Below are 46,969 nucleotides of genomic sequence, written 5' to 3' on the forward strand. Positions count from 1 at the left end.
GGTGGTTTTCTGTTTCTTCCGCCTGTTCAGCGAATTCTGTAATTATTTTTTGATTTATCTTATGTCTGTTGCCTTTTTCATTGAGGTGATATTGCGCCAGAGAAATAAGATCGCTCTCTTTTTCGATATCCAGCTCCAGTTCATAAGCGATATCGCCGATAAGCTCTTTCCAGCTAACGAAACCGGCGGGGATAGACAGCCCGGCGCCGGCAAACAGCGCAGCGCTGCCGGCTTTGATATCATTAACGTAATCTCGAATAAACAGTTCTATATCACGGTTAAACATGAGGCTATTCCCGATATTGTTTTTCTTTATTGGTTAATTAATAACTATGTTTTTTATGAATTAATTATGCGAATATAACGACCAAGATAAAATGGCGAGTTAACTTTGTAAACTCTGCTTGTTTGTTTTTGTCGATATTGAATGTGTTATTTTAATATTGAATTTATTTGCTCTTATTATTTGTTTTTTTAATTTTAATATTAATTAAATGCACTCTGGGTAATAAGACACGGTGGTTGTGGCATATCTGCATTTTTTGTCACATTGTGACTTTGATTAAATGGAAGTGATTCTCATTATCGTTGATTTGCGGCGTAAATTGTATATACTTCGCTAAGGTATGTAAGTTAACGTAAATGGATGTGTTTAAATGTGTGCATGGAAGCTGAGGATTTGGCCTGTGCTCTTGGCGTTTTGCAGCTCTGCGTGGTGCGCGGAAATCACCAGCCCTGCTGACCGCGACAGCATTACCCAACAGCAGAAAACGTTGCTGGAACAGGCGCAGCAGCAACGCGAGGCGCTGCAAAATAGCGTTGAACTGCCGGCGTTACCGCTGCCTGAGCCGGCCGCCGCAGGGGCGGTTTGCCAAACGGTGCGGCAGATCGTTTTTCAGGGCGCCGAACATCTTTCCTGGTCGGTAAAAGAAAGCCTGGCGCGCCCGTATCAGGGGCGTTGCCTGACGCTGGAGCACATCAACCGCCTGGTGCGCGAAACCACCAATGCTTATTTGCAACGCGGCTATGTCACCTCGCAGGCCTGGCTGCAGGAGCAGGATATTTCCCGCGGCGTGTTGATCGTCAGCGCCAGCGAGGGGCGAATCGAGTCCATCACGCAGAGCGGCGAACAGACGCCGGCGTTGAAGATGGCGTTCCCCGGTCTGGTTGGTGGCATATTGAATCTGCGCGATATCGAGCAGGGCATGGAGCAGCTCAACCGCCTGTCCTCGCAACAGGTGACTATCGATATCCAACCTGGCGAGCAACCCGGCTTTTCCAACGTGGTTTTGCTGCGTGGCGCCACGCGCACACCGGTCTCTTTCTCTTTCGGCGCCGATAACAGCGGCCAGAAAAGCACCGGCACCGGGCAGATGAATGCCGGCGTGGTGCTGGACAACCCGCTGCGCCTGGCCGATCAGTGGTCGCTCTCCGCAGCGCGCAATAATGATTTCAGCCCGCAACATCGCAGCCGCAGCCTGAACGGCAGCGTCACCTTACCCTATGGCTATTGGCTGTTCAGCTACCAGTACGCCTGGAACGATTTTTTCCAGCAGGTGCCATTCAACGGCGCGGCTTACCGCTATCAAGGCAATAACCAGACCCAGCGTTTGGGCGCCAACCGCACGTTGCTGCGGGATGGCAAACGCAAGCTGGCCGTCGATATCGGGCTGGCGCGGCGCACCACGGAAAATAAGCTGGCGGGTGAACGGTTGGGCGTCAGCAGCCCGACGCTCAGCATTGCCAGCCTGGGCCTCAATTACAGCGCGGTCGCGGGCGGCGGCTATATGACGCTGAACCCGACGGTAAGCCGCGGGCTGCGCATGCTGGGCGCCACCGCCGACGATCCGGAGCGCGACGGAGCGCCGCGCAGCGAGTTCCGCAAGCTTGGCCTCGGCGCCAGTTATTTCTATCCGCTCGCCCCCTCCCTCTACTACCTGACCTCGGCCTATGGGCAAACCAGCGCAGACAACCTGTATGCCGGGGAGCGCATTTCCATCGGCGGGCAATACTCGGTGCGTGGCTTTAAAGAGCAGTACCTGACCGGTAATCGCGGCGCCTACTGGCGCAATGAACTCAACTTGCAATGGCAGACCTTGCCGAGGCTGGGGGAGCTTTCTTTGACCGGCGCGTTAGACGCCGGCTGGCTGCAGGGGCGCGCCGGGCAGATAGACGGCGGCAGCGTCGTCGGGGCGGCGCTGGGCGCCACGCTAAGCGGCCGCTGGTTCAATCAGGCGGTCACCGTCGGTAAACCGCTGACGCACCCAGACAGCCTGCAACCGGATCGTTGGGTGGCCTACTGGCAAGCCACCGTCACGTTATAACGCCAGCACACAGCAGGAGCGCCTCGGCGTTCAAAACAACATCCTTTCGAAGGAATGAATATGGATAAGCTCAATCATCCGCTGGCGCGGGGCGCCAGCTATTTGCTGATCTACCTGACGGCTTTCCAGCCGTTGCACCCGGCGTTCGCCGCCGGCATTACCGCCGCTAACGGCAATACGCAGGTGGTTATCAAGCCGGGCAACGTACCGGTGGTGAATATCGCTACGCCGAACGGTGCGGGCATCTCCCACAACACCTATAAAGATTTCAACGTTGGGCCACAGGGTGCCGTATTGAATAACGCCACACACGGCGGCAAAACGCAGCTGGGCGTGGAGATCTACAGCGCGCAGGGCAACACCTACCTGAAGGGAAAACCGGCGGAGTTGATCATCAATGAGGTGATCGGCGGCAGTCGTTCCGAGTTGCAGGGTAAACTCGAGGTATTCGGCAACAAGGCCAACGTGATGATCGCCAACCCGAATGGCATCACCTGCGACGGCTGCGGCTTTATCAACGCGCCGGGCGTGACGCTGACCACCGGCAAACCGCAGTTCGACAAGCAGGGCGCGCTGGAAGCGCTGGAGGTGAAAAAAGGCGGCGTCACCATCGGCGGTAAAGGGCTGGACGGCAGCGGCGCCGACTATGTCGATATCATCAGCCGCGCCACCGAGTTGAACGGCAAAATCAATGCACAAAATCTGTCGCTGACTCAGGGCGCCAACCGCATCAGCTTCAAGGACGGCAGCATCAAACCGATCGCCGGTGAAGGCGCTAAGCCCCAACTGGCCGTGGATACCAAAGCGCTGGGCGGCATGTACGCCAACAAAATCCGCCTGGTGGCCAACGAGGATGGGGTGGGGGTGAACCTGAAAGACCTCACCAGCAAACAGCGGGATATTACGCTGAGCGTTAACGGTAACCTGGTGCTTAACGGCACCACGCACAGCAAGGGTGACCTCAATGTCAGCGCCAAGGGATTGCACATTACGCGGGGTGCTGTCGTGCAGGCGGACGGCAACGCCACGCTGGCAGCAACGACGCTGGTGAATGACGGGCAAACCAGCACCAGCGGCGATATGCGCATCTTCGGCGACCATATCCGCAACGCCGGGGAAAACGCCAAGTTGCACGCCAATAAAAATATGTGGATCCAAAAGGATGCTCAGGGCAACAAGGCTAAATCCGTCGAGAACCGTTCGGCGAAAATCCTGACCAACAGCGGCGATTTAGTGATACGCACGGAGAGTTTGAACAACGTTCGCCAGCAGTTCGCCATTTCCTCCAACAACGCGCCGAAGGACAACAAGGATATCGATCGTTGGTTGGCTGATGGTGTGTACGAGGGGCAATTCGATTACCAATTTTTTGATTATTTGGCGGACTTTGAAGATAAAAATTTCACCTGGTTGGGACACGTCGATTTCAAAAAAACGCCCTGGGTTAACAGTGAACGCGCGCGTTTTACCGTAGTGACCGACAGCCGTCCCGCAGAAATCATTTCAGGGAAGAATGCCTACATTAATGCGTCGGAGCTTTGGAACCACGTCAGCACAATAAAAGCGACTAACGATCTGATTTTAACTGGTAATAATCTGGGCGTGCGCAGTGAAATGACGGGGGACATGAACGACTATGCACTGTTCGAACCGAAGGTGCCGAATCCTAACGTTGTTCTGGGACATAAATGGCAGGATCAGAAATCGTCGATCCCGGAATATGTCATTTATGTCAGAAAAGGCGGGCAAAAGAGCTGGTCGGCTTCTGGCTATCCGGCCTCAGCCATGTTGGCGGGCGGCAATTTGGTTGCGGATTTTAAAAATCAGATAGAAATTAAAACTTCGACGCCGGCGGGAAATCAGCTTAGTGAGGTGGTGGCTTCGGGACGGCCTGACTCACTGGTAGCTCACAACATTGTGCTGCATGCGGGACGTGTTATCAGTACCGATAAAATAAACGCGCGTAACGACCTGACTGTGGTTGCCGATGATGTGTTTTACACCGACGGTGCTGAGCTAACTGCGGGCAAGAGTCTGAACGTTGCAGCAGTGAATGAGCTGGATGCCCGTCAAAGCTATCTGAAGGGACATCATGTCACTTTGACCAGCCGCAACGGCAACGTCAAAGTGCACACTGTACCTAGCCCACGCTATTTCGGCGTCGATGGTGCCCGCTGGCTGAGCCAATTGAATGCTGCCGGGGACTTAACCTTAAATGCCGGGCAAGGTATTTATCTACGTAACACGCACTTCGCGCCGCAAAGCCAAAATATTGCAATGACGGCGAACGGCACTGTTTCGATTGTCAGAAATGACGAGGCGTTGAATAACGATCGTTTAGCGCAGAATTTATCTCCTGAACAACGACAAACGCAGTTCAACCAACTGCTAAATGCCGGACAGTTGAACGCCAGTGGTTCAGTGCTGCTCAACAGCGGCGGTTATCTGGCGTTGCGCGGGACGCACATTAAAGCAGGTAAAGATGTCACGCTGTTGGCCGGCCATAATGCCGATCTGAACTATCGCGAATTGGGGGAGCAATTTAGTCGCTTGTTCCCCTCTTCCCGCACGCCTGAACTGGGTAGCCGGGTACACGCCGGCGGCAATTTACTGATTAACTCGGCCCGCGACATCGGCACCCAGGGCGGCGCGCTTTCCGCCAACGGTAATATCACGCTGCTGGCCGGGCAGAATCTATGGTTGTCGAACCTGGCCTATTCCGCCATTGATGCCGCTAACGACAACAACAAAGACGACCGCCATGTGGTCACTACCCTCAGCGCCGGGAAAAACCTGACCGCGTCGGCGAATAACCAACTGCTGACTTACGGCGCCAGGCTGACTTCCGGCGCCAACATGACGTTGACCTCCGGCGGCGATATGCGCTTCGAGGCGGTGCAAAACCACACTTACCGCGAGAGCGGCAACGAGTTCACCGAAACCCGTACCCAGCAAGGTACCGAGCTGAATGCCGGCGGCCTGATGACGGTGATTGCCGGCGGCAGCATTCTGTTCCAGGCGACCAAGCTGGTGGTTAAAGGGTTGGGAGCTAACTGGAAACCGCCGGTAGCGGTGACGGACTGGGGAAGCCGGATAGCCATTGCCGAGCAGCAGCTTCGAAATACGCAGCAGCAAATTAATCAGGCACTGCAGGCAAAAACAAATGCTGAACATATTGTTACGCAAAGAATTTCGTTCGTTCAGCAAGCAGAGGCTGCCGTCAGAGATGCTGAGGAAAGGCGGGATGAGTTTATGCGTAATAACCCACCTCACGAATATGGCAGTGGTTGGTCTGCTGAAGTAGGGAGTTGGGATAAATTCGTAGCGCAGCGCGAAGGAGAACTTAGTGCTGCAAGAAGTAGTCTGGCTGCTGCTCGAAATGATGTCACGCAGGCAGAGCAGCGAATTAATCAAGGCAACAAAACAAAAAACGAGGCACAAAACCAGCTGACCGCTGCGCGCCAGGAAGCCCAAAGCAAAGGCATTGACGAGGCCAAACAAAAAGCTCAGGTCGACGCCCACAACCAGGCTGAAGCCATGCGCGCCGGCAATATGGATATCGCCGCCAAGGGTGGCTATCTCTACGCTCAGGCGATGGAGGAATCCAGCCACTACGAGAAAACCGAGAAGAAACGCAAATGGTGGGGCAAGAAAACCGAGGTTAAGCAGACCCGCCATGACGTGACCAACAAGGTCACCGAGTTTACCGCCGCCGGCAATATCACGCTGATGAGCCGCGACGACAGCACCTATGAAGCCAGTAAAATCGCCGCCGGGCAAAACGCGCGCCTGACCAGCACGCATGGCCAGGTTAACTTCCGCGCGGTGAAAAACACCTCTTTCGAACAGACCGTCAGCAATTCGAAAGGCTTCTTTATCAAGCAGGCCAATAAAGGTTACGAAGACAATAAGTGGGTGCTGCCGAGCATTCATACTGGTGGCGCCTTGATCGTAGACGCCGCCAAGGGCGTCAGCGCCGATGTGAAGGTGAAAAACGGGCAGGCGCTGCAAAGCGCCATCGATGCCCTGGGCAATACGCCGGGCACCACCTGGGTCAAAGATCTGAACAAGCGCAACGACGTGCAGTGGAGCAAGGTCAAAGACGCTTACGACAGCTGGGATTACAAGAGCCAGCACTTGAACCCGGCGGTGGCGGCGGTGATCGCCATCGCGGCTGCGGCGGTGACCGCAGGCAGTTCACTGGCGGCCACGGCGGCCTCCAGCGTTTCCGGCGCCGTGGGCGGCGGGGCGGTAACCAGCGGCGCGGTCACCGCCGGGATGTCTTCGCTGGCCTCTCAGGCGGCGGTGGCGTTGGTGGAGAACCAGGGCAACCTGTCAAAAACCCTGCAGGCGCTGGGCAGCAATGAAAACGTCAAGGCGACCGCCACGGCGATGGCGATCGGCGGCGCGCTCAATGGCTTCGACAGCGCGATGGGCTGGAGCAAGGACGCGGCGGGCAAACCGCTTAACCCGAACAACGTCAAACTGCCGCAGCTGAGCAACGGTGACTGGAGCAAGGTGGCGCAGCGGGTGGCCGGGCAGTCGGTCATCAGCTCCAGCCTGAATACCGCCATTAATGGCGGCAGTTTCAAAGACAACCTGACCAATGCGCTGCTGGCGAACATCGGCAGTCAGGTTCAGGCCGAGGGCGCCAACCTGATTGGGGATAACGGTCAGGTTCTCGATATACCGGGCCGGGCCGTAAGCCATGCCGTTCTGGCGGGCGTGGCCGCAGAAATCGGCAAGGGCAATGCCAAAGGCGCGGCGGCAGGGGCGCTGGCGGCGGAGCTGGCTGGGGTGATCATCAATGATAATCTGGTCAGAAGTGAAGGTTGGCAAGAGCGTCAGGCTCAGATCAGCCGCGTAGCGGGCGCCTTTGCAGGGGCCATCGTAACTGCCAAAGCCGCAGGTGCCACCAGCGGTGCAAATGCGGGGGAGTTTGTCGAACGCTTCAATCGACAGCTGCATCAGGAAGAACTCAACGCGATTAAAGAGTTGGCTAAGGGCGACAAGGAAAAAGAAGCGCGTCTGATGGCGGCTTCATGCCGAAAAGTAGCTTGCACCACGCAAGAGGCGTTGAACTCAGACGAACGCAAGCAGTTTGAAGCCCTGATGAATAAGTACCCGTCAACGCGGGATGAAGACGGTCTCATCGCCAACTACTGGGTACAAAAAGAGCGTCAGCGCTTCGGCAACTATCCGGCGTTTGCCGGCTATGACAGCGAAAAGTTATTCACGTATGATTTGGGCGACCAGATAACCGACGGCCAGCTGTTTGCTCGCAACCAGCAGATAGAACAAATCAGCAAGTTGACCGGGTGGTCGCCGGACTGGGTGAATGCCTCGGTGATGGCGGTCTCTATTGCCAGCACATTTGCCGGTATGGGTAAAGCAAACGTCGGCAACCAATACCTGTCATCCAAATTGGTAGGCCCAACCAGCGCCTGGAAAGGGTATCTGGTCAATGAGAAGACCGTTCAACAGGCGGCTGCGTTCAGGCAGCAAGTGCTGGATGCTAGGGCGCCATTTGCGGAAAAAATCCGAAAAAAAGGAAATGCAGCTGTTGCACAAATCGATGTTCCTGGTATGCCGAAAACACTTGCGGCACACAGCAGGATAGCTAAAGCAGAAAAAAGTTTCATAGGTGATGGAAACCAAAACTTTAAATATGAAACCATTAAAAGTTCTGATGGTATCCTCATATCTAGGAATACAGATTCAGAGTACAAAATTCTGGACAACCTGGCTGATAAGTTAGGTAACAATGTATCAGCTGAGGGGAGAGTCACCATTTTCACTGAACGTGCTGCATGTGATAGCTGCTTGGGTGTCGTAGAACAATTTCAGAAAAAATACCCTGGAATAAAAGTAGAGGTTCTCGACAATAACGACGTAATGCTGATCCCTGGGAGATTGAAATGATGGATGAAGAACGCATGACTTATGAAGAATTGCGAGCTGAGTATTTAGATTGCTTTTATAGCTGTTGTAGAAGTCACATTAATGCTTTTAATAAAAATGGTACGACCTGGGAGTACGGTATTGAAGAAATAGGGTATGCATCTTATCAATACGAAAATGCACAGTTATCGCCTGTGGAAATGTTAATGCTGAAAGTGTTTACACTCATCCTTATAGCCGGTAGAGGGCCAAAAGATGTTGAGAATAATTACCGAAGCTCAATTTCTTCCATTTTGGAAAAAACAAACCTTGAATCTCTAATTCAAGGTATTGGCGAAGATGAAAAAAGCGATTTGCTTTATGATATGGAGTTGCTTGGATTGCTTGAGAAGCCTGAGTAACCTCACCGCTCCCAACAGTTTGAGGTTAGGCACGCTTTGCTCATGCAAATGAGCCAAGGTAAAAAGTACCACTATAGGCCACGGTTGACGGAAATCTAACACCCATATGAACGGCTCTTCGGAGCCGTTTTCTGTTTTTAACGTCCCCGCCCCGAAACCCGCAACACTACCCCCACCAGCAGCAACGCAGCCCCTGAGGCATAGAGCGGGAACCAACGCGTCCACCAGAGTGAGGAAAACAGCGGGGTGCTATTGGGATCTGCGGAGGCGTAGCCGCTATAGGTATTCAGGCCGGCGGCGATGGCGAGCATCGCCAGGCCGATAAAAAGCAGCAGGTTTGAGACGGTCGTCATGGCATTTTTCCTTTGTAGAGGCAGAGGGTAATTCTTACTATTAATTATTGTTCGATTAATTATCTCGGGAAATATTATTTATTTTCGTATTCATCAGGCTATTTCCTGACGATAAAATAATATGCCTTAATACTAGCCGCTTATTTCCCAATAAAAAACCCGCCTGGGCGGGTTTTCTCTTTTTTCTCGCGAATTGTCACTTCACCAGCGGCTTATCATTGGGCGTTTTGAACTTCGCCAGGTATTGCGGCTGGAAAATGCACATGCGCAGCACGGTGCGGTATTCGCCGTTGACGAAGAACTCGTCGATCAGCTCGCCTTCCACGTTGAAGCCCAGCTTGCTGTAGATGTGGATCGCCTTCGGGTTCTCCTTATCGACGATCAGGTACAGCTTGTACAGGTTCAGCACCGAGAAACCGTAGTCCATCGCCAGACGGGCGGCGGTGCTGGCGTAGCCTTTGCCCTGGTGGGCAGGATCGATGATGATCTGGAACTCAGCGCGGCGGTGGATGTGATCGATCTCCACCAGCTCTACCAGGCCGACCTTGGCGCCTTCGTGCTCGATGATAAAGCGGCGCTCGCTCTGATCGTGGATGTGTTTGTCGTAGAGATCGGAAAGCTCGACAAAGGCTTCGTAGGGTTCTTCAAACCAATAGCGCATGACGCTGGCGTTGTTGTCCATCTGGTGGACGAACGACAGATCGTCCCGTTCCAATGGGCGTAACCTGACGCTGGCAGTGCTGGACATGTGGGCTCCTCTGTGCCGTGAAATTGTGCAAAGTATAACTTCACAGAATGGATGAAGGCGAAAAAAAACGGCGCCGCGTGGGCGCCGTTTAGGCAAGGTTCAGGCTGCGCGCATCAGTCGGCGGCGTGACCCTGCTCAGGCAGGCGTTCGCCGTCCAGCCAGGCGGCGCCATCGCGCATCGCCAGGCGACCGTCGACGAACCAGCTCACCACCAGCGGATAGATCGTGTGTTCCTGGGTTTGCACCCGTTCAACCACGTCATCCTCTCCGTCGTCAGCGAAAATCGGCACCTTGGCCTGTAAAATCACCGGGCCGCCGTCGAGCTGTTCGGTCACGAAGTGCACCGAGGTGCCGTGTTCGCTGTCGCCGTTGTCGATGGCCTGACGGTGGGTATGCAGACCCGGGTATTTCGGCAGCAGGGAAGGGTGGATGTTCAGCATGCGGCCGGCATAACGCTGCACGAACTGCGGGCTGAGGATGCGCATGTAGCCGGCCAGCACCACCAGATCGGGCTGGTGCTGGTCGATGGCGTCCGCCAACGCGGCGTCGAACGCCGTGCGATCGGCGTAGGCCTTGGCATCCAGCGCTTGGGCGGCGATGCCCGCCGCTTCGGCGCGTTGCAGGCCATAAGCCTGCGCCTTGTTGCTGAACACCGCCACGATTTCGGCGGCGATGCGGCCCTGCTGGCAGGCGTCAATCAGCGCCTGGAGATTGCTCCCCTGGCCGGAGACCAACACCACGATCTTTTTCATCAGTTGATGACCACTTGTTGTTCGTCGGAAGAGGCGGTCAGTTTACCGATTTTCCACGCTTTTTCACCTGCCGCGGTCAGCAGCGCGATGGCCGCTTCCACTTCGGCTTCCGGCAGGGCGATGACCATGCCTACGCCGCAGTTGAAGGTGCGATACATTTCATGACGGCTGACGTTACCGGCCTGCTGCAGCCAGGTGAACACCGCCGGCCACTGCCAGCTGGCTTCGTCGATCACCGCCTGCATGCCTTCCGGCAGCACGCGTGGAATATTTTCCCAGAAGCCGCCGCCGGTGAGGTGAGCGATGGCGTGTACGTCCGCCTTCTCGATCAGCTCCAGCACGGACTTCACGTAAATCTTGGTCGGCGCCAGCAGGTGGTCGGCCAGCGGTTTGCCTTCCAGCTGAGTGGCGGTCGGATCGGTGTTGCTCACTTCCAGGATTTTGCGCACCAGCGAGTAGCCGTTGGAGTGTGGGCCGGAAGCGCCCAGGGCGATCAGCGCGTCGCCGGACTGCACTTTGCTGCCGTCGATGATCTCGGATTTTTCGACCACGCCGACGCAGAAACCGGCCACGTCGTAGTCTTCGCCGTGGTACATGCCCGGCATTTCAGCGGTTTCGCCGCCCACCAGCGCACAGCCGGACTGTTTGCAGCCCTCGGCAATGCCGGTGATCACGCTGGCCGCGGTGTCCACGTCCAGCTTGCCGGTCGCGTAGTAGTCGAGGAAGAACAGTGGCTCGGCGCCCTGAACCACCAGATCGTTGACGCACATCGCCACCAGATCGATGCCGATGGTGTCGTGGCGTTTCAGATCCATCGCCAGACGCAGCTTGGTGCCCACGCCGTCGGTACCGGAAACCAGCACCGGCTCGCGGTATTTCTGCGGCAACGCACACAGGGCGCCAAACCCGCCCAGACCGCCCATCACTTCCGGGCGACGGGTCTGTTTAACTACACCTTTGATGCGATCTACCAATGCGTTGCCTGCATCGATATCGACACCTGCGTCTTTATAGCTGAGAGAGGTTTTGTCGGTCACTGCGCGATTCCCCACGACGATTTGCGGTTTGAAAACTGTGCTTCCGATGTTGATTCCGGAATAAGGCGCGGCAATTCTAACAGCGCAGGCAAACGTTTGCGAGCGGCTTGTGAACCGGCTCCGCTTTTTCGTCATCTATACTGATATTCAAACTTTTGTTGATCCCGATCGGGCTATTGTGGGTGGCGCGGCGAAAAAAAGGAGGTATAATCCCGCGATTTTTTTGGCCGCAACCACCTTAATAGGAGAAAAATGATGAAGATCGTTGAGGTGAAACACCCGCTGGTAAAACACAAGCTTGGCCTGATGCGTGAAAATGACATCAGCACCAAACGCTTCCGTGAGCTGGCCTCAGAAGTGGGTAGTTTACTGACCTATGAAGCGACCGCCGATCTGGAGACGGAAAAAGTCACCATCGAAGGCTGGTGCGGGCCAGTTGAAGTGGATCAGATCAAAGGGAAAAAGATTACCGTAGTGCCAATCCTGCGCGCAGGTCTGGGCATGATGGAAGGGGTGCTGGAGCACGTGCCGAGCGCGCGCATCAGCGTGGTGGGCGTATACCGCGACGAAGAAACCCTGGAGCCGGTGCCGTACTTCCAGAAGCTGGTTTCCAACATCGAAGAGCGCATGGCGCTGGTCGTCGACCCGATGCTGGCCACCGGCGGTTCGATGATCGCCACTATCGATCTGCTGAAGAAAGCCGGCTGCCACAGCATCAAGGTGCTGGTCCTGGTCGCAGCGCCGGAAGGCATCGCCGCGCTGGAGAAAGCGCATCCGGACGTTGAGCTGTACACCGCCTCCATCGATCAGTGTCTGAACGACAAGGGCTACATCGTGCCTGGCCTGGGCGATGCGGGCGACAAGATATTTGGTACTAAGTAAACATTTGAGCCGACTTAACGAGTCGGCTTTTTTTTGACTAAAACCTATAAAACCAATAAACCGAGGAAAAGCACACATGACCCGTCGCGCCATCGGCGTCAGCGAGCGCCCGCCGCTGCTCCAGACCATTCCGCTCAGCTTCCAGCACCTGTTCGCCATGTTTGGCGCCACCGTGCTGGTGCCTATCCTGTTCAAGATCAACCCGGCGACCGTGCTGTTGTTCAACGGCATAGGCACGCTGCTGTATCTGTTCATCTGTAAAGGCAAGATCCCGGCCTACCTCGGCTCCAGCTTCGCGTTTATCTCGCCGGTGCTGCTGCTGTTGCCGCTCGGTTACGAAGTGGCGTTGGGCGGTTTCATCATGTGCGGCGTGCTGTTCTGCCTGGTGGCGCTGATCGTGAAAAAGGCCGGCACCGGCTGGCTGGACGTGATGTTCCCGCCGGCGGCGATGGGGGCGATCGTCGCCGTCATCGGGCTGGAGCTGGCGGGCGTAGCGGCCAACATGGCGGGGCTGCTGCCGGCGGAAGGCACCAGCGCCGATTCGACCACCATCACCATTTCGCTGGTGACGCTGGCGGTCACGGTGCTCGGTTCGGTGCTGTTCCGCGGCTTCCTGGCGATTATCCCGATCCTGATCGGCGTGCTGGTGGGCTATGCGCTGTCGTTCTTCATGGGCGTGGTGGATTTGACCCCGATCCGCGAGGCGCACTGGTTCGCGCTGCCGACCTTCTACACCCCGCGCTTTGAGTGGTTCGCCATCTTCACCATTCTGCCGGCGGCGCTGGTGGTGATCGCCGAGCACGTCGGCCACCTGGTGGTGACCGCCAACATCGTGAAAAAAGACCTGATCCGCGATCCGGGCCTGCACCGCTCGATGTTCGCAAACGGCATCTCGACGGTGTTCTCCGGCTTCTTCGGCTCCACGCCGAACACCACCTATGGCGAGAACATCGGCGTGATGGCCATCACCAAGGTCTACAGCACCTGGGTGATCGGCGGCGCGGCGGTGCTGGCGATCCTGTTGTCCTGCATCGGTAAGCTGGCGGCGGCGATCCAGGCGGTGCCGGTGCCGGTGATGGGCGGCGTTTCCCTGCTGCTGTACGGTGTGATCGGCGCTTCGGGCATTCGCGTGCTGATCGAGTCCAAAGTGGATTACAACAAAGCGCAAAACCTGATTTTAACCTCGGTGATCCTGATCATCGGCGTGAGCGGCGCCAAGGTGCACATCGGCGCGGCGGAGCTGAAAGGCATGGCGCTGGCGACCATCGTGGGGATCGGCCTGAGCCTGCTGTTCAAGGTCATCAGCCTGTTCCGCAAGGAAGAAGAGGTGCTTGACGCGCCGGACGAATCGGCGGAGCAGAAGTAACGAAAAGGGCAGCCCAGGGGCTGCCCTTTTGACTTATGGCATTCGCCTTAGCTGCGAATTTTGCGGTACACGAACAGCACCACGATGGCGCCGATAACCGCCACCACGAAGCTGCCGAAGTTGAAGCCGTCAACCTTGCCGTAGCCGAAGAAGGTGCTGATATAGCCGCCGACCACGGCGCCGATGATCCCCAGCACGACGGTCAGAATAAAGCCGCCGCCGTCTTTGCCGGGCATGATCCACTTAGCCAAAATACCGGCGATCAGGCCGAAGATAATCCAGGAAATAATCCCCATTTACTGCTCCTTTCTTTGGTGGCTGAGAATAGCTTACTGCTGGGTGGCCGGCTGAGTATTGCCGTTCACCGCCGCATCGGTCTCTTGTTTCAACTCTTGCGCTTTGTTTTCGGCGCTGTTCTTGATGGCTTCGGTCTTCGCCTTGGCCTGCTCGGTCAGATCGTTGGCGCCGTTGATGGCGTCGTTTTTGATGGCCTTGGCCTGATCCACCAACTGCTGGCTCTGTTTACCTGCGTCGTCTTTGATCGCGGCGGCTTTGGCCTTGGCGTCGTTGGTGATGGCGTCCGCCTGCTTGGCGGCGTCTTCTTTAATCGCCGAAGCTTTGTCTTTCAGCTGATCCGCCTGAGTGGCGGCCTCTTTTTTGATTTCATCCGCCGTCGCTTTCGCTTTGTCCGTCAGATCGTCCGCTTTTTTCTGGGCGGCGTCTTTCATCTGCTCGGCGCTGTCTTTGGCTTTATCCAGGTTGGCGTCAACCTTGGACGAGTCATCACAGCCGGCAACCAACAACCCGATAAAGGAGGCCAACAGCACTTTATTCCATACTTTCATCGTCTATATCCTTGCAGAAACCTTGTTGATGGTGATTGCATTTAGCCTACCTATACTAGGTCAGATTTTACTTAAATTACAAATTTAACCTGCGCAGGCATGGAGTTAGGGAATGATATCGGATAATTCTTGCCTCGACGGGTGCCGCCGCCGATCAAGCGGCGCTTAGGCATTGTTCACTATTGCGGCATAAGATCCTGCCGGTTCAACAGCGCCCGTTTTCTGTGTTAAACTGCCCACGTTTTTCTGCCAGTTTTGGTTGAGGTGCTTCTCTGAATACGCCGGCACAGCTTTCACTGCCACTTTATCTTCCCGATGATGAAACTTTCGCCAGTTTTTATCCGGGCGAGAACCCATCCCTATTAGCCGCGATCCAATCCGCCGTCCGTCAGGAACATGGCAGCTATATCTATTTCTGGTCGCGTGAAGGCGGCGGGCGCAGCCATCTGCTGCATGCGGCCTGCGCCGAGCTTTCGCAGAAAGGCGAAGCGGTGGGCTATGTGCCGCTCGACAAGCGCGCTTACTTCGTGCCTGAAGTGTTGGACGGCATGGAGCAGCTGGCGCTGGTCTGCATCGACAATATCGAATGCATCGCCGGCGACGAAGAGTGGGAGATGGCGATCTTCAACCTCTACAACCGCATCCTGGAAACCGGCCGCACCCGGTTGTTCATCACCGGGGATCGCCCGCCGCGTCAGCTGAACCTGCGTTTGCCGGATCTGGCTTCGCGCCTGGACTGGGGGCAGATCTACAAGCTGCAGCCGCTGTCGGACGAAGAGAAACTGCTGGCGCTGCAGCTGCGCGGCAAACTGCGCGGCTTCGAGCTGCCGGAAGACGTGGGCCGCTTCCTGTTGAAACGGCTGGATCGCGAGATGCGCACGCTGTTTATGACTCTCGATCAGCTCGATCGCGCCTCGATCACCGCCCAGCGCAAGCTGACCATCCCGTTCGTTAAAGAGATCCTGGGGCTGTAACGAGCCATCAAGCCTGTTTTTCTGCATGTTCCAGCAGGGTGCAATAATGCTCAACCTGCTGGCGTTGCCGATCGCTTCGCAGTTGCAAAGCGAGATTGATGTATTCCAGACACTGCGCATTGTCTGCTAGCCGTGGGTCGATTTTCCCCTGCTGTGCCAACCAGGCCGCCACGTCAGCCCAGCGCCACAGCGGTGAGGCGCCGCCGAGCCGTTGAATGGGGGAAGGGAAGCCGCCGGGGCCGCGAGTCCCGTCTTTTAGCATGGCGATCGCCTGACGTGACAGTTCAGTGAGCTCGGCAATATCGCTTAACCCTACCAGGCTGGAGTCCACCGATATCACCTTGGCGCCAATAATTGCAGACTCGATATCGCTGATGGCGCTGCAAATCGCGTGCGCAAAGTTATCGCTTTCTCGATCGAATTCCAGGTAAACGGCTTTACCGTAGAAACAGATCAGCGCGTCATCGCATCCCGCCGCATACAGCGCATCCTCCAGCCCGGCGGTATCGGCAGTGACCCCGCCCAGCGTCAATGCGAAATGATAAAGCGTCATGGTGATTCTCCGGTTATTTTTTCTGCGACAGGCCAGGCAGTGATCGACCTTGCGCCGAATCTGTTTGGCATGTACCTCTGGGTTTTTTGGCGTGCTCCAGATGCTCATCATATGTTCTTGGTGCCCGACAAAGGCGCAATGTAGCCGACCAAATGCGTGCCCCTTGCTGGGCCGAAAATACCAACCCTGAGAAAGGGCGTAAGCTAATGCCGCCTGAATGTGCTTGTCTGGGTGTTTTTTCATCGCTCGTCCAGTGATGCGCTCAGGGTAGGTGGGGTGTTGACGATTGTCAACGGCTGTTTCACCGAGAGATTTGGCGTTTGCGCAGCATAGCAGTAGAAGAAGACTGGGATGATGAAAAGTATTTATATAACAAACAATTAAAAATAGCCCTGTTCAGGGCTATTGGTATTTTGCGGTTCAATAACAGACTTTCCGGACGATTACAAAATCTCCAGCACCTGCTCCGGCGGTCGGCCGATGCGCGCCTTGCTGCCTTTTACCACGATCGGGCGTTCGATCAGTTTCGGGTTCGTCGTCATTGCCGCCAGCAGTTGCTCTTCGCTCAGGCTGTCGTCCGCCAGCTTCAATTCCTTGTACAGATCTTCTTTTTTGCGCATCAGCTCGCGCGCGGATGTGAAGCCCAGTTCCTTCAACAGCTTTTTCAGCTCATCGACCGTAGGGGGCGTTTCGAGGTACAGCACCACCTTGGGATCGACGCCGTGCTGTTCCAGCAGCGCCAGGGTTTCACGGCTCTTGGAGCAGCGTGGGTTGTGGTAAATCGTGACGTTTTTCATGGCGTTCATTCCTTGTTGAATCAGCTGCGTTGGTATTGGCGGAAGCGCTGTTGCAGTTGGCGCAGCTGGTCGATGCGCGCATCGTAGCGCGCCTGTTTTAGGCTGCCGAGTTTTTGCAACGAGCTGGCATTGCTGAGCAGGCCGATGGCTTGATCGAGCCGGCCGTTCAGCGCCAGGCTTTCGGCACGGGCCGACAGCTCTTCATCGCGCAGCCCTTGTGCGGCGCTGGCCTGCGCCAGCAGATCCCAGCCGTTCGGATCGTCCGGATGGGCAAAGGTGTAGCGGTTCAGGATCTTCGACGCCTGCGCCGGCTGGTTGCCTTCGACATAGGCGTTGGCCAGGTTGAGCTGCAGCACCGGATTGTTGCTTTGGGCGGCGTTGGCCGCCTGCAGGCGGGCGATGGCCTGCGGCGCGCGTTTCTGGCCGAGATCGATGTCGGTCATCAGGTCGATCAGCCAGACGTTTTTCGCATCCTGCGCCAGCATCGGTTGAATGATATTGCGCGCGTCGTCGTATTTTTTCGCTTCATAGAACAGGATGGCGCGGCCGTATTTGGCGGCCGCCTGTTCGCGCACGTTGCCCTTGCTGAGCGAGCCGAGCAGTTCTTCGTTCAGGCCATAGCCTTCCGAACTGTACATGCCCAGTGCGCGCACTTTGGCCATCAGGTAATCCTGCGAGGACTGCACGATGTGTTTCGGCATCTGGTTGGCGCGGTTGCGTGCGTCGGAGAGGCGGCTGTCCGGCAACGGGTGCGTTAGCAGCATTTCCGGCGGTTTGGAGGCGTAGCGCGACTGATCCGAGAGTTTCTGCAGGAAGTCGGGCATCGCTTCCGGATCGAAACCGGCGCGCTGCAGCACCTGAATGCCGATGCGATCGGCTTCCTGTTCGTTCGATTGGGTAAAGCTGATCATGCCTTGCTGGGTGCCGGCCATGGTGCCGCTCAGCGCCGCCATGCCCATGGTCGGGTTGGCCATCGCCAGCAGGATGGAACCAAGCGCGCCCACCCAGGTCAACGGGGCGTTGCGCTGCTGATCTTCCATGGCGCGCGCTAGGTGGCGCTGGGTGACGTGCGAGATTTCGTGCGCTAGCACCGAAGCCAGCTGGCTTTCGTTGTCGCTGACGCGGAACAGGGCGGAATGCAGCACCACGTTGCCGCCGAAGAAGGCGAAGGCGTTGATTTCGTCGTTGCGCACCAGATAGAAATGGAACGGCGTGCGCACCGAATAGGCGCTGGCCACCAGCCGGTTGCCCAGCTGATTGATGTATTGGATTAGCAGCGGATCGTTGATCAGCGGGGCGCTGGCGCGCAGTTGGCGCACGTAAAAATCGCCCATCGCCAGTTCTTGTCCGATGCTCAGGGTGCCGCCGGCGGAGGTGCCCATATCCGGCAACTGGTCCTGGCTTTCCGCCTGTGCTGGCGCCAGGGCGGTGGCGTTCAGCGTGCCGAGCAGCAGCACCGCTAACGCGGTTTTGGTCAACCGGTTGGTCATAGTCAGGCGTTTCCCTTAAATAATCATTTCTAAGACGTCAGCAGCAGACAAGAGTTCTTTATTCCCACGGCGCAATCCGCGTGAAAGTGCGGCGGCTCACAAACCGCGGCGGCGGTGCCCATCACATCATAGTCAGCCGTTGGCAACAAGGAAACGTTAGCCGGGCGCGAATCGGGCAAAAAAGTTTTATTTTTCATTTCGAAGGGCGTTTTCTGCGTCGCCGGTGGCCTGCATTGTCAATAAAACGCGGACAAAATTGATCCGCGTTTTATTGACAAGATAAACGCAGACTCATATAGTCTGCGTTATTGAAGATTCATTGACGGTTGAAAACGGACATATGGCGTACATCACAACCAGCGTTGAATATGGCATCCACTGCCTGCTGTGGCTGGTCGGCGATAACCAGCGGGCGCTCAGCAGCCGCGAACTCGCCGAGCTGCAAGGGATCTCACCCAGCTTTCTGGCCAAGATTTTCCCCAAGCTGGAAAAGGCGGGGATCGTCGCCGCCAGCGAAGGGGTGCGCGGCGGCTACCGGCTGGCCCGCCCGGCGGACGAGATCAGCTTTCTGGCGATCATCGACGCTATCGAGGGGCACAAGCCGCTGTTCGATTGCCAGGAGGTGCGCGGGCGCTGCGCGGTGTTCGATGACTCCCCGCCGGATTGGGCGGTCTCCGGCAAATGCGCTATCCATGCGGTGATGCTGCAGGCGGAGAAGGCGATGCGCGATGCGCTGGCGGCGCAGACTCTCGGCGCCGTCGCCGCCCGTTTTGGCCGCAAAGCGCCGCAAGGCTTCTTCGGCGAGGTCAACCTCTGGCTCGACGAGCGCATGACGGAACGCACCGCGCGCAGCGGCAAAACGGCGCGCGCCAAGACCTAACCACCGCCTTTCCTTAAAACGAAACACACTTTTTCCCGCCTCTTCGGAAGGGGCGGGCGGGCCTTCTGCACCCTGTTACGGGAGCGGGACGGCATCGTTCATCCGAAAAAACTGCGGGCAGCCTTGTCGCCCGGTTAACCCTGTATGAAGGAGTCATCCCATGACGCAGAAAATAGTGATTGCCGGTTCCGGTTTTGCCGGTTTTTGGGCCGCCGTGTCCGCCATGCGCGCCATTACCCTTGCCGGTAAGCATGACGATATCGAGGTGCTCATGGTTTCACCGACGCCAACCGTTACCATCCGGCCACGCCTGTATGAAGCCGTGCTGGAAAACATGAACCCGGACATTTCCGCGCAGCTCGCCGTCGTCGGTGTGCGCCACCTGGCCGGGATGGTAGAGCGTATCGATGCCGCTGCTAAAACGCTCACGGTGGCGCAGGCGACGGGGGAACCCCTTGAGTTGGCCTACGATCGTTTGGTGTGGGCCACCGGCAGCCGGCTGTCCGTGCCTGCGGTGCCGGGCTTTGCCGAATACGGCTTCAACGTCGATACGCTGGAAAGCGCACAGCGTTTGGGCGCCCATATCAACGCGCTGGCGGCCAAACCCTCGACGCCGGCGCGCAACACCGCCGTGGTGGTGGGCGCGGGGCTGACCGGGCTGGAGAGCGCGGCGGAGATGCCGCAGCGGCTACGCGATGCGCTGGGCAAAGACGAGAACGTGCGCGTGGTGATCGTCGATACCGCCCCGGAAGTGGGCGCCGGGATGGGGGCGGAGCCGGGGGCGGTGATACGCCAGGCGTTGGCGGAGTGCGGCGTGGAAGCGCGGGCCGGCCTGCGCGTCTCGGCCATCGACGCCGAGGGGGTGATGCTGTCGAACGGTGAGCGCATCGCCGCCAACACGGTGATCCTGGCGGCGGGCGTGCGAGCGCATCCGCTGACCGAGCAGATCCCCGGCGAGCACGACGGCAGCGGCCGGGTGATCGGCGACGCCTTCCTGCGCGCGCCGGCGGCGGCGGGCATTTTCGTGACCGGCGATACGGTGAAGGCGGCGACAGACGATCTCGGTAACCACAACCTGATGACCTGCCAGCATGCGCTGAGCCTTGGCCGCGTGGCCGGCCACAATGCGGCGGCGGAGCTGACGGGCTTGCCGGCGCACCCTTACAGCCAGCCGAAGTATGTGACCTGTCTGGATCTGGGCCCCTGGGGCGCGCTGTATACCGAAGGCTGGGAGCGCCAGGTGCGCTTTACCCGTGAGGAAGGCAAAAAGATTAAGCAGGAGATCAACACGCAGTGGATTTACCCACCGGCGGCGGATCGCGAGGCGCTGTTTGCCGTCGCCAATCCGGATTTCGTGATTGTGCCTTAAAGAAAAGAGAAAACGGGAGCGGTAACGCTCCCGTCGTCATTTGCCCAGCGGCAGGAACGAGCGCTCCGGCACCACGGTTTTCATCACCAGCGTGGAGCTCAGGCGCTGCACGCCCGGCAGAGCGGAGAGTTTCTCGTCGTAAAGCTGCTGGAAGGCGGGCAGATCGCGGGCGATCACGTGCAGCAGATAGTCGGGATCGCCAAACAGCCGCTGTGCCTGCACCACCTGCGGAATGTCCACCATGGCGTTTTCGAAGGTTTCAACGGCGCGGCGATCGCCTTCGCGCATGGTGACGAACACCAGGGCGGAAAAGTTATAGCCGAGGCTGCCGGGGTCGAGCTGGGCGCGGTAACCCCTGATCACCCCGGACTCCTCTAATGCCCGCACCCGGCGGTGGCAGGGAGACACGCTCAAACCGATCCGCTCGGCCAGCTCGGTTACCGACAAACGGCCATCGACCTGCAGTTCAGCAAGAATCTTGCGATCAATCTTATCCATTTGGAAAAATTTCCCTGCTTATGCCGATTTCAGGCAAGTAATTGAAAGCACATTTTAACGCCTTGAGGATATTCTTGCCATCTGTTGAACGGTTTTGACGGCCACCGCGGCAGGCGGAGGCCGTTCTTCTTCCACGAGGAAAGGCAATGGTTCTCTGTTTGGTGTGGCGTGGCGCGTCTGAGAGGGCGCCGGCATGACGCTCGCTCTGTTCGCCGCTTTTTGGGCGGTGTCGATTTTGTTGGTGATCACGCCGGGTATGGATTGGGCCTATGTGATCTCGGCGGGCATTCGCGGCCGGGTGGTGGTGCCCGCCGTCGCCGGCTTGCTGTTCGGCCATCTGCTGATGATTGCGATTGTGGTGGCGGGCGTCGGCGCGCTGCTGGTCGGCAACCCGCTGGCGCTGACGGCGCTCACCCTGTTGGGGGCGGCTTATCTGTTGTGGATCGGTTTCAACATGCTGCTGCACCCGCCAGTGCCCGGCGCCGGTGAAGATCAGCTTTCCGATTCCTGGCTGCGCTGGGCCGGCAAGGGCGTGTGCGTCAGCGGCTTGAACCCCAAGGTGTTTCTGCTGTTTCTGGCGCTGCTGCCGCAGTTTACCGACGCCCGAGCCGAATGGTCGGTGCCGATGCAGATGCTGGCGTTGGGCGTCGTGCATTTGATCAGCTGCGGCCTGGTGTATCTGCTGGTGGGATTCGGTTCGCAGTCGGTACTGCGCACGCGCCCGCAGGCTGCGAAGATAGTGGGGCGCATCTCCGGCGCGGCGATGATCGTCATCGCGCTCGGGCTGCTGGCCGAGCAGGCCCTGAAATAGCATTACCGTCGATAGATGTCCGGCCGGGCGATCTGCCAGACAAAGTCGGGGTGGTTGATGGCCGAATAGCCCACTTTCTCATAGAGCCAGGGGGCGGTGCTGGTGACCAGCATGATTCGCCTCAGCTTCGCCATCAGCGGATGGGCCTGGCAGCATTCCGCCAGCCACAGGCCCAGCCCGCTTTTTTGATGCGTCTCCAACACGTACACGTCGCACAGATAGCCGAAAGTGGCGTAATCGGTGACCAGCCGGGCGAAACCGATCTGCCTGGCCTCGTGATACAAACCGAAGCACAGGCTGTGGGTGAGGGACTGGCGGACGGTTTCTTTATCGATTCCCTCCGCCCATGACGAACGGGTCAGAAAAGCGTGGATGGCATCGAGATCAAGCAGGGCGGGATCGGTGCTGACGAGATAGTCCGCACGCTGCCAGACAAGTGGGGCAGGGGTTGTCATGATGATTCTTCTCCTGTGAAAGCGTTCAGGTCAGGGCCGCCGTTCAGGCGTGCAGTTCGGCGACCGTCATGGTGAAAATCAGCGTGTCTTCGCCCTCGTTGGCGTACCGGTGCGGGCCGTCCGTTCTGGCGACCGCCGAACAGCCCGGCGCAATTCTGAGCTTGGTTTGTTCGACGGCAAGGCTTAAGACGCCTTGCTCAACGTGCAGCAGCTCAAACGTGCCCGTCGGGTGGCCGCCCGATGCATAGGATTCCCCGGGCGCCATTTCCCACCGCCACAGTTCTATCATGTTCGGGCCTTGGGTGCCCGCCAGCAAACGGGCCGAACCGCCGCTATCGCCATGCCACAGCGTGGGAATATCTTGGCTTTCAATCAGGTAGGCGGCGGGCGCGCGGGTGACGTTGACGATGTCCGCCACCGAGAGACCCAGCGCCGCCGCGAGCTTGCACAGGATGGCGATGCTGGGATTGGCGGCGCCTTTCTCGATCTCCACCAGCATGCCCTTGCTGACGCCCGCCCGGCGCGACAGTTCGTCCAGCGATAGCTTTTGGCTTTTTCTCTGTTGCTTGATGCGATGTGACACCGCTTCGCTGACGGTTTGCACGTCGGCGCCAAACTCGGTCGGTCTGTTGACTTTTTTGTTCATCGGTCAATATTATGCAATAAAATGGTCAATATAGGATTATTTAATGATTTTAGTCGATCCGTCAATCGATCCGGCCGTCGCTGCGTTGGCACCCGGTTTCCGGGCGTTGAGCATTACCGCGGTTGCGGCTCCCATAGCCCATCCGGACGTGGGGGCGTTAGCGTTGGCGCAAGCCTGTCGCGCCCTCGGCGAGGAAGACGCACCCTGGGCAGAGGCGCATCTCACGGCCTGGCGCGAGGTTTTCATGCAGTTTGGCGCCAAACCCAAGCGTACGCCCTGTTCCGCCGACGCCCTGCGCAAGCGCGCGCTGCGCGACGGCACGATGCCCAGCATCGATCCGGTCGTCGATCTCTATAACGCCGTCAGCATCCGTTATGCGGTGCCGGTGGGGGGCGAGAATATCGCGGCCTATGTCGGCGAGCCGCGGCTGATCGTCGCGGATGGCAGCGAACTGTTCGATACCGTCAAGGAGGGGGCGGTGATCCATGAATCGCCGGAGGTGGGCGAAGTTGTTTGGTGCGACGATCGCGGCGTGACCTGCCGCCGCTGGAACTGGCGCCAGGGGGTCAGAACCCGGTTGAGCGCCGAGGCCGAGCGGATGTGGTTCATCCTGGAGAGCCTGCCGGCGATGCCGTTGGCGGCGCTGCACGAGGCGGGCGACGAATTGATTGCCGGTTTACGGCAAATGATGCCCGGCGTCACGGTAGAGCAACGGCTCATCGGCTGCGCCTCGTAACGGGTGTCAGCACTGGCGGCGGACCAAACCGGTGATCAAATCCAGCGCGTCGTCCGCCGCCGCGATTTCGCTTTCGCTGAGCGCTTGCCGTTCGATGAAGCTCTCGATCGCTTCCAACAGGGAGAAGACGCTGATTTCATCCCCTATCTTCACGACTTCGCAAACGCCACGCCCGATCGCCAGACAGATGGCTTCATCAAATTCACACGGTTTGCTGTTCATCTTTCCCCCTACGGCGTTTGGGATGATATCGGCCATGCTACCGGTTTTTTCCCGACGGCTGTCTGACGAAAATCCCATTTTTTCGTTGATGCTAACTGGCGCACGACCGCGGGCATTGGCGAAATTCTGATTTCCTCACCGTGGTCAAATTTCCCTTGTGACCACCGTGCCGGCGCGGTATTGTCGCCAAATGACGACAATACCGCCTCATTGTCCGCATAAAAATTCATGACGTTATCATCCCTTCATCCCGCTGCCGTGCGGGATTTTTTTATGAGGTTTATCTCAAAGTGCGGATAACCTCGACGCGATCGCTTGCCATGCTCTGAGAATAATCCTAGCTTGAAATAGTCATTTAGGGTTAGCAATCCCTCATGACCTCCTTGTAACACTTGATGCACCAGAACGTTTTCTCCCCCGCTGCGGCGGGGGTTTTTAATGACGTGCATCAGAAAAGGCCGCAACGCAAGAACCGACAGAGTTCGTGACGATAACCAGTTTAAGTATCAGGGGACGGGACTATGAAAAATGATCTGGCGGCGGCGATCGCGATTGGCTGTGTGTTGTTGTTCGCATTGGCAGTCGGTTCGCCCCTTTCTATCGGTACCTCGCTGTAATCTTCCGCGGCCCCGTTCGGGGCCGCTCACCGAACCTGTCGCCGCGTCTGCGGATTTTTGCGCCGATCGCCTGCCCGCGCGATAAAATCAGCCAAATCGCTGTTGATGTATGGTGAACTTTGAGTACTCTGAGTGCTTTGCACACCTCGCGTGCGCCCGTTCTATCTATGCTTTAATCAGGCCCATCACAGGAATCGCCATGCCCGCCCGCCAAATCTCGAGGAGCCCGCTCTGATGCTGGAGATGTTATTACAGTGGTACCGCCGCCGCTTCACCGATCCGCAGGCTATCGCGCTGCTGGTGATCCTGGTCGCCGGGTTCCTCATTCTCTATTTTCTGCACGGCATTCTGACCCCGTTGCTGGTCGCCATCGTGCTGGCGTACCTGCTGGAGTGGCCGACCGCGCGCCTGCAGCGCATCGGCTGTTCGCGCACCTGGGCGGCGAGCATCATGCTGTTGGTGTTCGCGGGCGTTGCCATGCTGCTGGTGTTTGTCGTCGCGCCGACCGCTTGGCAGCAGGGCATCAATCTGATGAGCGATCTGCCGGGCATGCTCAACCAGTTCTATAACTTCGCCGCGACGCTGCCGAAGCGTTATCCAGCGCTGGTGGATGCCGGCATCATCGACATGATGGCGGAAAACCTGCGCAGTCGGCTGTCCGGCATGGGCGAATCGGTGGTGAAATTCTCGCTGGCGTCGCTGGTCGGCCTGCTGACGTTGGCTATCTACCTGATCCTGGTGCCGATGATGATGTTCTTCCTGCTGAAGGACAAAGATCAACTGTTGAACGCGGTGCGCCGCGTGCTGCCGCGCAATCGCGGCCTGGCGGGGCAGGTCTGGAACGAAATGAATCAGCAGATCACCAACTATATCCGCGGCAAGGTGCTGGAGATGGTGATTGTCGGTGTGGCGACCTACCTGGTGTTCGCCGTGCTGGACATGCGCTACTCGCTGCTGCTGGCGGTGCTGGTGGGCTTTTCGGTGCTGATCCCCTACATCGGCGCGGTGCTGGTCACCATACCGGTGGTGGTGGTGGCGCTGTTCCAGTGGGGCGTCGGCGCCGATTTCTGGACGCTGATCGTCGCCTATCTGGTGGTACAGGGGTTGGACGGCAACCTGTTGGTGCCCATTTTGTTCTCCGAAGCGGTCAACCTGCATCCGCTAGTGATTATCCTGGCGGTGATCGTGTTCGGCGGGATGTGGGGCTTTTGGGGCGTGTTTTTCGCCATACCGCTGGCGACGCTGGTGAAGGCGGTGATTCACGCCTGGCCCGATGAACTGCGGGTCGAGGTGGAAGACAAGGCCGGCTGACAGGGAAGAAACGAAGCGCAGCAGGCCGCTGCGCTTCGTGAGAATTACTGCTGCAGGTAGCTCAGAACGATGTCGTGGTGATTGGTGGTTTTGAAATCATCAAACACTTTTTCAATCTTGCCGTTGGCGTCGATCAGGAAGCTGATGCGGTGAATACCGTCGTAGGTCTTGCCCATGAAGGTTTTCTCGCCCCACACGCCAAACTGTTGCGATACCTGATGATCTTCATCAGACAACAGCGTGAAGTTGAGCAGCTCCTTTTCGGCGAAGCGCGACAGTTTTTCCGGTTTGTCGGTGCTGATGCCCAGCACTTCGACGCCGACCTTTTTCAATTCGTCCATGTTGTCCCGCAGGCCGCAGGCTTGCACGGTGCAGCCCGGCGTCATCGCCTTCGGATAGAAATAGACCAATACTCGCTGTCCCTGGAAGTCGGCCAAATTAATTTCCTCACCGTCCTGGTCAGGCAAACTAAATTTCGGCGCTGTGTCACCGGCTTTCAATGGGCTCATCACTACTCTCCATCTTTCTCATCATGCTGTGGATAGTTCACCACGCTAATACTGCCTTGCGCGTTCAATTCTGTACATAGGCGATGGAAGGCTTGCTCAATATTTGAGGCATCCCGATCGCCGGAGCTGTGGGCGGTGATTTGGATATACAGCTGCGGTGGCAGGTCGCCGTCCGCCGGCTGCGTGCGCGAGACCAGCTCGGCGATATTCATCTGGCTGGAGTCGAACAAATCGGTAAAGCGTTCGATGATATGCGGCGAGTCCTTGACTTCCACCTGCACCCATACCGTGGCCGGCATCGGCGGCCTTTCGTGCGAGTTTGTGCGCTTCATCACGATCAGCAGATCCAGCTCCGCGCCTTTTTGCGGCAGGGTGGATTCGATCAGGGTGATGGCGTTCCAGCTGCCGGACAGCAGCATGATGAACGTGAACTCCTCCCCCAGCATGGCCAGACGGCTATCTTCGATATTGCATCCGCAACTGCTGACGTGGCGGGTGATGGTATTGACAATTCCGGGGCGGTCGGCGCCGAGCGCGGTAATCACGAGATAGTGTTCGTCTGACTGAGGCAAAATAGCGCTTCCTGTCGTGCTTAATGGGGTTACCATGGTAAACATAAAAAAAACCGCCTGCCAAGCGCTTACAACGCGGTTGTGCGCTTGCTTTTGGATAGGCAGCAAAAGTACCATGAGTGACTTGTTTGTGGAGGGGACGGCCAATGTTTACGGGAAGTATTGTTGCACTGGTTACGCCGATGGACGACAAAGGTGCTGTCGATCGCGCGAGCCTGAAAAAATTGATCGATTATCATGTAGCCAGTGGCACCGCGGCGATCGTTTCCGTAGGGACCACCGGCGAGTCCGCAACGCTTGCCCATGACGAGCACGTTGACGTGGTGCTGCAGACGCTGGAGCTGGCCGACGGCCGCATCCCGGTGATCGCCGGCACTGGCGCCAACGCTACCGCCGAAGCCATCGCGCTCACCACCCGCTTCGCCAACACCGGCGTGGTGGGGTGTCTGACGGTGACGCCGTACTACAATAAGCCGACGCAGGAAGGGCTGTATCAGCACTTCAAGGCGATCGCCGAGAGCACCGAGCTGCCGCAGATCCTGTACAACGTGCCTTCGCGCACCGGTTGCGACATGCTGCCGCCGACCATCGCTCGGCTGGCGAAAATCAAGAATATTGTTGCTGTAAAAGAAGCGACGGGGAACTTAAGTCGCGTTAGTCAGATCCAAGTGCTGGTTGACGATGAAGATTTCATTTTGCTGAGCGGCGACGACGCCAGCGGGCTGGACTTCATGCAACTGGGCGGCAAAGGGGTGATTTCCGTGACGGCCAACGTGGCCGCGCGCGAGATGGCGGAACTTTGCGCGCTGGCGGCGCAGGGCAAGTTTGCCGAAGCGCGCCGCTTAAATCAGCGCTTGATGCCGTTGCATCAGGATCTATTTGTAGAAGCAAACCCAATTCCGGTGAAGTGGGCCTGTAAGGCGTTGGGATTGATGGCAACCGATACGCTGCGTCTGCCGATGACGCCGTTGAGTGAAACCGCCCGCCCGGTGGTGGAGCGCGCGCTGAAAAGCGTCGGTTTGCTGTAACTCTAAGGGAAATTTGATGGCTTATTCATTGCAAAAGTCGACGGTAGCAAAAGTAGTGGGCATCTCTTTGGTGATGATGCTGGCAGCCTGCAGCAGCGATCAGCGCTATAAGCGCCAGGTCAGCGGCGACGAGGCCTACCTCGACGCGGCTCCGCTCAAGGCGCTGAACGCGCCGTCCGGCATGATCCTGCCGGTGCAGAGCGGCAACTATGACGTTCCTGCCACGAAGCTGCAAGGCAACGTCGGCAAGCAACTGGACATTCGTCCGCCGGTGCAGCCGTTGGCGCTGCTGAGCGGTTCGCGCGCGCAATACGCCGGCGACAGCGGCACGCTGCTGCTGGAAAACAGCCCGCAGAACCAGAACCTGTGGTCGCGCGTCGTCAGCCTGCTGCAGGCGAAGAACATCGCGATCGCTTCCCGCCAGGACGCCGGTCAGACCCTGACCACCGACTGGGTGAAGTGGAACCGTCTGGACGAAGACAACCAGTACGAAGGCCGTTATCAGATCAGCGTGCAGCAGCAGGGCTACCAGCAGGCGCTGGTGGTGAAAAGCGTTGGCCTGCAGCAGCAGGGCAAGAGCGAGCAGGTGACCGACCAATCAGAGATTCAGCGCTACAACGGCATGATGATCAACACCCTGATCGAAGGCCTGGACAAGCAGGACAACCTGGCGAGCAGCCAGACCGCCAGCCGCTTCGGCGCACTGGACGTGCAGAGCGGCGCCGATGACACCGGCCTGCCGATGCTGGTCGTGCGTGGCCCGTACACCGTTGTGTGGGATCGCCTGCCGCCGGCGCTCGAAAAACTGGGGATGAAAGTGGGTGACCGCAGCCGTCCGCAGGGCACCGTCGCCGTGACCTACAAGTCCCTGAGCAGCAGCGATTGGGATGCGTTGGGCGTTAAGGATCCTGAACTGGCGGAAGGGGATTACAAGTTGCAGGTCGGCGATCTCAACAACCGCACCAGCCTGCAATTCATCGATCCGAAAGGCAAACCGCTCACCCAGTCGAAAAACGATGCACTGGTGGCGGCATTCCAGTCTGCCTTCAGTAAAACCAGCGTTAACTAATCAAAAAGGGGCCTCGGCCCCTTTTTGTTTTGTCTATACGGTATCGTTTGCGTCGCAGGTTTGGCACAATAGTGTCCGGCACGCCAAAGAATTCATTAGGTCAATTCTATACCCCCTAATTTCGGGCCGCGCTCGGGAGACAACGGGGATACATCACTGGAGTAAGTAAGATGCAAAAGCTAGCTGAGCTGTATCGCGGAAAGGCAAAAACCGTTTACACCACCGAGAATCCCGATCTGTTGGTGTTGGAGTTCCGCAACGATACGTCAGCACTGGATGGTCAGCGCATTGAGCAGTTCGATCGCAAAGGCATGGTGAACAACAAGTTCAACCATTTCATCATGAGCAAACTGGAAGAAGCCGGCATCCCGACCCAGATGGAGCGTCTGCTGTCCGACAACGAAGTGCTGGTGAAGAAGCTGGACATGGTGCCGGTGGAATGCGTGATCCGCAACCGCGCCGCCGGTTCGCTGGTGAAGCGTCTGGGCATCGAAGAAGGTCTGGTGCTGAACCCGCCGCTGTTCGATCTGTTCCTGAAAAACGACGCCATGCACGATCCGATGGTGAACGAATCCTACTGCGAAACCTTCGGCTGGGTGAGCAAGGAACATCTGGCGCGCATGCGCGACCTGAGCTACCGCGCCAACGAGGTCTTGACCCAGCTGTTCGATGACGCCGGCCTGATCCTAGTCGACTTCAAGCTGGAGTTCGGCCTGTTCAACGGCGAAGTGGTGCTGGGTGATGAGTTTTCGCCGGACGGCAGCCGCCTGTGGGACAAAAACACCCTGGACAAGATGGACAAAGACCGTTTCCGTCAAAGCCTGGGCGGCCTGATCGAAGCCTACGAAGAAGTGGCGCGCCGCATCGGCGTGAAGCTCGACTAAGCGTTGGCACCGCCATTCGGGGCGATCCGGCCGGATCGTCCCGCTATTCTGCGTTTTTCCAGAAAATTTCTACATTTCCTCCGCGGCAGACCATTTATAATGATGGATGCGAGATGACTAAAACCTATCCCACTCAGGCTTGAAGCTGCCTTTGCGCTTACGATCGCGGTGCAACTTCAACGAGCAGGGGAAATATCTGGAGTGTATTTATGCGTTGGCAAGGGCGTCGGGAAAGTGACAATGTTGAGGATCGTCGCGGGCAATCTTCAGGTTTGGGCGGTGGTGGCGGCGGCTTCCGTGTGCCGCGCGGCAAGGGCGGCATTGTCATTCTGGTGGTGGTGTTGGTGGCCGGCTATTACGGTATCGATCTGTCGCCGCTATTGAACGGCGGTAACGTCGCACCGCAGGGTCAACAGCAGAGCGCCAACATCAGCCCGAAAGACGATGAATTGGCCAAATTTACCTCGGTGGTGCTGGCCTCAACCGAGGATAACTGGAAAGAGATTTTCCAGCGCATGGGCAAAACCTATCAACCGCCGAAGCTGGTGATGTATCGCGGGGTGACGCGCACCAGCTGCGGCACCGGTCAGGCGGCTATGGGGCCGTTCTACTGCCCGGGTGACAGAACGGTGTATATCGATTTGTCTTTCTACCAGGATATGAAAACCAAGCTGGGCGCCGGCGGTGATTTCGCTCAGGCCTATGTGGTGGCGCACGAAGTCGGCCACCACGTGCAGAACCTGTTGGGCATCGAGCCGAAGGTCCGCCAGATGCAGCAGGGCGCCAGCCAGGCGGAAGTAAACCGCCTGTCGGTGAAAATGGAGCTGCAGGCGGACTGCTTTGCCGGCGTGTGGGGCAAATACGCTGAGAAGCAGCAGATGCTGGAAGAGGGCGACCTGCAGGCGGCGCTGAACGCTGCACAGGCGATTGGCGACGATCGGTTGCAGCAGCAGAGCCAGGGCCGCGTTGTGCCGGACAGCTTCACTCACGGCACCTCGCAGCAGCGCTATACCTGGTTTAAACAGGGCTTCGACAGCGGCGATCCCAATACCTGCAACACCTTTGCATCCCGTTAACGCCTCAAGTGCCGGAGCCTGACTCCGGCATTTTTTTCGGATTGAGACACAGCGTTATGTTACAGGCAGCGCAACAACTTATGCGGCGGCAGGGCATCCGACGCCTGCTGGTGCTCAGCGGTGAACCTGACTGGTGCCGCGAACAGGCGCAGCGGCTGGCGGCTACGTTGCCAGGCGACTGGCCGTGGGTCGGGGAAAATCCGCCGCCCGGCGAGGTGGCTTTAGCAAGCGGCGCGATGCGCCAATTGCTGGGGCAGGAGCGGCTGCACGCGGTGTTCGACGCCGGTCACTCGCTGGACGTAGAGGCGCTGGCGGCGTTGAGTGGCGCCTTGCGCGCCGGCAGCTGGCTGCTGCTGTTGACGCCCCCCTGGCGACAATGGCCTCAGCAGCCGGACGGCGACAGCCTGCGCTGGAGCGATTGTCCGCAGCCGATCACCACTCCGCATTTCATTCATCATCTGCAGCAGCATCTGGCCGATGACAGCGAAGTGACGATCTGGCGGCAGGATGAGCCCCTGACGCTGGCTGCGCTGCCGGCGCGTGAAGGATGGCAGCCGCCGGATGGCCGCCCGACCGAGGAACAACAGGCGATCTTGACGGCGCTGCTGCAGGCCGAGTCCGGCGTGTGGGTGCTGACCGCCGCCCGTGGCCGCGGCAAATCGACGTTGGCGGGTATGCTGGTGGCGCAGTCGCCGCTGACCTGCTGGATCACCGGGCCGAGCCGCGCCGCCACTGAGGTGGCCGGGGAATGGGCGCAGGGGCGCGCGCAGTTTTGGGCGCCCGATGCCTTGCTGGCGCAGTGTCGTGAGGGTGACGTCAGCGCCGTGGGGTGGCTGCTGGTGGATGAGGCGGCGGCGATCCCCGCGCCACTGTTGCAGCAGTTGATCGGTTATTTTCCTCGTGTGCTGTTGACCACCACGGTGCAGGGCTATGAAGGCACCGGCCGCGGTTTTCTGCTGAAGTTTTGCGCCGGGCTGCCGTCCTATCAGGCGCTGAGCCTGCAACAGCCGATGCGTTGGGCACAGGGGGACGCGTTGGAACGGATAACGGACAATGCGCTGTTGTTCAACGAGCTGCCCGCCTGGCCGGCGGACGGCCAGGCGATCGATTACAGCCAGGCGGAGCAGCGTGAACTGTGCGCCGATCCGCAGCGGCTGGCGCGTTTCTATGCTCTGCTGAGCAGCGCGCATTACCGCACCTCGCCGCTGGATTTGCGCAGGTTGATGGATGCGCCAGGCATGCATTTCGGGCTGGCGCAGGCCGAACAGGAGGTGGTGGGCGCCGTGTGGCTGGTGGACGAAGGCGGCTTGAGCGCCGAGTTGGCGCACGACGTGTGGGCCGGCCGCCGCCGACCGCGCGGCAACCTGGTGGCGCAGTCGCTGGCGGCGCATGGCGGCCAGTGGTGGGCGCCGATGCTGCGGTCACGGCGCATTACCCGCATCGCGACGCTGCCTGCGTTGCGGCGGCAGGGTATCGCGCGTCAGCTGGTCGAGCGGCAACGCTGCCAGGCTCAGGGTCTGGACTTCCTGTCGGTCAGCTTCGGCTATACCGAGCCGCTGTGGCGCTTTTGGCAATCCTGCGGTTTCGAGCTGGTGCGCATCGGCAGCAAGCCGGAGGCCAGCAGCGGCTGCTATACCGCGATGGCTATCTTGCCCCTGAGCGAGCAAGGGGAGGCGCTGCGGCATGCGGCGCACAAGCACCTGGCGCGTGACTGGCCCTGGCTGCGGCAGCGTATCGAGCTTACGCTGGCGATCCCGGGCGACGACGGCGATACGTCGCTCGGCGAAGAGGACTGGCGCGAGCTGGCCGGGTTCGCTTTCGCCCATCGGCCGCTGGAGGCCAGCCTGGGGGCATTGCAGCGTTTGCTGTTGGCCAGCAGTCTGCCGCTGTCCGCGCTGCGCGGCCATCTGCAGCGGCGGCAATCCCCGGCGGCCTGCGTGGAGCAGGCGGGCGTAAGCGGCCAGAAAGCCTTGCTGCGCTACTGGCGGCACGAAACGGCGCAGGCGCTGGAACAGCTGAATGCGCAGCACTGCCGCTACTGGCGCGACTGGGCGCAGTCGTTGCAATAAATTGAATAACTCGCTCAATAAAACCCGATTTTCCCGATTTCTCAATGGCGTATAGTCACTGTCAGCGGTGCGGCGGCGACTGTCGCCGCACCAGGTCTGGTTACAACTAAGGAGTCATCGATGAAACATGAGCATTTCGTTGTCCAAAGCCCGGCGACCCCGGCGGCGCAGCTGATCTTGCTGTTTCACGGTGTCGGCGACAACCCGGTGGCGATGGGGGAGATCGGCAGCTACTTCGCCAAAGACTTTCCTCAGGCACAGGTGGTGAGCATCGGTGGCCCCGAAGCGTTCGGCAACGGTGCAGGGCGTCAGTGGTTTTCGGTGCAGGACGTGACCGAAGAGAACCGCGCGGCCCGCATCGCAGACGTGATGCCGCAGTTTGTGGCCGTGGTGCGTCATTGGCAGCAGTTGAGCGGCGTAGGCTATGCCGGCACGGCGCTGGTGGGGTTCTCGCAGGGGGCGATCATGGCGCTGGAAGCGTTGAAAGCAGAAACCCGGCTGGCCGGGCGCGTGGTCGCGTTCAGCGGGCGTTTCGCGCAACTGCCTGAGCGGGCTTTCGGCGACAGCGTGGTGCATTTGATCCACGGTGAAGAGGATGCGGTGATCGCGGTGCAACACGCTCACGCGGCGGCGGAGGCGTTGCGGACCAACGGCGCCGATTTCACGCTGGACGTGGAGGAAAACGTCGGGCACGCAATCAACCAGGGCATGATGAACGCCGCGTTGGAAAGGCTGCATTATTATGTGCCGCAGCGCTACTGGGACGAAGCCTTGTCCGGCAAGCGCGGCGAGCTGATCGCCTTTCGCTAAAAATTCAGGGCGCCGATGAGCGCCCTGATGTCATTTCTTTTTCGGCCAGTCGTCTTCGTCATCCCACTGGGCATTGTTGTCGCGGTGCGGCGGTATCTCCGGCTTGTTGGCCAAATAGCTTTTAACGTCGACGCGGCGCAGTTCCTTGATGCCGCTGACGACCATCCCCACCAGAACCAGCAGGATAATCCACCAGTAATCAGCTAACCATTGCATAGCTACTCCTTTCCTTCACTGCGTATAAAACGCGAAAAAATCGAGGGCAGATGGCGTTCGAGCCATTCGGCACCGGCGACCTCCTTATCATGCCAGGCCGCCAGCAACAGCGCCGGGGTCAGCAAATGTTCGGCCTCTTGTGCCAGCGGCCGGTAGCTCAGATGCCACGGCTCCACCGCCACGCCGCCGCAGTCTTCGGTAAAGGGGCGGTAGAAACCGAATTCGGCCATATGCGCGGTCAGCCACTGGTTGAGCGGCGCAAAGTAACCGCCTTCCTCATATTCCCACGGCTCCAGCTGCAGCTTTTGCCCTTCCGGCAACAGCGACGGATCGTACACGTCCAGATCGCTGCCCCAGTGATGGCGGCTGGCGCCCGGCAGGGCCGACCAGCGCAGGATCGCCTCACAGCGCTCGGCGGCCGATAGCGTCGCGACGTCGATCGGGCGGCTGTCCTTATCTAATACTGGCCGCTGGCCGCAGAATTTGCCATTCCAAATCGCCAACTGGCGGTCGAAATCGCGGAAGGTGCTGGCGGGCTGGAGATCGAATCCCGCCTCATGCGCCGCCTGCTGCATCGCCAGGAAGGCGTTGACCGCCTGCGGCTGCAGGCGGTGGTTCCCGCTCAGCGGCGCGAGGTGTTCGGTTGAGCGGCCGGTGAGCATCTCTGCGTTGATCATGCGACCAATTGCTCCATGATGCGTTGATACATGCGGCTCAGCAGCTGCAGATCCGCGGCGTTGACACATTCGTTGACCTTGTGGATGGTGGCGTTGACCGGCCCCAGTTCCACCACCTGCGCGCCCATCTGCGCGATGAAGCGGCCGTCGGAGGTGCCGCCGGTGGTCAGCAACTGCGGCGTCAATTCAGAATAGTGCTCGACCGCGTTGACCACTGCATCCACCAGCGCGCCGCGCGAGGTGAGGAACGGTTGACCGGACAGCCGCCATTCGATGCTGTAATTCAACTGATGGCGTTCCAGCAGCTCTTCCACGCGCTGCTTGATCATCGCGTCGGTCAGTTCGGTGCTGAAACGGAAGTTGAACTGCACGTAGAGATCGCCCGGGATCACGTTGTTGCTGCCGGTGCCGGCCTGCACGTTGGCGATCTGCATACTGGTCGGCGGGAAGAACTCGTTGCCGCGATCCCATTCGATCGCAACCAGTTCATTCAGTGCCGGCATGGCGCGGTGCACCGGATTGTCCGCCAGATGCGGATAGGCAACGTGCCCCTGTACGCCGTGGATATGCAGGTTGGCGGTGATGGAGCCACGACGGCCGTTTTTCACCACGTCGCCGACGTGCTCGGTGCTGGACGGCTCGCCGACCAGGCAGTAATCCAGCCGCTCGTTGCGCGCCATCAGCGCTTCGACCACTTTAACCGTGCCGTGAGTGGCGCTGGCTTCTTCATCCGAAGTGATCAGGAATGCCAGACGACCCCGGTGATTCGGGTTGGCGGCGACAAAGCGTTCCGCGGCCACCACCATCGCGGCCAATGAGCCTTTCATGTCCGCCGCGCCGCGGCCATAGAGCATGCCGTCACGGATTGCCGGTTCAAACGGCGGGTTGTCCCAGCGTTTTTCATCACCGGTCGGCACCACGTCGGTGTGCCCGGCAAACGCCAGGGTTTGCCCTTCACCGCGCCAGGCCCAGAAGTTTTGGGTATCTTCGAAGTCCATTGCTTCGACGGTGAAGCCGATCGCCTGCAGGCGATCGATCATCAGCTGCTGGCAGCCTTCGTCATTCGGGCTGAGGGAAGGGCGTTTGATCAACTGCTGGGCCAGTTCGATAACCGGGCAAGTCATACGGCAACCTCGGTGATAAATTGTTGGTAAGTGTCGGCGTTAAAACCGAGCAGGGCGTGGCCGTTGCCGTCGTCCAGCAGCGGACGTTTAATGATTGCCGGCTGCGCCAACATCAGCGCGATGGCGGCGTCGGCATTATCACAGGCGTTGCGCTGCGCTTCATCCAGCTTGCGCCAGGTGGTACCGCGGGTATTGAGCAGCGGCTCCCAACCCAGCTGCGCGACGAAACCGCGCAGTTGCTGTTCGGTCAGGCCGTCGGCGCGGTAGTCGTGAAAATGATAGGCTATGCCCTGATCTTCCAGCCAGCGGCGGGCTTTTTTGATGGTGTCGCAGTTTTTGATGCCGTACATCGTCAGCGTTGTCTGTTGCGGTTTATTTGCCATGGCGTAAAGCTACCTGTCTCGTCGAGTCGATACTGAGCGGCGGGCGCGGTCTTAGGCCTTCTCGCCGCCCGGCGATAGCAGAGATAATGCCAGTAAAGCGGCGGCGAGATCCAGACAACGATGCGCGCGAGAGACGATTGGGCGCCAGGGAGAGAGAGGTTGGCAAAGCGATGAAACGGCGACCTTCGCCAGCGGTGCTTTTAAAAGACGCCGGCGAACGCATTCAGCCGCCAATGCGGAGCTGGGGGGCGGTCACTACTCTTTATTGATTCTTATGTTTAAACGATCGGTCAAACACCGTACGCGGGTAATATGCAACAGCGGTTTTATCCTGCTGGCGCCGAGCTTTTTCATTATTCGCGACTTGTAATGATTGGCGGTTTTATTTCTGATATTCATGGCATTGCTGATATCGGCCAGCGATTTTCCCGTCGACCACTCCGAAAGGAAAAGGGACTCGCGCTGGGAGAGTTGCGGCGGTTCGGTATAGTGACTGTAACGCTTATATAAGTCACCGATCAGGTGGCTGAAGCGGCTCAATGATATAAGGTTTGATAATATAATGGTCTTATTGTCGACAATCACCACCTCATGCAGGCAGTCGGTGATAATGATTATTTTGTAGGTATTGGGGTTGGCATATTCATCGCGGTAACGTGCTTCAAAATTGGCGATAGTGACATCGATAAAGCAGACCCTTTTACGGCTAAAGCCGGCCGGCGCGCGTTTTTCCGCCCATGTTTGGTTAATGAGTTGTCGAATGCCGACGGTGGTATAGGCACACTCGCTGAAAATATCAATTTCCATTTTATTATAGTCCTTTACTTTCTATTTCCCGGTGAGGATTGATATCTTAAAACATAAAAAAAGAAATAATCTAAATAATTTCATGTTGAACTTATCTTGCACCGCAAACGAATGAGCGTTATCTGGGCGCGAGCTTTGAAGGGAAGGTTATATACTAGCATGATTTATAAAGAGTAAATCTTTTTTTCAACTGAATTTTTAAGCAAGGTAAGGCTAATAGAATAGACATCTTCTATTAATACCTCGGTAATTGAAAGGAATTAACATAGATATTGGCTATCAAAATTATCAAAACGATCGTTTTTGACGATCATTAAATGACGGAAGATTGCGTTTAACGAGTTAAAAACTAAGATTTTTCTTGGTTTTATCACGATGAGAAGCTTTACTTGGATCGACAGTAAAGTCGGCGCTGAAGTCATGCGAAAATTAACGTGGAAATTGAGACAAAGATAATTCTAAACAAAGAAAATGCGATGTTTTAAGCTGTGAGCAGAGTGCGAACGTGGATGATTGATACGGAGAGCTGGCGTGAAAGAATGTCATATCGAAATTTCCGATCGGGTAACGCAGGAAATAACGTCCTGTATCGCGGAGGGGTTGGACCGTTTTAATGATCAACATATCGGCTACGGCGATCGTCTGCCGTTGGCCGTGGTGGTAAAAGATCCCGATAGTGGGGAGGTTCTCGGGGGGATTACCGGGCGCTCATCATTAGGGCTGCTGTTTCTCGATCTCTTTTATCTGCCGGAAGCGTTGCGCGGGGCGGGGCTGGGCAGCGAATTGTTGCGCCGTTTCGAGCAGGAAGGCCGCCGGCGCGGTTGCCTTTCCGCCGTGTTGTACACCATCAGCTTTCAGGCGCCGGACTTTTATCAACGACATGGCTGGCAGCGTATGGGGGAGGTGGCGTGCCTGCCGCCGGGGACCTGCCGTATCTTTATGAGCAAAACCTTGTAATGCGCGATTAACGTACGTAGCCTCCCTGTTGCAAACGCCGCAGGGCGGCGCCCTCAGCGAACACCATGCCGGTGGTCAAATCGTGAAAGCCGTACTTTTTATAGAAGGCCAGTTTTTCCGGCACCGAATAGATGAAAATCTTGCCGAGCGGCGCCAGATCTTGCATCACCCGGTCCATCAACCTGCGCCCCAACCCCTGTCCCTGAAAGCGCGGATCGATCGCCACGTCGGCCAGGTAGGCAACCGAGGTCAAATCGCTGATGGCATGTGCGGTGGCGATCAGCTCATCGCCGATAAACCCCCAATAGCAAAACTGGCTGTGTTGGTAAACGCGTTGCAGCGTATGCGGATCGCGTTCGCCCAGCCCGGCGGCCTGCAGCAATTCACACAGCCGCTGCCAGTCGATGGCGCGGCGGCTCATATCGGTGATGATTTCCATGGTTTTCCTCTAATCAATATGATTGAGATCGGCGGCATAGTGCCGAATGGCGCGCTGATAGCCGCGGATACCGGGGTCTGACGAGGTGTCCGCCAGCAACAACAACAGATCGGCCACGGCGCGTTTATTTTCACCCAGGTTGTACAGCGTCATGGCGCGAAACAGCATTAGTTCGTTGGCCTGCGGGAATTCGGTCAGGCCATCGTCGAAAGCGCGCAGCGAAGCCGGGTATTTCCCCAGGGCGCGGTAAGTGCTGCCGAGGCCCAGCCAGGCTTCACGGCGCTGGGCGGGCGGCAAATCGCGAGCCAATGCCGCGAGGTAGCAGGGAATGGCCTGTTGCTCCAGGCCCTGAACGTCATACAGGCAGGCCAACTGAAAGTGTAACATCGCCGCTTCCGGCTCGGCCGCCAGTTGCCGTAACGCCAGCGCAGTCGCTTCCTGATAGCGGCCCTGCGTTTTCAACTGCGAGAGAGACAAAGAAGTGGACATGCTCTGCGCTCCATTGGCGTATTTTTATACCTTTTACACGCTACCGTGGAGAAATTGATATCACAAGGGAATAGCTGTACTGCACATTGATCAGATAAATACGAAAATGTGCGCTAAGCCCGATTTCCGGGCCCGGCATCGTTCCCGTTTCCCTTCACATGGTCAAAAAACAAGCGTAGAATCCGCTTCGTCAAATAATTGAGGTTGTAAAGTATTATGGTTGATCGTGAATTAGGAAACTGGAAAGACTTCATTGATGAGATGTTGGGCAACTGACACAGCGTTGAAGCAGATGGCAAGGTTGAGTCATTGGAACGTCACTGAAACACCTTGGGAACGAGATTATCGTTCGAAAAAAAGCAGCATCGGTTACCCGACGCTGCTTTTTTTATGCGCTGCCTGTTACTCCTCAGTGGTCGGCGTGGTTGCCGGATGCGCTTTACCCGGGAAACGGCGCCGCACCAGCACGAAGAACAGCGGCACGAAGAAAATCGCCAGCAGGGTGGCGGAGATCATGCCGCCCATCACCCCGGTGCCGACCGCATGCTGGCTACCGGAACCGGCGCCGCTGCTGGTGGCCATCGGCAGCACGCCGAAGATGAACGCCAGCGAGGTCATCAGGATCGGCCGCAGACGCATGCGGGACGCGTCGAGCGTCGCCGACATCAGATCCTGGCCTTTATGGTTCAGCTCATTAGCGAACTCGACGATAAGAATGGCGTTTTTCGCCGACAGCCCAATGATGGTCAACAGGCCAACCTGGAAATAGACGTCGTTCTCCAGACCGCGCAGCCAGGTGGCGGCGACCGCGCCGATCACCCCCAGTGGCACCACCAGCATCACAGAGAACGGTATCGACCAGCTCTCGTACAGCGCCGCCAGGCACAGGAACACTACCAGCAGCGAGATGGCGTACAGCGCCGGCGCCTGCGAGCCGGACAGCCGTTCCTGATAGGACATCGCCGTCCATTCCAGCCCGAAGCCGGTCGGCAGTTGGCTGACCAGTTTTTCCATTTCCGCCATCGCGGTGCCGGTGCTGACGCCGTTGGCCGCTTCGCCGACGATCTCCAGCGCCGAGCTGCCGTTATAGCGCTCCAGCCGCGGCGAACCGTACTCCCAGTGCGAGCTGGCGAAGGCCGAGAACGGCACCATGCCGCCCGCGCTGTTGCGTACATACCATTTGTTAATGTCATCCGGCAGCATGCGGAACGGCGCTGCGGCCTGCACGTAGACTTTTTTCACCCGGCCGCGGTCGACGAAGTCGTTGACGTAGGTCGAGCCCCAGGCGGTGGAGAGGGTATTGTTGATGTCGTCGATAGACACGCCCAGTGCCTGAGCCTTGCGTTGATCGATATCGATTTGCAACTGCGGGCTGTCGTCCAGGCCGTTGTGGCGCACGCGCGACAGCAGCGGGTTTTGCCCGGCCAGCTGTAGCAGCTGATCGCGCGCCGCCATCAGCTTGGCGTGGCCGAGGCCGGCGTGGTCTTCCAACTCCATATCGAAGCCGGAAGAGTTGCCGAGGCCGGTGATAGCCGGCGGGCTGCTGGCGATCACCCGCGCTTCGTTAATCTTGTTAAACGCCAGGGTGGCGCGATCGATGATGTCGAACGAGCTGTTGGCGCCCGAGGTGCGCAGATCCCAGTCTTTTAGCCGAATGAACAGACGCGCCACGTTTTGGCCGTTCCCCCCCGGCCCGGAGCCGATGATGGCGAACACCGACAACACATCCTGTTTCTCTTCGGTGAGGAAGTACCGCTCGACCTTTTCCACCACTTTGGACGTTTGTTGCAGGGTCGAGCCTGCCGGCAGCTGCACCTGTACGGTGAAGATGCCACGGTCTTCCTGCGGCAGGAAGGAGGTCGGCAGCTTGATGAACAGCAACGCCATGCCGCCGAGCAACAGCAGATAAATCACCATGTAGCGGCCGCTGGCGTGCAGGATGCGCCCCACGCCGCGCTCATAGCGTTCGGTGTTGCGGTTGAACATGCGGTTGAACCAGCCGAAGAAGCCGCGCTTACCGTGGTGGTGGCCCTTGGCGATCGGTTTGAGCAGCGTGGCGCACAGGGCAGGGGTCAGGATCATCGCCACCAGCACCGACAGCACCATGGCGGAGACGATGGTGATGGAGAACTGTCGATAGATGGCGCCAGTGGTGCCGCCGAAGAACGCCATCGGTACGAACACCGCCGACAGCACCAGGGCGATGCCGACCAGCGCGCTCTGGATTTGCCCCATGGATTTGCGCGTGGCTTCACGCGGCGGCAGGCCTTCTTCGCTCATCACGCGTTCGACGTTTTCCACCACCACGATGGCGTCGTCCACCAGCAGGCCGATCGCCAACACCATGGCGAACATGGTGAGGGTGTTGATGCTGAAGCCGCAGGCGGACAGGATGGCGAAGGTGCCCATTAGCACCACCGGCACGGCGATGGTGGGGATCAGCGTGGCGCGGAAATTCTGCAGGAACAGGTACATCACCAGGAACACCAGCAGGATGGCTTCCAGCAGCGTTTTCACCACGTCCTTGATCGAGGCTTTGACGAACGGGGTGGTTTCATAGGCCACTTTGGCCTCCAGCCCGCGCGGGAAGTACTGCGACAGTTCGGCGATCTTGTCCTTCACCAACTGGTCGGTCTGCAGTTCGTTGGCGCCGGAGGCCAGCTTGATGTTCATGCCCGCGGCCTGCATCCCGTTGTAGCGGCTGAGGTAGTTGTAGTTCTCGCCGCCCAGTTCGACGGTGGCGACGTTGCCCAGCGTCACCAGCGATCCGTCCTGATTGACCCGCAGGGTGATCTGGCGGAATTGTTCTGGCGTCTGGAGCTGCGACTGGGCGTTGATGGTGGCGTTCAACGCCTGTTTATCGACCGATGGCGTGCCGCCCAACTGGCCGACCGCCACTTGGGCGTTCTGCGATTGAATGGCCTTGACCACGTCCTGGGTCGTGAGCTGGTAACTGTTGAGCTTGTTGGGATCGAGCCAGATACGCATGGCGTATTGCGAGCCGTACACGTCCATGCTGCCGACGCCGTTGATGCGGCTGAGCGGATCCTGCAGGTTGGAGACGATGTAATCGGCGATGTCCTGCTTGTCCATGCTGTTGTCGGTGGAGACGAACGCCACCATCATCAGCGTGGTGTCGCCGGATTTCGACACCGTGACCCCCTGATTCTGCACCGCCTGCGGCAAACGTTTGATCGCCGCCTGCAGCTGGTTTTGCACCTGCTGCATCGCTTCGTTGGGATCGGTGCCGGCTTCGAACGTCAGCGTGACGGTTGCCTGGCCGGTATTGGTGCTCTGCGACGACATATACATCATGTTGTCGAGGCCGGTCATATTCTGTTCAATGATCTGCGTGACGGTGTTTTCCAGCGTTTGCGCCGAAGCACCTGGGTAAGTTGCGCTAATGCGCACGTTCGGCGGCGCCAGATTCGGGTATTGTTCTACCGGTAAAGAAAAAATCGCCAATGCCCCGGTCAGGCAAAGAATAATTGCCAGCACCCAGGCGAAAATCGGGCGATCAATAAAAAAATTGGCCATGCAGCGCGAACCTCGTTATGACTTGTTCTATCTTTAAAACGCATCGGAAATATGCATTTCAGCGGCAGGGAAGGATTCCGGCGCTATTGCACTTTACTCGGGATAGTCGAGGAAAGCGTGGAGAAAAAAAGGAGATAGTGTAAATAACGGTAGCGGAAAACGGCGTGGATGCACCGACGCCGATAATTGTACGCTATTAAGACATTTTTATTACTATCAAAGGCCTTGCGCATGTCTTCGCCGCAGGCAACCGAAAGTAAAAACTGGACTCACCTTACAGCAGGAGCTTGGCATGGGAATTAACCCGGTATTTGCCCGTCGGCTTTATTTATGCTGGCTGATCAGCCACAGTGAGCGGCCCAATGTGCCGCGGTTGATGGCGCTGACCGGTTGGCCGCGCCGCACGTTGCAGGATGTGCTGAAGGCGCTGCCCGGCATGGGCGTCGAGCTGCAGTTCGTGCAGCAGGGCGTGCGCAACAACGACGGTTTCTATCAGTTGGAAAGCTGGGGGCCGTTCAACAAGAGCTGGGTGCATCAGCACCATCAGGCGCTGCTCAGCGCCATCGAGTAAGCGGCCCCGGCGTATTGGCCGGGGCGGGGCGATCAGTGGCTTTTGTACTCCAGGTACATCACCGTCGCCGCCACGCGAGAACGCACGTCCAGCTTGCGCAGTATATTGCGGATGTGCACCTTCACGGTTTCTTCAGAGATATGCAGCTGCGCCGCCACCTGTTTGTTGGACAGGCCGCGCGCCACCTCTTGCAAGACGTCCAGTTCGCGTTCGGTCAAGGCGGCGAAGGGATCGCGTTGCTCGCCGCGCGCCAGCAAATAGTCGGCCATGGCGTCGCTGATCACGTTCTGCCCTTCGGCGGCGGCGCTGATGTGTTCCAGCAGCTGTTCCGGTTCACTGTCTTTCAGCAGATAGCCGTCGGCGCCGGCGTCGATCAGCGCATACAGATCGCTGCGCGCATCGGAGACCGTCAGCACGATGATGCGCGCGTCCACGCCTTCGTCGCGCAGGGCCCGCAGCGTATCCAGCCCGGACATGCCCTTCATGTTCAGATCCAACAAGATCACGTCCGGCGCGTGCTGCAGTGCCAGCGCAACCGCCTCGCTGCCGTTGCCGGCCTCCGCTACCACGCCAAATCGCGCATCCAGTCCCAGCAGCTGTTTGATGCCGCGCCGCATCAACGGATGATCGTCAACGATCATGACTCGGTATTGCTTCATCACCATGAAATATGCTCCCTGTAGCAAGTAAAGCCACTCAAACGCGCCCGGAGGCGTGCTTCACAGTGGGACTGTCTCTTCAAAAATAGCGGCATTCTGCACCGCAAACCTCTCTGGGCAGCCTTCTGCCCGGCGGCAACCGTAACGCCGAGTGAACAGCCGCAAGGTCAGGGCGAGAATGTCAGGCAGACCGCCGTGCCGCCGCCGCCTCTGCGCCGGATGCGCAGCGTTCCTCCCAGTCGCGCCGCGCGTTCGCTCATGATGGTCAAGCCGTAATGCCCTTCCGGTTCTTCCAGACTGGCGATGCCGCAACCGTCGTCGGTAATGCTGAATACGTTGTCGCCTGCGGCATTGACCTCGCAACACACCGCGATCTCGTTCGCTCCGGCGTGCTTGACGGCATTGAGTACCGCTTCGCGCACGATCTGCAGCGCGTGCACCTGCTGTTGGGCGTTGAGCGCCTGCGAGGGCAGCCGACAGTGTAACTGAATCCGCGCGGGGGTTAGCGCCTTTAATGGCTGCAACAGTTGCTCCAGCGCGGCATTCAGATCCGCCTCCTGAATGTTGAGGCGGAAGGTGGCCAGTAATTCTCTCAGCTGGCGATAGGCATCGGCCAGCGTGCGATCGAAATCATCGATAATCGTCTGCGCCGCCGGATCGTCGGCGGCGCGCCGGAGCAGCGTCAGCTGGATGCGCAGGAACGACAGCGTCTGCGCCAGCGAATCGTGCAGCTCGCGGGCGATGGTCCCACGCTCTTCCATCAGCAACAGATATTGGTGCTGCTTTTGCGCGCGGTTGAAGTAGACGCCGCGGCCCAACATATTGGCCAGGCTCTGCATCAGGTGAGGATGCGGCGGCTGCGCCTCGGGCTGCCAACGCAATTCGCCCAGCAGTTTATCGCCTTGAGTGATCGACAGCGCGCTCCAGGCTTGCGCCGGCGCCGGCTCTCCTTCGTTCAGTTGCCACTGGCCATGGTCGTCCGCCACGTTCAACCGGATGCAGCGCAGTCGTTCACTTTGGCGCACGATGCGCAGCACATTTTCAAACGCCTGCTGATCGATCTGGCGCACGCTCAGCGCCTGCGAGCAGCGATACAGCACCTCCAGCGTTTCGTTGGCCTGCTGCAGGCGCTGGGTCTTTTCCTGCACTTTCAGCTCCAGCGACTGATAGAGCCGGGCCAGCTCGTCCGACATGGCGCTGAAGGTTTGCGACAGCACGCCGAGTTCGTTCGGCAGCGCCACGTCCAGCTGCGGGTGGCGAAAGTCGCGCTGTTGCACGCGCTGGCTGGCGTCGACCAGATGCTGCAGCGGCGTGACCACCTGGCGGCGCATAAAACGGATGCAGAACAGCACCAGACCGATGATGGCGGCGTAGCCCAGTACGCTGATGGCGGCCACCAGGGTGAGTTTCAACTCTGAATAACGCTGTAGAGCGGAAACGAAATGATCGACGCGGTTGACGTAGCCGGCAACCTCTGCCCGGTAGGCGGCCACCTGCCCGTCGCGGATCTGCTGCTCCATCGTTTGCCATGTTCGTTGCAACGCCAGATAGTGGTTGCGTACCTCGGCCGGGACGTAAAAACGCGCCAGCTTTTGCAGCGCGGGTGCCTGCAAAGATTGCCGGTATTGCTGCAGGTGCAGCTCCAGCTCCGGGTTCTGCCGGTCGAGGTCAAAGGCCAAGCGGTAGCTTTGCATGCGCAGCGAACCGGCGATGTTGATCGCCTCGGCATCGCTCTGGCTGCCGGCGACGGTCGTCAACGCCAACCCGGTGGCGAGCACCGACAGGATCACGATGCCGAACAGCGCTCTGGCCAGGCTGCCGGTCACGGAACGTTTAACAAGCAATCACGGAATCCTTTTCTCTCAGGTGAGGCGCTTCGCCAGTTTCATTCGAAAGCAAAACTATAACTTTTGCAACTAAATTGCACCGCGATTTGTATCAAGTTGTCAACAAAACGGGAACAATTGTCGTTGTGTAATCAAATGAATAGCGAAATGCCCACCGATTTTCAGCCGCAGCCCGGTTTCCACTGATGATTTGCCTTTGTGGATGCGATTCGTCCTGACTCGTCTGTCAGAGTCTGCGTCTGCCCACGATGTATTTTAAATCCTGGTTTACCCGGAGAGGCGATGTGATTTTTGTTGCAAATCGTCTGCCGCGGCGCGGCCTAATCGCGGTATGATCTGCACGTTGTCACGCAAGGGAAAAGGGTTATGTCGTCGAAAATTGAGAATGTGAAGAAAGAGCTGCTGTCGGACAACTGGTATGTGCTGCACAAGTACACGTTCGATCTGAAACGCAAAAACGGCGGTTCGGTGCAACAGGTGCGCGAGGTCTACGATCGTGGCAACGGCGCTACCATTTTGCTGTACAACCGCGCCAAGGGCACGGTGGTGCTGACCAATCAGTTCCGCATGCCGACCTACGTCAACGGCAACGAGAGCGGCATGCTGCTCGAGGCCTGTGCCGGCCTGCTGGACGCCGACTCTCCGGAGCAATGCGCGCGCCGCGAAGCGGTGGAGGAGACCGGTTTTCAGGTCAGCGAGGTGAAGAAAATCTTCGAAGCGTACATGTCGCCGGGCGGCGTGACTGAAATCGTGCACTTCTTTATCGCCGAATACCATGATGATGAGCGGCGCGCGGCCGGCGGCGGCATTGAAGATGAAGATATTGAGGTGATCGAACTGCCGTTTCGCGACGCGGTGGCGATGATCGCCGACGGCCGGATTAAAGACGGCAAGACCATCATGCTGCTGCAGTATTTGCAGATTCATCGGGTGATGGAATAAAAAAAGCCGGTCATGATGACCGGCTTTTTTATCGGCTTGCGCCCGGCCGCTTACTTCAGCAGTGCCTGCGCCTTGGCCACCACGTTGTCCACGGTGAAGCCGAACTCGGCGAACAGCTGCTCCGCCGGCGCCGACTCACCGAAGGTGGTCATGCCCACGATGGCGCCGTTCAGGCCCACGTACTTGTACCAGTAGTCCGCGATACCCGCTTCCACCGCCACGCGCGCCGTCACCGCCGCCGGCAGCACCGACTCGCGGTACGCCGCATCCTGCTTGTCGAACGCGTCGGTCGACGGCATCGACACCACGCGCACCTTGCGGCCCGCTGCGGTCAGC

General features: G+C 58.4%; 48 protein-coding genes and 1 pseudogene (1 of these 49 only partly in view). 21 read left to right on the forward strand and 28 right to left on the reverse strand.

The features are described from left to right. On the reverse strand, positions 1-286 hold the beginning of the coding sequence (locus tag ACJ8HA_RS17320) for an SIR2 family protein (RefSeq protein WP_049296091.1). The gene continues 1,169 nt to the left of window position 1, outside the view; 286 of the gene's 1,455 nt are visible here — the first part of the coding sequence; its start codon is at positions 284-286; the stop codon falls past the left edge of the window. A gap of 370 nt (positions 287-656) precedes the next feature. Here ACJ8HA_RS17320 and ACJ8HA_RS17325 point away from each other — a divergent pair, with 370 nt between their 5' ends. The 3 genes from ACJ8HA_RS17325 to ACJ8HA_RS17335 are packed head-to-tail and all read left to right on the forward strand — an operon-like array spanning position 657 to position 8,626. Beyond that, a complete protein-coding gene (locus ACJ8HA_RS17325; protein ID WP_442515415.1) occupies positions 657-2,324 on the forward strand; it encodes a ShlB/FhaC/HecB family hemolysin secretion/activation protein in 1,668 nt (555 codons plus the stop codon). Between the two features lie 60 nt (positions 2,325-2,384). Further along, positions 2,385-8,246 (forward strand): DUF637 domain-containing protein, encoded by a 5,862-nt coding sequence (locus tag ACJ8HA_RS17330; protein ID WP_442515416.1) that lies wholly within the window; start codon positions 2,385-2,387, stop codon positions 8,244-8,246. Then, complete coding sequence (locus ACJ8HA_RS17335) at positions 8,243-8,626, forward strand: hypothetical protein (protein WP_442515417.1); 384 nt, start codon at positions 8,243-8,245, stop codon at positions 8,624-8,626. Before ACJ8HA_RS17330 ends, ACJ8HA_RS17335 begins: the two co-directional genes overlap by 4 nt. Positions 8,627-8,763: 137 nt before the next feature. Here the strand turns inward: ACJ8HA_RS17335 and ACJ8HA_RS17340 are convergent, their stop codons facing one another. From ACJ8HA_RS17340 to purM, 4 genes are all read right to left on the reverse strand, one after another. Then, positions 8,764-8,979 (reverse strand): hypothetical protein, encoded by a 216-nt coding sequence (locus ACJ8HA_RS17340; RefSeq protein WP_043140451.1) that lies wholly within the window; start codon positions 8,977-8,979, stop codon positions 8,764-8,766. A 196-nt stretch (positions 8,980-9,175) separates the two neighbouring features. Beyond that, positions 9,176-9,727, reverse strand: a complete 552-nt coding sequence (gene speG, locus ACJ8HA_RS17345) for a spermidine N1-acetyltransferase (protein WP_004941631.1) — start codon at positions 9,725-9,727, stop codon at positions 9,176-9,178. Positions 9,728-9,840: 113 nt separating this feature from the next. Beyond that, complete coding sequence (purN, locus tag ACJ8HA_RS17350; RefSeq protein WP_025303844.1) at positions 9,841-10,479, reverse strand: phosphoribosylglycinamide formyltransferase; 639 nt, start codon at positions 10,477-10,479, stop codon at positions 9,841-9,843. Beyond that, the gene (purM, locus tag ACJ8HA_RS17355) at positions 10,479-11,516 is read right to left on the reverse strand and encodes a phosphoribosylformylglycinamidine cyclo-ligase (protein WP_025303843.1); all 1,038 of its coding nucleotides are present in this window, start codon (positions 11,514-11,516) and stop codon (positions 10,479-10,481) included. Before purM ends, purN begins: the two co-directional genes overlap by 1 nt. Positions 11,517-11,771: 255 nt before the next feature. Between purM and upp the strand changes: the two genes are divergently transcribed. Further along, a complete protein-coding gene (upp, locus tag ACJ8HA_RS17360) occupies positions 11,772-12,398 on the forward strand; it encodes a uracil phosphoribosyltransferase (RefSeq protein WP_004941642.1) in 627 nt (208 codons plus the stop codon). A gap of 76 nt (positions 12,399-12,474) precedes the next feature. Next, positions 12,475-13,764 carry a uracil permease gene (gene uraA, locus ACJ8HA_RS17365; RefSeq protein WP_016926727.1) on the forward strand — a complete coding sequence of 430 codons (1,290 nt, stop codon included), beginning with the start codon at positions 12,475-12,477 and terminating at the stop codon, positions 13,762-13,764. 47 nt (positions 13,765-13,811) lie between these two features. Here the strand turns inward: uraA and ACJ8HA_RS17370 are convergent, their stop codons facing one another. Together ACJ8HA_RS17370 and ACJ8HA_RS17375 are read right to left on the reverse strand one after the other, a co-directional pair. Next, positions 13,812-14,060 carry a GlsB/YeaQ/YmgE family stress response membrane protein gene (locus ACJ8HA_RS17370; RefSeq protein ID WP_016926728.1) on the reverse strand — a complete coding sequence of 83 codons (249 nt, stop codon included), beginning with the start codon at positions 14,058-14,060 and terminating at the stop codon, positions 13,812-13,814. 33 nt (positions 14,061-14,093) lie between these two features. Next, on the reverse strand, positions 14,094-14,609 hold the full coding sequence (locus ACJ8HA_RS17375) for a hypothetical protein (protein ID WP_016926729.1): 516 nt from the start codon (positions 14,607-14,609) through the stop codon (positions 14,094-14,096). A 272-nt stretch (positions 14,610-14,881) separates the two neighbouring features. On the opposite strand from ACJ8HA_RS17375, the gene hda reads away from it, so the two are divergent. After that, the gene (hda, locus tag ACJ8HA_RS17380) at positions 14,882-15,583 is read left to right on the forward strand and encodes a DnaA inactivator Hda (RefSeq protein WP_025159568.1); all 702 of its coding nucleotides are present in this window, start codon (positions 14,882-14,884) and stop codon (positions 15,581-15,583) included. A gap of 7 nt (positions 15,584-15,590) precedes the next feature. Here hda and ACJ8HA_RS17385 read toward each other — a convergent pair whose 3' ends face one another. From ACJ8HA_RS17385 to ACJ8HA_RS17400, 4 genes and pseudogenes are all read right to left on the reverse strand, one after another. Continuing rightward, positions 15,591-16,136: a helix-turn-helix transcriptional regulator gene (locus tag ACJ8HA_RS17385; RefSeq protein WP_197813368.1), complete on the reverse strand. Its 546-nt coding sequence runs from the start codon at positions 16,134-16,136 to the stop codon at positions 15,591-15,593. A 36-nt stretch (positions 16,137-16,172) separates the two neighbouring features. Beyond that, a pseudogene (locus tag ACJ8HA_RS17390) lies at positions 16,173-16,379 on the reverse strand (hypothetical protein); the annotation flags it as partial. Between the two features lie 200 nt (positions 16,380-16,579). After that, on the reverse strand, positions 16,580-16,933 hold the full coding sequence (arsC, locus tag ACJ8HA_RS17395; RefSeq protein ID WP_049296087.1) for an arsenate reductase (glutaredoxin): 354 nt from the start codon (positions 16,931-16,933) through the stop codon (positions 16,580-16,582). Positions 16,934-16,953: 20 nt separating this feature from the next. Then, positions 16,954-18,423 carry a beta-barrel assembly-enhancing protease gene (locus ACJ8HA_RS17400; protein WP_025303839.1) on the reverse strand — a complete coding sequence of 490 codons (1,470 nt, stop codon included), beginning with the start codon at positions 18,421-18,423 and terminating at the stop codon, positions 16,954-16,956. Positions 18,424-18,763: 340 nt separating this feature from the next. Between ACJ8HA_RS17400 and ACJ8HA_RS17405 the strand changes: the two genes are divergently transcribed. Together ACJ8HA_RS17405 and ACJ8HA_RS17410 are read left to right on the forward strand one after the other, a co-directional pair. Further along, positions 18,764-19,303 (forward strand): RrF2 family transcriptional regulator, encoded by a 540-nt coding sequence (locus tag ACJ8HA_RS17405; protein WP_025303838.1) that lies wholly within the window; start codon positions 18,764-18,766, stop codon positions 19,301-19,303. Positions 19,304-19,463: 160 nt separating this feature from the next. Beyond that, positions 19,464-20,672: an NAD(P)/FAD-dependent oxidoreductase gene (locus ACJ8HA_RS17410; RefSeq protein ID WP_060448085.1), complete on the forward strand. Its 1,209-nt coding sequence runs from the start codon at positions 19,464-19,466 to the stop codon at positions 20,670-20,672. Between the two features lie 36 nt (positions 20,673-20,708). Here ACJ8HA_RS17410 and ACJ8HA_RS17415 read toward each other — a convergent pair whose 3' ends face one another. Further along, positions 20,709-21,170, reverse strand: a complete 462-nt coding sequence (locus tag ACJ8HA_RS17415) for an Lrp/AsnC family transcriptional regulator (protein ID WP_019452433.1) — start codon at positions 21,168-21,170, stop codon at positions 20,709-20,711. A 193-nt stretch (positions 21,171-21,363) separates the two neighbouring features. Between ACJ8HA_RS17415 and ACJ8HA_RS17420 the strand changes: the two genes are divergently transcribed. Beyond that, positions 21,364-21,981 carry a LysE family transporter gene (locus tag ACJ8HA_RS17420; RefSeq protein ID WP_197813370.1) on the forward strand — a complete coding sequence of 206 codons (618 nt, stop codon included), beginning with the start codon at positions 21,364-21,366 and terminating at the stop codon, positions 21,979-21,981. Between the two features lie 2 nt (positions 21,982-21,983). Here the strand turns inward: ACJ8HA_RS17420 and ACJ8HA_RS17425 are convergent, their stop codons facing one another. Beyond that, a complete protein-coding gene (locus tag ACJ8HA_RS17425) occupies positions 21,984-22,436 on the reverse strand; it encodes a GNAT family N-acetyltransferase (RefSeq protein WP_025303835.1) in 453 nt (150 codons plus the stop codon). A gap of 43 nt (positions 22,437-22,479) precedes the next feature. Continuing rightward, positions 22,480-23,082, reverse strand: a complete 603-nt coding sequence (locus ACJ8HA_RS17430; RefSeq protein ID WP_043140438.1) for a helix-turn-helix domain-containing protein — start codon at positions 23,080-23,082, stop codon at positions 22,480-22,482. Between the two features lie 43 nt (positions 23,083-23,125). Between ACJ8HA_RS17430 and ACJ8HA_RS17435 the strand changes: the two genes are divergently transcribed. Then, positions 23,126-23,818: a B3/B4 domain-containing protein gene (locus ACJ8HA_RS17435; protein ID WP_025303833.1), complete on the forward strand. Its 693-nt coding sequence runs from the start codon at positions 23,126-23,128 to the stop codon at positions 23,816-23,818. A 6-nt stretch (positions 23,819-23,824) separates the two neighbouring features. Here the strand turns inward: ACJ8HA_RS17435 and ACJ8HA_RS17440 are convergent, their stop codons facing one another. Next, positions 23,825-24,040, reverse strand: coding sequence for a hypothetical protein (locus ACJ8HA_RS17440; protein WP_025303832.1), 216 nt, complete (start codon positions 24,038-24,040; stop codon positions 23,825-23,827). A gap of 851 nt (positions 24,041-24,891) precedes the next feature. On the opposite strand from ACJ8HA_RS17440, the gene ACJ8HA_RS17445 reads away from it, so the two are divergent. Next, complete coding sequence (locus tag ACJ8HA_RS17445) at positions 24,892-25,968, forward strand: AI-2E family transporter (RefSeq protein ID WP_025303831.1); 1,077 nt, start codon at positions 24,892-24,894, stop codon at positions 25,966-25,968. 44 nt (positions 25,969-26,012) lie between these two features. On the opposite strand, the gene bcp is transcribed toward ACJ8HA_RS17445, so the two are convergent. Beyond that, a complete protein-coding gene (gene bcp / locus ACJ8HA_RS17450) occupies positions 26,013-26,477 on the reverse strand; it encodes a thioredoxin-dependent thiol peroxidase (protein ID WP_025303830.1) in 465 nt (154 codons plus the stop codon). Between the two features lie 2 nt (positions 26,478-26,479). Next, positions 26,480-27,085, reverse strand: coding sequence for a glycine cleavage system transcriptional repressor (locus ACJ8HA_RS17455; protein ID WP_369783268.1), 606 nt, complete (start codon positions 27,083-27,085; stop codon positions 26,480-26,482). A 110-nt stretch (positions 27,086-27,195) separates the two neighbouring features. On the opposite strand from ACJ8HA_RS17455, the gene dapA reads away from it, so the two are divergent. The 6 genes from dapA (at position 27,196) to ypfH (ending at position 33,985) form a co-directional block, all read left to right on the forward strand. After that, complete coding sequence (gene dapA / locus ACJ8HA_RS17460; protein ID WP_033644005.1) at positions 27,196-28,077, forward strand: 4-hydroxy-tetrahydrodipicolinate synthase; 882 nt, start codon at positions 27,196-27,198, stop codon at positions 28,075-28,077. A gap of 16 nt (positions 28,078-28,093) precedes the next feature. Continuing rightward, positions 28,094-29,146 carry an outer membrane protein assembly factor BamC gene (gene bamC / locus ACJ8HA_RS17465; RefSeq protein WP_025303828.1) on the forward strand — a complete coding sequence of 351 codons (1,053 nt, stop codon included), beginning with the start codon at positions 28,094-28,096 and terminating at the stop codon, positions 29,144-29,146. A 170-nt stretch (positions 29,147-29,316) separates the two neighbouring features. Then, on the forward strand, positions 29,317-30,030 hold the full coding sequence (gene purC / locus ACJ8HA_RS17470; protein ID WP_043140423.1) for a phosphoribosylaminoimidazolesuccinocarboxamide synthase: 714 nt from the start codon (positions 29,317-29,319) through the stop codon (positions 30,028-30,030). Positions 30,031-30,239: 209 nt separating this feature from the next. Next, complete coding sequence (ypfJ, locus tag ACJ8HA_RS17475) at positions 30,240-31,106, forward strand: KPN_02809 family neutral zinc metallopeptidase (RefSeq protein WP_043140420.1); 867 nt, start codon at positions 30,240-30,242, stop codon at positions 31,104-31,106. A gap of 56 nt (positions 31,107-31,162) precedes the next feature. Continuing rightward, positions 31,163-33,175, forward strand: coding sequence for a GNAT family N-acetyltransferase (locus ACJ8HA_RS17480; RefSeq protein WP_197813372.1), 2,013 nt, complete (start codon positions 31,163-31,165; stop codon positions 33,173-33,175). Positions 33,176-33,295: 120 nt separating this feature from the next. Beyond that, complete coding sequence (ypfH, locus tag ACJ8HA_RS17485; protein WP_043140413.1) at positions 33,296-33,985, forward strand: esterase; 690 nt, start codon at positions 33,296-33,298, stop codon at positions 33,983-33,985. Between the two features lie 30 nt (positions 33,986-34,015). On the opposite strand, the gene ACJ8HA_RS17490 is transcribed toward ypfH, so the two are convergent. From ACJ8HA_RS17490 to ACJ8HA_RS17510, 5 genes are all read right to left on the reverse strand, one after another. After that, on the reverse strand, positions 34,016-34,201 hold the full coding sequence (locus tag ACJ8HA_RS17490) for a YpfN family protein (protein ID WP_004941720.1): 186 nt from the start codon (positions 34,199-34,201) through the stop codon (positions 34,016-34,018). Positions 34,202-34,203: 2 nt separating this feature from the next. Next, on the reverse strand, positions 34,204-34,878 hold the full coding sequence (locus ACJ8HA_RS17495; RefSeq protein WP_025303824.1) for a M15 family metallopeptidase: 675 nt from the start codon (positions 34,876-34,878) through the stop codon (positions 34,204-34,206). Next, positions 34,875-36,002: a succinyl-diaminopimelate desuccinylase gene (gene dapE / locus ACJ8HA_RS17500; protein WP_442515418.1), complete on the reverse strand. Its 1,128-nt coding sequence runs from the start codon at positions 36,000-36,002 to the stop codon at positions 34,875-34,877. Before dapE ends, ACJ8HA_RS17495 begins: the two co-directional genes overlap by 4 nt. After that, complete coding sequence (locus ACJ8HA_RS17505) at positions 35,999-36,385, reverse strand: ArsC family reductase (RefSeq protein WP_025303822.1); 387 nt, start codon at positions 36,383-36,385, stop codon at positions 35,999-36,001. Before ACJ8HA_RS17505 ends, dapE begins: the two co-directional genes overlap by 4 nt. 255 nt (positions 36,386-36,640) lie before the next feature. Next, a complete protein-coding gene (locus tag ACJ8HA_RS17510) occupies positions 36,641-37,192 on the reverse strand; it encodes a LuxR C-terminal-related transcriptional regulator (protein WP_089181196.1) in 552 nt (183 codons plus the stop codon). A gap of 531 nt (positions 37,193-37,723) precedes the next feature. Between ACJ8HA_RS17510 and ACJ8HA_RS17515 the strand changes: the two genes are divergently transcribed. Then, positions 37,724-38,149, forward strand: coding sequence for a GNAT family N-acetyltransferase (locus tag ACJ8HA_RS17515; RefSeq protein ID WP_025303820.1), 426 nt, complete (start codon positions 37,724-37,726; stop codon positions 38,147-38,149). A gap of 7 nt (positions 38,150-38,156) precedes the next feature. Here the strand turns inward: ACJ8HA_RS17515 and ACJ8HA_RS17520 are convergent, their stop codons facing one another. Both ACJ8HA_RS17520 and ACJ8HA_RS17525 read right to left on the reverse strand, forming a co-directional pair. Next, positions 38,157-38,588 (reverse strand): GNAT family N-acetyltransferase, encoded by a 432-nt coding sequence (locus ACJ8HA_RS17520; RefSeq protein ID WP_025303819.1) that lies wholly within the window; start codon positions 38,586-38,588, stop codon positions 38,157-38,159. 9 nt (positions 38,589-38,597) lie between these two features. Next, a complete protein-coding gene (locus tag ACJ8HA_RS17525) occupies positions 38,598-39,077 on the reverse strand; it encodes a tetratricopeptide repeat protein (protein ID WP_049204814.1) in 480 nt (159 codons plus the stop codon). Between the two features lie 216 nt (positions 39,078-39,293). Here ACJ8HA_RS17525 and ypfM point away from each other — a divergent pair, with 216 nt between their 5' ends. Further along, complete coding sequence (ypfM, locus tag ACJ8HA_RS17530; protein ID WP_100396732.1) at positions 39,294-39,353, forward strand: protein YpfM; 60 nt, start codon at positions 39,294-39,296, stop codon at positions 39,351-39,353. A 126-nt stretch (positions 39,354-39,479) separates the two neighbouring features. Here ypfM and acrD read toward each other — a convergent pair whose 3' ends face one another. Next, positions 39,480-42,614 carry a multidrug efflux RND transporter permease AcrD gene (gene acrD / locus ACJ8HA_RS17535; RefSeq protein ID WP_025303817.1) on the reverse strand — a complete coding sequence of 1,045 codons (3,135 nt, stop codon included), beginning with the start codon at positions 42,612-42,614 and terminating at the stop codon, positions 39,480-39,482. A gap of 292 nt (positions 42,615-42,906) precedes the next feature. On the opposite strand from acrD, the gene ACJ8HA_RS17540 reads away from it, so the two are divergent. Then, positions 42,907-43,185: a winged helix-turn-helix domain-containing protein gene (locus tag ACJ8HA_RS17540; RefSeq protein WP_004941750.1), complete on the forward strand. Its 279-nt coding sequence runs from the start codon at positions 42,907-42,909 to the stop codon at positions 43,183-43,185. Positions 43,186-43,217: 32 nt separating this feature from the next. Here ACJ8HA_RS17540 and ACJ8HA_RS17545 read toward each other — a convergent pair whose 3' ends face one another. After that, positions 43,218-43,850 carry a response regulator gene (locus ACJ8HA_RS17545; RefSeq protein WP_025303816.1) on the reverse strand — a complete coding sequence of 211 codons (633 nt, stop codon included), beginning with the start codon at positions 43,848-43,850 and terminating at the stop codon, positions 43,218-43,220. Between the two features lie 161 nt (positions 43,851-44,011). Next, entirely contained in the window at positions 44,012-45,688 is a 1,677-nt protein-coding gene (gene narQ / locus ACJ8HA_RS17550) for a nitrate/nitrite two-component system sensor histidine kinase NarQ (protein WP_442515419.1), read from the reverse strand. A 369-nt stretch (positions 45,689-46,057) separates the two neighbouring features. Between narQ and nudK the strand changes: the two genes are divergently transcribed. Continuing rightward, on the forward strand, positions 46,058-46,633 hold the full coding sequence (gene nudK / locus ACJ8HA_RS17555; RefSeq protein ID WP_033643990.1) for a GDP-mannose pyrophosphatase NudK: 576 nt from the start codon (positions 46,058-46,060) through the stop codon (positions 46,631-46,633). A 50-nt stretch (positions 46,634-46,683) separates the two neighbouring features. Here nudK and ACJ8HA_RS17560 read toward each other — a convergent pair. Beyond that, on the reverse strand, positions 46,684-46,969 hold a 286-nt coding region (locus ACJ8HA_RS17560), incomplete at its 5' end, for a transketolase-like TK C-terminal-containing protein (protein WP_309158656.1).

This window comes from Serratia sp. CY33802 (genome assembly GCF_052169095.1).
GTDB lineage: Bacteria > Pseudomonadota > Gammaproteobacteria > Enterobacterales > Enterobacteriaceae > Serratia > Serratia bockelmannii.

Bases quoted from the DNA above. Each gene is read 5' to 3' on its own strand.
- ACJ8HA_RS17415 (WP_019452433.1), bottom strand. From the start codon at position 21,170: ATGGATAAGATTGATCGCAAGATTCTTGCTGAACTGCAGGTCGATGGC.
- ACJ8HA_RS17385 (WP_197813368.1), bottom strand. From the start codon at position 16,136: ATGACGCTTTATCATTTCGCATTGACGCTGGGCGGGGTCACTGCCGAT.
- dapE (WP_442515418.1), bottom strand. From the start codon at position 36,002: ATGACTTGCCCGGTTATCGAACTGGCCCAGCAGTTGATCAAACGCCCT.
- ACJ8HA_RS17400 (WP_025303839.1), bottom strand. From the start codon at position 18,423: ATGACCAACCGGTTGACCAAAACCGCGTTAGCGGTGCTGCTGCTCGGC.
- ACJ8HA_RS17495 (WP_025303824.1), bottom strand. From the start codon at position 34,878: ATGATCAACGCAGAGATGCTCACCGGCCGCTCAACCGAACACCTCGCG.
- ACJ8HA_RS17455 (WP_369783268.1), bottom strand. From the start codon at position 27,085: ATGGTAACCCCATTAAGCACGACAGGAAGCGCTATTTTGCCTCAGTCA.
- arsC (WP_049296087.1), bottom strand. From the start codon at position 16,933: ATGAAAAACGTCACGATTTACCACAACCCACGCTGCTCCAAGAGCCGT.
- ACJ8HA_RS17490 (WP_004941720.1), bottom strand. From the start codon at position 34,201: ATGCAATGGTTAGCTGATTACTGGTGGATTATCCTGCTGGTTCTGGTG.
- purN (WP_025303844.1), bottom strand. From the start codon at position 10,479: ATGAAAAAGATCGTGGTGTTGGTCTCCGGCCAGGGGAGCAATCTCCAG.
- ACJ8HA_RS17480 (WP_197813372.1), top strand. From the start codon at position 31,163: ATGTTACAGGCAGCGCAACAACTTATGCGGCGGCAGGGCATCCGACGC.
- ACJ8HA_RS17330 (WP_442515416.1), top strand. From the start codon at position 2,385: ATGGATAAGCTCAATCATCCGCTGGCGCGGGGCGCCAGCTATTTGCTG.
- ACJ8HA_RS17410 (WP_060448085.1), top strand. From the start codon at position 19,464: ATGACGCAGAAAATAGTGATTGCCGGTTCCGGTTTTGCCGGTTTTTGG.
- ACJ8HA_RS17405 (WP_025303838.1), top strand. From the start codon at position 18,764: ATGGCGTACATCACAACCAGCGTTGAATATGGCATCCACTGCCTGCTG.
- dapA (WP_033644005.1), top strand. From the start codon at position 27,196: ATGTTTACGGGAAGTATTGTTGCACTGGTTACGCCGATGGACGACAAA.
- ACJ8HA_RS17425 (WP_025303835.1), bottom strand. From the start codon at position 22,436: ATGACAACCCCTGCCCCACTTGTCTGGCAGCGTGCGGACTATCTCGTC.
- ypfJ (WP_043140420.1), top strand. From the start codon at position 30,240: ATGCGTTGGCAAGGGCGTCGGGAAAGTGACAATGTTGAGGATCGTCGC.
- ACJ8HA_RS17525 (WP_049204814.1), bottom strand. From the start codon at position 39,077: ATGTCCACTTCTTTGTCTCTCTCGCAGTTGAAAACGCAGGGCCGCTAT.
- nudK (WP_033643990.1), top strand. From the start codon at position 46,058: ATGTCGTCGAAAATTGAGAATGTGAAGAAAGAGCTGCTGTCGGACAAC.
- ACJ8HA_RS17505 (WP_025303822.1), bottom strand. From the start codon at position 36,385: ATGGCAAATAAACCGCAACAGACAACGCTGACGATGTACGGCATCAAA.
- ACJ8HA_RS17510 (WP_089181196.1), bottom strand. From the start codon at position 37,192: ATGGAAATTGATATTTTCAGCGAGTGTGCCTATACCACCGTCGGCATT.
- uraA (WP_016926727.1), top strand. From the start codon at position 12,475: ATGACCCGTCGCGCCATCGGCGTCAGCGAGCGCCCGCCGCTGCTCCAG.
- ACJ8HA_RS17340 (WP_043140451.1), bottom strand. From the start codon at position 8,979: ATGACGACCGTCTCAAACCTGCTGCTTTTTATCGGCCTGGCGATGCTC.
- ypfH (WP_043140413.1), top strand. From the start codon at position 33,296: ATGAAACATGAGCATTTCGTTGTCCAAAGCCCGGCGACCCCGGCGGCG.
- bamC (WP_025303828.1), top strand. From the start codon at position 28,094: ATGGCTTATTCATTGCAAAAGTCGACGGTAGCAAAAGTAGTGGGCATC.
- ACJ8HA_RS17540 (WP_004941750.1), top strand. From the start codon at position 42,907: ATGGGAATTAACCCGGTATTTGCCCGTCGGCTTTATTTATGCTGGCTG.
- ACJ8HA_RS17545 (WP_025303816.1), bottom strand. From the start codon at position 43,850: ATGGTGATGAAGCAATACCGAGTCATGATCGTTGACGATCATCCGTTG.
- upp (WP_004941642.1), top strand. From the start codon at position 11,772: ATGAAGATCGTTGAGGTGAAACACCCGCTGGTAAAACACAAGCTTGGC.
- speG (WP_004941631.1), bottom strand. From the start codon at position 9,727: ATGTCCAGCACTGCCAGCGTCAGGTTACGCCCATTGGAACGGGACGAT.
- ACJ8HA_RS17370 (WP_016926728.1), bottom strand. From the start codon at position 14,060: ATGGGGATTATTTCCTGGATTATCTTCGGCCTGATCGCCGGTATTTTG.
- ACJ8HA_RS17445 (WP_025303831.1), top strand. From the start codon at position 24,892: ATGCTGGAGATGTTATTACAGTGGTACCGCCGCCGCTTCACCGATCCG.
- ACJ8HA_RS17430 (WP_043140438.1), bottom strand. From the start codon at position 23,082: ATGAACAAAAAAGTCAACAGACCGACCGAGTTTGGCGCCGACGTGCAA.
- ACJ8HA_RS17335 (WP_442515417.1), top strand. From the start codon at position 8,243: ATGATGGATGAAGAACGCATGACTTATGAAGAATTGCGAGCTGAGTAT.
- ACJ8HA_RS17440 (WP_025303832.1), bottom strand. From the start codon at position 24,040: ATGAACAGCAAACCGTGTGAATTTGATGAAGCCATCTGTCTGGCGATC.
- ACJ8HA_RS17520 (WP_025303819.1), bottom strand. From the start codon at position 38,588: ATGGAAATCATCACCGATATGAGCCGCCGCGCCATCGACTGGCAGCGG.
- bcp (WP_025303830.1), bottom strand. From the start codon at position 26,477: ATGAGCCCATTGAAAGCCGGTGACACAGCGCCGAAATTTAGTTTGCCT.
- ACJ8HA_RS17420 (WP_197813370.1), top strand. From the start codon at position 21,364: ATGACGCTCGCTCTGTTCGCCGCTTTTTGGGCGGTGTCGATTTTGTTG.
- ACJ8HA_RS17375 (WP_016926729.1), bottom strand. From the start codon at position 14,609: ATGAAAGTATGGAATAAAGTGCTGTTGGCCTCCTTTATCGGGTTGTTG.
- ACJ8HA_RS17435 (WP_025303833.1), top strand. From the start codon at position 23,126: ATGATTTTAGTCGATCCGTCAATCGATCCGGCCGTCGCTGCGTTGGCA.
- acrD (WP_025303817.1), bottom strand. From the start codon at position 42,614: ATGGCCAATTTTTTTATTGATCGCCCGATTTTCGCCTGGGTGCTGGCA.
- purC (WP_043140423.1), top strand. From the start codon at position 29,317: ATGCAAAAGCTAGCTGAGCTGTATCGCGGAAAGGCAAAAACCGTTTAC.
- ACJ8HA_RS17325 (WP_442515415.1), top strand. From the start codon at position 657: ATGTGTGCATGGAAGCTGAGGATTTGGCCTGTGCTCTTGGCGTTTTGC.